Source organism: Gemmatimonadaceae bacterium (genome assembly GCA_035606695.1).
Taxonomy (GTDB): domain Bacteria; phylum Gemmatimonadota; class Gemmatimonadetes; order Gemmatimonadales; family Gemmatimonadaceae; genus JAQBQB01.
In genome coordinates this window covers 57,470-115,140 of record DATNEW010000016.1, presented here as the reverse complement: position 1 = coordinate 115,140, position 57,671 = coordinate 57,470, and the positions used below count along the sequence as shown (strand labels likewise).

The 57,671-nt window shown below is 65.2% G+C and carries 46 protein-coding genes (2 of these 46 running past the window's edge); 28 read left to right on the top strand and 18 right to left on the bottom strand.

Annotation, left to right across the window (positions count from 1 at the left end; translation table 11 throughout):
* The 8 genes from VN706_06730 to VN706_06695 all read left to right on the top strand — a co-directional run.
* Positions 1–1,191 carry the 3' portion of a hypothetical protein gene (locus tag VN706_06730; protein ID HXT15307.1) on the top strand. Its footprint begins 1,143 nt before the window's first position, so 1,191 of the gene's 2,334 nt are visible here — the last part of the coding sequence; the start codon falls outside the window, past its left edge; it ends in the stop codon at positions 1,189–1,191.
* Between the two features lie 80 nt (positions 1,192–1,271).
* A complete protein-coding gene (locus tag VN706_06725) occupies positions 1,272–2,291 on the top strand; it encodes a hypothetical protein (protein ID HXT15306.1) in 1,020 nt (339 codons plus the stop codon).
* A gap of 95 nt (positions 2,292–2,386) precedes the next feature.
* Positions 2,387–5,086 (top strand): tetratricopeptide repeat protein, encoded by a 2,700-nt coding sequence (locus VN706_06720; GenBank protein ID HXT15305.1) that lies wholly within the window; start codon positions 2,387–2,389, stop codon positions 5,084–5,086.
* The gene (locus tag VN706_06715; protein ID HXT15304.1) at positions 5,083–5,949 is read left to right on the top strand and encodes a DUF4159 domain-containing protein; all 867 of its coding nucleotides are present in this window, start codon (positions 5,083–5,085) and stop codon (positions 5,947–5,949) included. The genes VN706_06720 and VN706_06715 overlap by 4 nt, the downstream gene beginning before the upstream one ends.
* 22 nt (positions 5,950–5,971) lie before the next feature.
* A complete protein-coding gene (locus VN706_06710) occupies positions 5,972–7,003 on the top strand; it encodes a MoxR family ATPase (protein ID HXT15303.1) in 1,032 nt (343 codons plus the stop codon).
* Positions 7,004–7,200: 197 nt separating this feature from the next.
* The gene (locus tag VN706_06705; protein ID HXT15302.1) at positions 7,201–8,145 is read left to right on the top strand and encodes a DUF58 domain-containing protein; all 945 of its coding nucleotides are present in this window, start codon (positions 7,201–7,203) and stop codon (positions 8,143–8,145) included.
* Positions 8,146–10,221, top strand: coding sequence for a BatA domain-containing protein (locus VN706_06700; GenBank protein ID HXT15301.1), 2,076 nt, complete (start codon positions 8,146–8,148; stop codon positions 10,219–10,221).
* A 48-nt stretch (positions 10,222–10,269) separates the two neighbouring features.
* Positions 10,270–13,965, top strand: coding sequence for a DUF4175 family protein (locus VN706_06695; protein ID HXT15300.1), 3,696 nt, complete (start codon positions 10,270–10,272; stop codon positions 13,963–13,965).
* A 466-nt stretch (positions 13,966–14,431) separates the two neighbouring features.
* On the opposite strand, the gene VN706_06690 is transcribed toward VN706_06695, so the two are convergent.
* The 3 genes from VN706_06690 to pruA form a co-directional block, all read right to left on the bottom strand.
* Complete coding sequence (locus VN706_06690; protein HXT15299.1) at positions 14,432–15,391, bottom strand: threonine/serine dehydratase; 960 nt, start codon at positions 15,389–15,391, stop codon at positions 14,432–14,434.
* Complete coding sequence (locus tag VN706_06685) at positions 15,378–16,373, bottom strand: ornithine cyclodeaminase family protein (GenBank protein ID HXT15298.1); 996 nt, start codon at positions 16,371–16,373, stop codon at positions 15,378–15,380. The genes VN706_06690 and VN706_06685 overlap by 14 nt, the downstream gene beginning before the upstream one ends.
* Positions 16,374–16,565: 192 nt before the next feature.
* Complete coding sequence (pruA, locus tag VN706_06680; GenBank protein HXT15297.1) at positions 16,566–18,290, bottom strand: L-glutamate gamma-semialdehyde dehydrogenase; 1,725 nt, start codon at positions 18,288–18,290, stop codon at positions 16,566–16,568.
* Between the two features lie 80 nt (positions 18,291–18,370).
* Between pruA and VN706_06675 the strand changes: the two genes are divergently transcribed.
* From VN706_06675 to VN706_06625, 11 genes are all read left to right on the top strand, one after another.
* Positions 18,371–19,153: a hypothetical protein gene (locus VN706_06675; protein ID HXT15296.1), complete on the top strand. Its 783-nt coding sequence runs from the start codon at positions 18,371–18,373 to the stop codon at positions 19,151–19,153.
* Complete coding sequence (locus VN706_06670) at positions 19,150–19,854, top strand: response regulator (protein ID HXT15295.1); 705 nt, start codon at positions 19,150–19,152, stop codon at positions 19,852–19,854. The genes VN706_06675 and VN706_06670 overlap by 4 nt, the downstream gene beginning before the upstream one ends.
* Positions 19,855–19,870: 16 nt before the next feature.
* A complete protein-coding gene (locus tag VN706_06665) occupies positions 19,871–20,761 on the top strand; it encodes a deoxyribonuclease IV (protein ID HXT15294.1) in 891 nt (296 codons plus the stop codon).
* Between the two features lie 275 nt (positions 20,762–21,036).
* Entirely contained in the window at positions 21,037–21,426 is a 390-nt protein-coding gene (locus tag VN706_06660) for an SWIB/MDM2 domain-containing protein (GenBank protein HXT15293.1), read from the top strand.
* 132 nt (positions 21,427–21,558) lie between these two features.
* Positions 21,559–22,410: a signal peptidase I gene (lepB, locus tag VN706_06655; protein HXT15292.1), complete on the top strand. Its 852-nt coding sequence runs from the start codon at positions 21,559–21,561 to the stop codon at positions 22,408–22,410.
* 293 nt (positions 22,411–22,703) lie between these two features.
* The gene (locus tag VN706_06650) at positions 22,704–23,306 is read left to right on the top strand and encodes a gluconate 2-dehydrogenase subunit 3 family protein (protein HXT15291.1); all 603 of its coding nucleotides are present in this window, start codon (positions 22,704–22,706) and stop codon (positions 23,304–23,306) included.
* Positions 23,303–24,904, top strand: coding sequence for a GMC family oxidoreductase (locus VN706_06645; GenBank protein ID HXT15290.1), 1,602 nt, complete (start codon positions 23,303–23,305; stop codon positions 24,902–24,904). The genes VN706_06650 and VN706_06645 overlap by 4 nt, the downstream gene beginning before the upstream one ends.
* Before the next feature lie 43 nt (positions 24,905–24,947).
* On the top strand, positions 24,948–26,867 hold the full coding sequence (locus VN706_06640; protein ID HXT15289.1) for a PQQ-binding-like beta-propeller repeat protein: 1,920 nt from the start codon (positions 24,948–24,950) through the stop codon (positions 26,865–26,867).
* A gap of 118 nt (positions 26,868–26,985) precedes the next feature.
* Positions 26,986–28,077, top strand: coding sequence for an SRPBCC family protein (locus VN706_06635; protein ID HXT15288.1), 1,092 nt, complete (start codon positions 26,986–26,988; stop codon positions 28,075–28,077).
* Between the two features lie 80 nt (positions 28,078–28,157).
* Positions 28,158–30,473, top strand: a complete 2,316-nt coding sequence (locus VN706_06630) for an ATP-binding protein (GenBank protein ID HXT15287.1) — start codon at positions 28,158–28,160, stop codon at positions 30,471–30,473.
* 71 nt (positions 30,474–30,544) lie between these two features.
* Positions 30,545–31,075 (top strand): hypothetical protein, encoded by a 531-nt coding sequence (locus VN706_06625; protein HXT15286.1) that lies wholly within the window; start codon positions 30,545–30,547, stop codon positions 31,073–31,075.
* Between the two features lie 88 nt (positions 31,076–31,163).
* Here VN706_06625 and VN706_06620 read toward each other — a convergent pair whose 3' ends face one another.
* From VN706_06620 to VN706_06600, 5 genes are all read right to left on the bottom strand, one after another.
* Positions 31,164–33,857: an ABC transporter permease gene (locus VN706_06620; GenBank protein ID HXT15285.1), complete on the bottom strand. Its 2,694-nt coding sequence runs from the start codon at positions 33,855–33,857 to the stop codon at positions 31,164–31,166.
* Between the two features lie 20 nt (positions 33,858–33,877).
* Positions 33,878–34,213, bottom strand: a complete 336-nt coding sequence (locus VN706_06615) for a PadR family transcriptional regulator (protein HXT15284.1) — start codon at positions 34,211–34,213, stop codon at positions 33,878–33,880.
* Positions 34,214–34,275: 62 nt separating this feature from the next.
* Positions 34,276–35,367, bottom strand: coding sequence for an NAD-dependent epimerase/dehydratase family protein (locus tag VN706_06610; GenBank protein HXT15283.1), 1,092 nt, complete (start codon positions 35,365–35,367; stop codon positions 34,276–34,278).
* Positions 35,368–35,692: 325 nt separating this feature from the next.
* On the bottom strand, positions 35,693–38,200 hold the full coding sequence (locus VN706_06605; protein HXT15282.1) for a TonB-dependent receptor: 2,508 nt from the start codon (positions 38,198–38,200) through the stop codon (positions 35,693–35,695).
* Between the two features lie 35 nt (positions 38,201–38,235).
* Positions 38,236–39,285: a FecR domain-containing protein gene (locus tag VN706_06600; protein HXT15281.1), complete on the bottom strand. Its 1,050-nt coding sequence runs from the start codon at positions 39,283–39,285 to the stop codon at positions 38,236–38,238.
* 134 nt (positions 39,286–39,419) lie between these two features.
* Between VN706_06600 and VN706_06595 the strand changes: the two genes are divergently transcribed.
* From VN706_06595 to VN706_06575, 5 genes are all read left to right on the top strand, one after another.
* Positions 39,420–39,971, top strand: a complete 552-nt coding sequence (locus VN706_06595) for an RNA polymerase sigma-70 factor (protein ID HXT15280.1) — start codon at positions 39,420–39,422, stop codon at positions 39,969–39,971.
* A gap of 327 nt (positions 39,972–40,298) precedes the next feature.
* A complete protein-coding gene (locus VN706_06590) occupies positions 40,299–41,207 on the top strand; it encodes a hypothetical protein (protein HXT15279.1) in 909 nt (302 codons plus the stop codon).
* Positions 41,208–41,692: 485 nt separating this feature from the next.
* Positions 41,693–43,054: an APC family permease gene (locus VN706_06585; GenBank protein ID HXT15278.1), complete on the top strand. Its 1,362-nt coding sequence runs from the start codon at positions 41,693–41,695 to the stop codon at positions 43,052–43,054.
* Between the two features lie 55 nt (positions 43,055–43,109).
* Complete coding sequence (locus tag VN706_06580) at positions 43,110–43,469, top strand: co-chaperone GroES family protein (protein ID HXT15277.1); 360 nt, start codon at positions 43,110–43,112, stop codon at positions 43,467–43,469.
* A 37-nt stretch (positions 43,470–43,506) separates the two neighbouring features.
* Positions 43,507–43,944 (top strand): BrxA/BrxB family bacilliredoxin, encoded by a 438-nt coding sequence (locus VN706_06575; GenBank protein HXT15276.1) that lies wholly within the window; start codon positions 43,507–43,509, stop codon positions 43,942–43,944.
* Positions 43,945–43,962: 18 nt separating this feature from the next.
* Here the strand turns inward: VN706_06575 and VN706_06570 are convergent, their stop codons facing one another.
* The 8 genes from VN706_06570 to VN706_06535 form a co-directional block, all read right to left on the bottom strand.
* The gene (locus tag VN706_06570) at positions 43,963–44,226 is read right to left on the bottom strand and encodes a DUF1080 domain-containing protein (protein HXT15275.1); all 264 of its coding nucleotides are present in this window, start codon (positions 44,224–44,226) and stop codon (positions 43,963–43,965) included.
* A 5-nt stretch (positions 44,227–44,231) separates the two neighbouring features.
* Positions 44,232–44,540: a hypothetical protein gene (locus VN706_06565; GenBank protein HXT15274.1), complete on the bottom strand. Its 309-nt coding sequence runs from the start codon at positions 44,538–44,540 to the stop codon at positions 44,232–44,234.
* Between the two features lie 22 nt (positions 44,541–44,562).
* The gene (locus tag VN706_06560; protein ID HXT15273.1) at positions 44,563–45,033 is read right to left on the bottom strand and encodes a c-type cytochrome; all 471 of its coding nucleotides are present in this window, start codon (positions 45,031–45,033) and stop codon (positions 44,563–44,565) included.
* Positions 45,034–45,115: 82 nt separating this feature from the next.
* Positions 45,116–45,796 (bottom strand): trimeric intracellular cation channel family protein, encoded by a 681-nt coding sequence (locus VN706_06555; GenBank protein HXT15272.1) that lies wholly within the window; start codon positions 45,794–45,796, stop codon positions 45,116–45,118.
* A 285-nt stretch (positions 45,797–46,081) separates the two neighbouring features.
* Positions 46,082–46,228 (bottom strand): hypothetical protein, encoded by a 147-nt coding sequence (locus tag VN706_06550; protein ID HXT15271.1) that lies wholly within the window; start codon positions 46,226–46,228, stop codon positions 46,082–46,084.
* Between the two features lie 286 nt (positions 46,229–46,514).
* Positions 46,515–47,084: a hypothetical protein gene (locus VN706_06545; protein HXT15270.1), complete on the bottom strand. Its 570-nt coding sequence runs from the start codon at positions 47,082–47,084 to the stop codon at positions 46,515–46,517.
* Positions 47,084–47,854 (bottom strand): hypothetical protein, encoded by a 771-nt coding sequence (locus VN706_06540; protein ID HXT15269.1) that lies wholly within the window; start codon positions 47,852–47,854, stop codon positions 47,084–47,086. The genes VN706_06545 and VN706_06540 overlap by 1 nt, the downstream gene beginning before the upstream one ends.
* Before the next feature lie 71 nt (positions 47,855–47,925).
* Complete coding sequence (locus VN706_06535) at positions 47,926–50,628, bottom strand: serine/threonine-protein kinase (protein HXT15268.1); 2,703 nt, start codon at positions 50,626–50,628, stop codon at positions 47,926–47,928.
* A 325-nt stretch (positions 50,629–50,953) separates the two neighbouring features.
* Here VN706_06535 and VN706_06530 point away from each other — a divergent pair, with 325 nt between their 5' ends.
* From VN706_06530 to VN706_06515, 4 genes are all read left to right on the top strand, one after another.
* Positions 50,954–54,502: a hypothetical protein gene (locus tag VN706_06530; GenBank protein HXT15267.1), complete on the top strand. Its 3,549-nt coding sequence runs from the start codon at positions 50,954–50,956 to the stop codon at positions 54,500–54,502.
* A 76-nt stretch (positions 54,503–54,578) separates the two neighbouring features.
* Entirely contained in the window at positions 54,579–54,824 is a 246-nt protein-coding gene (locus tag VN706_06525) for an AbrB/MazE/SpoVT family DNA-binding domain-containing protein (GenBank protein ID HXT15266.1), read from the top strand.
* 29 nt (positions 54,825–54,853) lie between these two features.
* A complete protein-coding gene (locus VN706_06520) occupies positions 54,854–55,252 on the top strand; it encodes a type II toxin-antitoxin system VapC family toxin (GenBank protein HXT15265.1) in 399 nt (132 codons plus the stop codon).
* Between the two features lie 210 nt (positions 55,253–55,462).
* Entirely contained in the window at positions 55,463–56,599 is a 1,137-nt protein-coding gene (locus tag VN706_06515) for a C40 family peptidase (GenBank protein ID HXT15264.1), read from the top strand.
* Between the two features lie 289 nt (positions 56,600–56,888).
* Here VN706_06515 and VN706_06510 read toward each other — a convergent pair whose 3' ends face one another.
* Entirely contained in the window at positions 56,889–57,206 is a 318-nt protein-coding gene (locus tag VN706_06510; protein HXT15263.1) for a hypothetical protein, read from the bottom strand.
* 12 nt (positions 57,207–57,218) lie between these two features.
* Positions 57,219–57,671, bottom strand: partial view of a hypothetical protein gene (locus VN706_06505; protein HXT15262.1) — the final stretch only. 1,836 nt of this gene lie beyond the right edge of the window; 453 of the gene's 2,289 nt are visible here — the last part of the coding sequence; the start codon falls outside the window, past its right edge; the stop codon is at positions 57,219–57,221.

Sequence of the window (57,671 nt, the reverse complement as noted above, 5' to 3'; positions counted from 1 at the left end):
AACGAGCTCGCGAGCGGATTCCCGAAAACGCGCGCGGATCTCTTCCGCTATCGCGCGATCATCATCGGCAGCGTGGAAGCGAGCTTCTTCACGCACGACCAACTGGCGATGCTCGCCGACTTCGTCAACGTGCGCGGCGGCGGCCTCCTTCTCCTCGGCGGACGTCGATCGTTTGCCGAGGGTGGATATGCGGGAACGCCGTTGGCCGATGTCATGCCGGTCGTCATTGCCGGCGACGCCGTGCCGGATTCATTGACGTTTTTCGCGGATCTCAAAGTTTCGCTCGAGCCGGCCGGAATGACGCACGCCGTGGCGCAGATCGCGGCGACGCCGGCGGCATCGCTCGAGCGGTGGAAGTCCCTGCCGGCGGTGACGACGACGAATCGCATTCGCGAGGTGAAGCCGGGCGCGGTGACGCTGATTCGCGGCACGATGGCGCCGGGCGGACGCGCCGGCGAACCCGGTGCGCCGCTTCGCGATTACTCACAGCCGGTGCTGGTGTATCAGCGTTATGGGCGCGGACTGTCGGTGGCGTTCACGGTTCAGGATTCGTGGAACTGGCAGATGGATCCGGCGACGGCGGCGGACGATCAGACGTTCTCGCGGTTCTGGCGGCAGATGCTCCGGTGGATCACGACGGACGTTCCAAATCGCGTGGTGGTGTCGTTGCCGACCGACCAGGCGAACCCGAAAAGTCCGATCACGATTCGCGCGAGCGTGAGCGACAGCGGGTATCTCCCGCGGAACGACGCGAAGGTCGTGGCACACATCACGACCGACAGCGGATTCACGCGCGATCTGCCGCTCGATTGGGCGATCGACCGCGATGGTGAGTATCGCAGCACGTTCACGCCGGATCAGGCGGGCATCTACAACATTCGCGTTGATGCGGAGGCGCCGAACGGCGTCGTCGCCGGCGACACGACTTATCTGCGCGTCGCCGATCTCAATACGGAATACTACGACGCCGAGATGCGCGCGCCGCTGCTGCAGCGCATGGCGAAGGAAACCGGTGGAAAGTTCTACACGCCCGCGACGGCGAGCACGCTCGCCGAGGATGTGGCGTTGAGCAAGCATGGTGTGACGGTGGTGAATCAGATGGATCTGTGGGACATGCCGGCGGTGTTGTTCTTGTTGATTTCGCTGCTTGGGGCGGAGTGGTGGTATCGGAAGGCGCGGGGGTTGGCGTGAGGCGCCGGGCGGGCTGTCATCCCGAGCGAGCGTCAGCGAGCCGGGGGATCCCCTTCACCGCGGAGGACTCCTCCGTCGGGATGGGGGTCCCTCGACTCACTCGCTACGCTCGCTCGCTCGGGATGACGGCGCTGCTCGGCCTGACGCTCGTCGCGCGTTCGCTCGCCGCGCAAACGCACCTCCTGATCATCTCCGGCCTCGGCGGCGAACAGAAATACACGACCGAGTTCTCGCATCTGGCCCAATCGCTCGCCGACGCGGGCAATAAGCGTTTTGGTATACCAGAATCAGAAATCGTGTGGCTGGGCGAAGACAGTATTTCGACGCAGCCGCACTTTCGCGGGCAATCGACCAAGGTGAACGTCGAGCGCGCGGTGGCGCAGATGGCGCAGCGAGCCGGGCCCGGCGATCAGGTCGTCCTCGTCCTCATCGGGCACGGGAGCGGCGAGGGCGAGGATACCAAGATCAGCATTCCGGGTCCCGATCTCAGCGCGCGAGACTTTGCCCAGCTCCTCGCGCGTTTTCCGACTCAGCGCGTGGCGTTCGTGAACATGACGAGCGCCAGCGGGGACATGCTGCCTGTGCTGTCGGGGCCGAACCGCATCATCATCACGGCGACCAAGAGCGCGTTCGAGCGCAACGAATCGCACTTCGCGCAATTCTTCGTCGATGCGTTGACCAAGGACGTTGCCGACGTCGACAAGGACGGCCGCGTGTCGTTGCTCGAGGCGTTTCGCTATGCGACGGCCGAGACAAAGCGCTTGTACGAGACGGATACGCGGCTGCAAACGGAGCACGCGCAGCTCGACGACATGGGCATGAAGACCGGCGTGCCGGACCCCGACGGGCGTACAGGTCAGGGTTTGCTCGCGCGCCGTTTCTTCCTCGACGGCGGCTTCAAGGCGACCGGCAGCGTGAATGACGCGCAGCTCGCCGCGCTCTACAAGGACAAGTTCGCGATCGAGGATCAGATCGATCAGCTGCGGCAGAAGAAGACGGCGATGGCCGCCGACGCGTACGACGATTCACTCGAGGTGTTGTTGGTGCAGCTGGCGAGGAAGGCGAAGACGATTCGCGAGATTGAAGGGAGGAAGTCGTGAAGGGGGCACGTGTCACGCGCGAGCGTCAGCAAGCACCTGTCATCCCGAGCGAGCGTCAGCGAGTCGAGGCACCCCCGTCCCGGCGGAGGAGCCATATGCAGCGCTCCGCTGAGAAGGAGGTCCCTCGACTCCGGCGCTGGGCGCCTCCGCTCGGGATGACACTTGGCGTGATGCTCTTCGCCTCGCCGCTCTCCGCCCAATCCGCCTCCGACGGCCGCGACTCGCTCCAAGCCGGCAAATACAAGGAAGCGATCGTCATTCTGTCCAAGGTCCCCGCGGCCGACAGCGCATGGCTCGACGCCCAGCACGACCTCGTGCGCGCCTATGCATCGGTCGGCCGGTACGACGACGCCGAGAATACGGCGCGGCGCGCCGTGTCGACGCCGCGCGGCAAGGAATTATGGAATTCGCTTGGCCAGGTGCTGTTGGTGCGCGGCAAGCGCGCCGCGGCCGAGGGTGCGTTCGTGCGCGCGTCGAGCGAGCATGCGTCGGACAGTCTCGTCGCGCAGCTCAATCTCGCCGAGCTGCATTACGCGCGCGGCGAGCGCGATCGCGCGATGAAGGAGTTCGACCACTTCATCGACATCTACAACGCGTCCGCGGGGAGCAGCTTGTCGAGCGAGGAGCTCGTCGCCGTCGCGACGGCCGTCGAATACCTCGGCGCGAACGACCCGCAGCTCTTCAAGGATGCGCTGAAGGCGTACGATCGCGCGATCAGCGCCGACCCGACGAATCTGGACGCCAAGATCAAACTCGGCGAGCTGTTCCTGCGCAAATACAACTTTGCTGATGCGCAGAAGACCTTCGAGGACGTTCTCGACAACAATCCGAACGAGCCGCGCGCGCTGCTGGGTGCCGCGCGACGGCTCGAGGCGGACAATCAGCCCGGTGCGGATTCATTGTTGCGCGCCGCGCTGAACGTGAATCCGGATTATCCGGACGCGCGCACGCTGCACGGCGAGATGCTGCTCAGTCTCGAGGACTACGCCGGCGCGCAGCAGGACATCGATCGCGCGCTGCGCATCGATCCGATGAACGAGCGCGCGCTCGCCGTCGCGACGGCGATCAAGTATCTGTCGCACGACCAGCCTGGGTACGAGGCGATGCGGCAGCGCGCGCTCGCGGCGAATCCGAACGACGGCGAACTGGACGCCACGCTCGCCGAGCTTTCGGGTCAGGTGCGACTGTACGAACAGGCGGCGGATTTTGCGCGGCAAGCGTTGCAGCTCAATCCAAAGAACTGGCGCGCCTGGGGATTGCTCGGCAACAACGAGCTGCGCCTGGGCCAGATCGACGACGGAAAGAAGAGCCTCGAGACGGCGTTCTCAGGCGACCCGTACAGCGTGTGGGTCAAGAATACGCTCGACCTGCTCGACACATATAAGAACTATGATATGATCTCGAGCGATCATTTTCGCTTCATGATCGAGAAGGACGAGTCGCAGATTCTTGCGGTATACCTCAAGGATTTGGCGGAGCAGGCGTACGCGAAGTACTCGAAGGAATTCGGGTATGCGCCGCCGCCGCCGATTCGCATCGAGGTGTATCGCAGTCACGCGGACTTCTCGGTGCGGACCGTTGGGCTGGCGGGCCTGGGCGCGTTGGGGGTGAGCTTCGGAACGACGCTCGCGTTCGATTCGCCGGCCGCGAAGGACGCGGGTCCGTTCAACTGGGGCTCGACCGTGTGGCACGAGCTGGCGCACACGTTCACGCTTGGCGTGACGGACAATCGCATTCCGCGCTGGCTGTCGGAAGGACTGTCGGTGTACGAAGAGCATCACGGACCGAAGACCGGCTGGGGCTTCAGCGTGTCGCCCGATTTCCTCGCGGCGTACAAGGCGGGCAAGCTCGTGCCGGTGAGCCGCATGAACGATGGGTTCATGCATCCCGCGTATCCGGAGCAGGTGCAGTTCTCGTACTTCCAGGCGTCGCTCGTGTGCGAGTTGATCGTGCGCGACTACGGCGAAGGCGCGATCGCCAGGATGCTGCAGGCGTACAAGGACGGAATGACGACGGAGCAGGTGTTTCAGAAAGTGCTGAACACCGACATGAAGTCGTTCGACAAGAAGTTCGACGACTATTTGAAGCTGCGGTACGCGAGCGTGCTGCCGTCGATCACGAAGGAGCCGCCGGAGATCAATGCATCGACGTCGCTGGACGACGTGGATCAGATGGTGAAGAACAAGCCGAATGATTTCGGCGTGTTGCTGCTCGGCGGCATGGCGATGGTGGAGCACAATGAGCTCGATCGGGCGATTCCGCTGCTCGAGCGGGCGCGCGACATTTTCCCGGAGTATGGCGGCGACGACAGTCCGTACGCGGTGCTCGACGCTGTGTACGCGAAGAAGGGCGATCTCGCGAAGGAAGCCGCGGTGCTGGAGAGGTGGACGACACTGACCGAGACGAACGCGAAGGCGCTCGCGCGATTGGCTGATGTGCAGGAGAAGCTCGGGAACGCGAAGGCGGCCGCTGACGCGCTCGATCGATTGATGTTCGTGAATCCGTTCGATCTGGCGACGCATCAGCGACTCGCGCAGTTGTCGGCGGCGGCGGGGGACAGGCAGCGGACGATTCGCGAGCGTACCGCGATCGTCGCGTTGAATCCCGTGGACCAGGCCGACGCGTGGTATCAGTTGGCGCAGGCGCAGCACGACGCGGGCGACGACGTGCATGCGCGGACGAGCGTGCTGCGGTCGCTCGAGGAAGCGCCGAATTTCGAGAAGGCGCAGACGTTGCTGCTGACCATCTACGACGCTCGGGTTCGTCAGAGCGGCGGCGAGGTGAAGAAGCCATGAGCGCTTCGCGATGGGCGATGGGCGTTGGGCGTTGGGCGGTCGTCGGGATGCTTCTCGTCGCGCCACATCTTGTTGGTGCACAGCGGCCGACACGACCGCGCGGCGGAGGATTCAACCAATTCTTCGGCGGGCCGGACGACATGTATCAGCCGCCGGCGTTTCACGGCAACGTGCCGTACGACGGCCGGTTCACGTTTGCGCGCATTCGGTATCGCGGCTTCGAGCACTGGGCGGGGCCCGAGGGGCCGGGCTGGGCGCACGATTATCCGGACGCTGATGAGAATTTTGTAAAGATTCTTCGCGACGTCACGGCGGTGCATCCGTTCGTCGAATCGGGGCCGATGGTCGGCAGTGTGCTCGTTTCGCTCGACGATCCGCTCCTGTTCAAGTATCCCGTGAGCTACATGTCGGAACCCGGCGGCTGGCATCCGAACGACAAGGAGATGGCCGGTTTTCGAAGCTATATCCTGAAAGGCGGATTCATGATCTTTGATGATTTCCGCGAAGGGTGGCGCGGCAACTACGACTGGTCGAATCTCCAGCAGCTGACGGCGGTCGCGTTTCCGGGCCTGCACTGGATTCAGCTCAAGGGCGACGAGCCGGTCTTCGATTCATTCTTCAAGGTCGACATGAACAAGGCCGTCGAGTGGCCTTCGACCTCGGCGTACGGCACGCGGCCGCCAACGTACTGGGGCCTGTTCGACGGCAACGATCCGCACAAGCGCTTGATGCTGATGGCCAACGTCGACAACGACATCGGCGAATCGTGGCAGTGGTCGGGACAGGGATTCGTGCCGATCGCGCAGGCGAACGAGATCTACAAGCTGGGCATCAACTACGTGATCTACGCACTGACTCACTAGGCAATCACACCCGGGACGACTCTTGGCGACCACAGTTCAGACCCCGACGCTGGAATCGCACGACGACATCGCGTTGGCCGACCGGCTCAAGCGCGGGCACGATGAGATCATCACCGAGCTGCACAAGCTGATCATCGGTCAGGAAGACGTCATCGAGCTCGTGCTGCTGTCGTTGTTCACGGGCGGCAACAGTCTCATCGTCGGCGTGCCGGGACTGGCGAAGACGCTCCTGATCAGCACGATCGCCAAGGTGCTCGATCTGAAATTCTCGCGCATTCAATTCACGCCGGATCTGATGCCGAGCGACATCACGGGCACGGACATCATTCAGGATGACCCCGAAACGGGACGCCGGCACATGGTGTTCACGCCGGGCCCGATCTTCGGCAACATCGTGCTCGCCGACGAGATCAACCGCACGCCGCCGAAGACGCAGTCCGCGTTGCTCGAGGCGATGCAGGAACATCGTGTGACGGTGCAGGGGAAGACGTATCACCTCGAGGAGCCGTTCCACGTGTTCGCGACGCAGAATCCGATCGAGCTCGAGGGCACGTATCCGCTGCCGGAAGCGCAGCTCGACCGGTTCATGTTCAACATCATCATGGACTACCTGCCCGAGGACGACGAGGTGCGCGTCGCGACGTCGACGACGTCGGTGCAGAATCAGCGCTTTCAGCACGCGGTCACGGGTGCGGACATCGTGGCGTTTCAGCAGTTGGTGCGCCGCGTGCCGATCGCCGAGCCGGTGGCGCGGTACGCGGTGAATCTCGCGCGGACGAGCCGCCCGGGTCCGCATGCGCCCGACTTCATCAAGCAATGGGTGTCGTACGGTGCCAGCACGCGCGCGCCGCAGCATCTCATTCTTGGCGGCAAGGCGCGCGCGCTGATGGATGGCCGGTACAATGTGAGCTTCGAGGACATTCGTGCGCTGGCGAAACCAGTGCTCAGACATCGTGTGCTCACGAACTTTCACGCGCAGTCGGAGCATGTGACGTCGGATCAGATCATCGAGAAGCTGGTGAAGGCGGTGCCGATGCCGAAGTCGGGGATGTAGATGATGAGCGCGGTGGAAACAGCGCGTTTGTCATCCCGAGCGACCCTGAGCGCAGCGAAGGGGAGTCGAGGGACCCCCTTCTCGGCGGAGCGTTGCGTATGGCTCCTCCGTCGGGACGGGGGTCCCTCGACTTCGGCGCTTCGCGCCTTCGCTCGGGATGACAGAAGATGCGCGCCTGCGCTCGGGATGACAGGCATATGACAACGTCTCTCACCCCCCAGACCTCCTTCCTCGACCCCTCGGTCCTCTCCCGGATCGGGAATCTCGAGCTGCTCGCCAAGGTCGTCGTCGAAGGATTCATCAACGGCCTGCACCGCTCCCCGCATTTGGGCGCATCGACCGATTTCGCCGAGCATCGGGCGTACATGCCGGGAGATGACATTCGGCGGATCGATTGGAAGCTGTTCGGCCGCAGCGATCGCCACTACATCAAGGAATTCGAGGCGGACACCAACACGAACTTCAACGTGATCGTCGATGTGTCGCCGTCGATGCGGTACGGCGCGAATCCCGAGACGGGGCGCGTGTCGAAGCTCACGTATGCGTGCTATCTCGCGGCTTGCCTCACGTATTTCTCGAGTCTGCAGCGCGATCGAGTCGGTCTGGCGACGATCGACACCGACATTGTCGACTATGTACCGCCGTCGGCCAAGCATCTGCAGCTCGTCCTGCATGCGTTGGAGCGTATCGAGCGTAACGCGCGCGACGCCAAGGCGCTGCCCGGGCGGTCCACCCTGCTCCCGCCACTCCGAAAACTTTCGGAGACGTTTCGCCGCCGCAGTCTCGTCGTGCTGATTTCAGACTTCTATGAAGATCCGCAGGAGATCATCGACGCGCTGAGCTTCGTGCGCGGCCGCGGCAACGATCTGATCGTGTTCCACCTGCTCGATCCGCACGAGATCGACTTCTCGTTCTCCGATTCGACGAACTTCATCGACATGGAAACCGGCGAGAAGCTGCAGGTCATTCCCGACTATCTGCGCAAGCAATACCAGCAGTTGGTGCGCGAGCACACGACCACGTTGTCCAAGCGCATTGGCGAGTCGCGCGCCGACTACGCGATGTTCGATACGTCGAAGCCGCTCGATCGCGCGCTCTTCTCGTATCTGTTGGCGCGGCAGCGCTTCACGCGGACGCGATAGATGAGTTTCCTCGCCCCGGCGTTTCTTGCCGCGCTCGCGGCCATCGGCATTCCCGTCGTCATTCATTTGATCAACCGGGAGCGGAAAGTCGTCGTCGAATTTCCGTCGCTGATGTTCCTGCAGCGCATTCCCTATCGGTCGGTGCGGCGCCAGAAGATCCGGCATCTCTTGCTCCTCGCGCTGCGCTGTCTCGCGGTCGCGCTGCTCGTGGCCGCGTTCGCGCGTCCGTTCTTCCAGCGCCGCACGACCGCGATTGGCGCGACCGGCGCGCGCGAGGTCGTGATTCTCCTCGACCGGTCGGCGAGCATGGCGTACGGCGGCCGCTGGGACAAGGCGAAGGCCGCCGCGCACAAGGTGATCGGCGGGCTTGGTGCGTCGGATCGCGCGACGCTCGTGCTGTTCGCGAGTGACGCCGCCGTCGCGAGCGATCCCATGGCGACGCCCGATCGCGTCAACGCATCGATCAACGCCGCGAAGCTCGGCGCCGAAGCCACGCGATACGGTCCGGCGCTCAAGCTCGCGTCGCAGATCGTAGGTGCGTCGACGCTGCCGCGGCGCGAGGTCGTGCTCATCTCGGATTATCAGAAGATCGGTTGGGCGAACCACAACGAGGTGACGTTCCCCAAGGGCACGGTCGTAACGCCCATCGATCTGGGCGGCGCGGCGTCGTCGGACGTCGCGGTGTCGCAGGTGACGACCGATCGCGACAGCACGGGCGAGCGCGATCACGTGACCGTCGCCGCGCGGTTGATCAACACCGGCCGCGTGGCGAAGAACATCCAGGCGACGCTGTCGATCGGCGGACGCGACGTTCAAACGAAGAGCGTGAGCGTCGCGGCCACCGGTGCGCAGCAAGTTGCGTTCGCGCCGATCGCCGTGCCGAATGCGGCGACGAAGGGATCGGTGCGCATTACGCCGGACTCCTTGCAGCAGGACGACGTGCTCGCCTTCACGATCGCGCCCGACGCCGCGGTGTCGGTGTTGCTCGTCGAGCCCGCGACGCCGCGCGAGAATCAGAGTTTGTTCGTGAGCCGAGCGTTGGCGATCGGCGACCGTCCGTCGTTCCGTGTGACGGAAAAGCGCATCAACGAGCTCACGCCGCGCGACTTCGATGGCCGCGCGCTCGTGGTACTGGATGAAGTCGCGCCGCCGAATGGCGACGCCGGCGAGCGGCTTCGCGCGGCGCTCGATGGTGGTACGGGTCTCGTCGTCGTCCCCGGCGCGCTGGCCGTCGAGACGTGGCCGGCGGATTGGCGCGGCGTGCTTCCCGCGACCGTTGGGAAAATTGTCGATCGCACGTCGGACGCCGGCGGTTCGCTGTCGTCGATCGACTACGCGTATCCGACGTTTGAAGTCTTCAACGCGCCGCGCAGCGGCGATTTCTCGACGGCAAAGTTCTACCGCTATCGATCGTTGACACCGCAGCCGGGGAGCGTGGTCGGTGCGCGCTTCGACGACGGTTCGCCGGCGATCGTCGAACGAACACAAGGAAGCGGCAAGGTCGTGCTCTGGGCGTCGTCGCTCGACGCGTACTGGACCAACTTGCCGATGCAGCCCGTGTTTCTGCCGTTCGTGCATCAACTGGGCAAACACGTTGGCCGCTACGCCGATCCGCGGCCATGGTTCGTGGCGGGGGATGTGCTCGATCTGTCTCGCCACGGTGAGCTCACCGCGCAATTCGCGTCGAGCGCGCAGGACACGGCCCAGCTCGTTCTCGAGGCGCCGTCCGGCGCGCGCGAGCGAGTGACGACGGCGGGAGCGAACCATCTGATTACGCTGCGCGAACAGGGATTTTACGAGTTGCGCGGTCAGGACACGCCGGTAGGGAGTGGCCGGCCGATTGCCGTGAACGTAGATCCTACTGAGTCGGACTTGTCGCATCTGGATCCGCAGGACGTGGTGCTGGCCGTGACCGCGGTGGATGGGCGGCGCCAGCCGGGAAGCGATTTCAACACCGTGACGCCGCACGAGCAGGAACAGCGGCAGAAGGTGTGGTGGTATTTGCTGCTCGTGGCGCTGCTGTTGATGGCGGCGGAAACCACGTTGTCGAATCGGTTGTCGAAGGTGACACAATGACGTCATCCCGAGCGAGCTTCGCTCGGGATGACACACGAGGTTAGTTACATGGAATCCACACACGGCCTGCCGTCCGAACACACGCAGCTCCTCGGCGTCGTTCGCGGCGTGCGCAACCGATATCGCGCGAAACGCGCGCTGCGCGGCGCGGCGATCGCGATCGCCGGGAGCTGGTTGGCGCTCGCGGCATCGGCGTACGCAATGAGCGCGTTCAAATATTCGGACAGTGCGGTGCTCACCGGTCGCATCGGGTCGCTCGCGCTCATCGTTGCGCTCGTGGCGTGGTTCGTGATTCGTCCGCTGCTGCCGCGCCTCGACGACGACAAGGTGGCGCTCTATCTCGAGGAGCACGAGCGGTCGCTGCAGGCCACGATCATCACCGCCGTCGAGATGCGGCGCGAGCGGTCGAACGGTGTGCCACGTTCGCCGATGCTAGTCGATCGCCTGACGCACTCGGCGCTCGAACGCGCGCACAAGGTCGGCGACGGACGCACCGTCGACGCCGGCGAGCTGAGAACGAACGCGGGAATCTTCGCCGCCGTCGCCTTCGCGACGTTGGTGCTCACCGTCTTCGGTCCGAGCGTGATTCGCACCGGCGTCAAGCTGGTCGCGACACCGTGGGCGGCGGCGACGCCGGCGAGCATGTTCAGCATTTCCGTCGAACCGGGCAACGCGACGATCGCCAAGGGTGGCGATGAGCTCATCGAAGCCAAGTTGCGCGGCTTCCAATCCGAGCATGTGGAGCTCCTGGTCCGCTCGGCTGATTCGACGAATTGGTCGCGCGTGCCGATGGCGGCCGACAGCACCGGCGCGTTTGCGTCGCGGCTGTTCGACATCGGCGGAAAGATGGAATACCTGGTCGAAGCGAACGGTGTGCGCTCATCCGTCTACACGCTCGACGTGTCGAACCTGCCGTTCGTGAAGCAGATCGATCTTCAATACCGCTTCCCTGCGTACACGCAAATGGACCCGCAGGACGTCGACAGCACCGGCGACATCGCGGCGCTCAAGGGGACGATGGTGCGCGTGCGCGTCGCGCCGACGGTCGCGACGGCTGGCGGGCGCCTCGTCACCGACGCGGGCGACACGCTCAAGCTCGTGCCGACCAACGACGGCCATCTGATGGCCATGCTGCGCGTGGACAAGCCGGGTTTTTATAAAGTTGAATTAGAGGGTCCTCAAGGCCGTCTCGTGACGGGCTCGCTCGACTATACGATCGACGTCCTCCCCGACCATCCGCCCACGGTGCACTTCACCAAGCCGGGGCGCGACACGAAAGTGCTGTCCGTGGACGAGGTCTACACCGAGGCACAGGCCGAGGACGACTATGGCGTCGCGAAGCTCGAGCTGGTGTATTCGGTGAACGGCGCGGAGGAACACGCGCTGCCGCTGCACGAGGGCACGCGCGCCATCAAGGACATCTCGGCGGGCTATACCTTCATGCTCGAGGGCATGAAGCTCGAACCCGGCGACGTCGTGTCGTATTATGCGCGCGCGACCGACAACAACGGTGTAACGGGAGCGCAGCAGACATCCACCGACATGTACTTCCTGCAGGTACGGCCGTACGAAAACGACTATCGGCAGGGTCAGGGCGGTGGCGGCGGCGGTCAGGGAGGCGGCCAGCAGAACGACGCCGGCCAGTTGTCGCAACGCGAGCGCGACATCATCGCCGCCACGTTCAAGACCGCGCGCGACAGCGCCCAGACGGAAAAGAAGTCGTATGAGGAAAACCTCGCGACGATTCGCCTGTCGCAGCAGCGTCTTCGCGAGCAGACGAATCAACTCGCCGATCGGCTGGTGCAGCGCGGCATCGCGAGCAGCGACAGCAACTGGAAGCGCATCGCGGACATTCTATCGAAGGCCGCGGCGGCGATGGACACGGCGGAGAAGGCGCTCACGAACAACAATGCGACGAGTGCGCGCGGGCCCGAGCAGCGCGCATTGACGCAGCTGCAACGCGCCGAAGCCGTCTTCCGCGAGATTCAGGTCACGATGAATCAGCAGGGTGGCGGCGGTGGCGGCGGCGGCAATCGCACCAATGCCGAGGATCTCGCCGACATCTTCGAGCTGCAGAAGGATCGTCTGCGCAACCAGTACGAGACCGTGCAGCGCGGCGAGCAGAATCAGCAACAGCAGCAGGCGGACAATCAGGTCGACGAGACGGCGGAGAAGCTGCGCCAGCTCGCGGCGCGCCAGCAGCAGGAGAACGAACGTGCGCGCGCGAAAGCGGACAGTCTCGGCCGCATGGGCCAGTCGGGTTCTTCGGGCGGGCAGTCGCAGCGCGATCTCGCGCAGCAGGCCGAAGACGAGGCGCGGAAGCTCGAGCGACTTGCCCGCGAGCAGCAGAATCAGGCGCTCTCTGACGCGGCGCGCCGGCTCCAGGACGCAGCGAGCCAGATGCGGCGCGCCGCGGCAAACGGTCAAAAGTCGGGCGCGAGCGACGCGGCGCAAGCACTGAACAACTTGCAGGATGCGCGGCGGCTGCTCGATCAGGAGAAGAACGGCCGCGGTACCCGCGACCTGGACGATGCAATGAAACAGGCGCAGCAGCTCGCCGAGCAGGAAAAGAAGGTGCAGTCGGACGTGCAGCAGCTCGGCCAGGCCGGAGCGGCGACCGGAGCGAATGCGCAGCAGCAGCAACAGCAGCAACAGCAGCAACAGCAGCAACAGCAGCAGCAGCAGCTTCGCCAGTCGATCGCGCAGGAGAAGGGTGCGATGGCCGATCAAGTGCGCGATCTCAAGTCGAAGCTGGATCGCATGGCACTCGACAGCAAGCGCGACCAGCGTGATCTCTCGCGCGCGCTCGGCACCGCGGCTGATACGCTCCGCGGACGCAAGGTCGAGGAGAAATTGCGCTACACACAGCAGCAGACGCGCACGGCACCGACGGACTGGATGAATTCCGCCGAGCAGCAGATCGGAGCCGACATCGCGGATCTGGGGCAGCGCCTGCAACAGGCGCAGACCGCGGCGCAGTCAGGCAACGGGCAGCGGCAGCAGGCGCAGGCGGCGGATCAAGCGCGCAATCTCGTGCGCGGCGTGGAATCGCTCGATGAGCGCATGCGCCAGCGCGCGGAGCAGCAGCAGAGTGGGCAGGCGCAACAAGGCGCTCAGCCGAACCAACAGAAGGACGCGCAGCGCGGGCTGCGCAACGGCCAGCAATCGCAGGGACAGCAAGGCCAACAAGGCCAACAAGGCGCGCAGGGCCAACAAGGCCAGTCGGGCCAGCAAGGCCAAGGTCAGCAGGGCCAGCAGGGCCAGCAAGGCCAGCGCGGCCAACAAGGTCAAGGCGGTGGCGGTGGACGCGCACAGAACGCGTCTCCAAATGGGGGCCCCGGAAACGGCGGCGTGCCGCGCGGCAACGCACAGCCAGGCGGCGGCCGACTCTCTCCCGATGACGCGCAACAGTTCAGCCGCGAGGCACAGCAGCGTCTGGCCGAAGCCGAAGCACTGCGTCAACAGCTCGCCAAACAGGGCATGCCGACAACCGAGCTCGATCGCGCGATCGACGGACTGCGGCAGCTTACCAATCCTCAAATATTAGAGGATTCTCATACAGCGAAGGAGCTGCGCGCGCGCACCGTCGAAGGATTCAAAGACTTCGAATTCAGCTTGCGCCGCTCGCTCGGCCAAGGGGACTCGACGCGTGTGCTGCTGGAGCGCTCGGGTGACGTGCCGCCGGCGTACAAGGCAAACGTCGAGGAGTATTACCGCTCGATCGCCAAGGCCAGGAAGCCCTGAGGCGGGAAAAATTCGGTCCACAAAACACGAACGCGTAGCGCTTGGCGCTACGCGTTCGGTCTGTCTTCCAGCGACGTCTTCGGCCGGTTCACCGTCTGCGCCCTGCCGAGAAGAGTGATCAGCTCAGGATCGCTCAGCGATCGCCATCCCGCAGGCACCGGCGTCAATCGCCGCTTGCTCACGTCGGATTCGAAGCAGAGCCAACCGTCCCCAAACTCCTCCGGCAAGTACGACCACCGGTCTGACACCCCGCCTTGCCGTTTTACCTCGAACACTGTCCACTGTGTGCCGGTGGAGTCAGTAATTGTCCGCATCTATGCCCCGCAGCAGCTGATCGCCAAAGCCCCCCGCCATCGGGCGACCCGCGCGAGTCGCGCGTGACGATATACTTGGCAGGATAGGTGCCAAACCGGGCCGTAAACGTTAGGCAAACGCGACCGCTTTCGCGTCCGGCTGGACGAGAACGTCAACGCGTGAGAAGCTCGGCCAGAACGACCGAGTCGATGTTTCCGCCCGACACGACACACACGACCTTGCCTGCGCCGCCGCGTCCGGCAAGCGCCGCGGCCACCGGTGTCGCACCAGCGCCTTCCGCAACGACGCGCGCCCGCTCCACGAGCAGGCGAACCGCCGAAGCAACCTCGTCGAGCGGCGACACGAGCGCGCCGTTCAACAGAGCTCGCAGCAGTGGCCACATCTCAGGAAGCACGCCACGACCGCCAATTCCATCCACGAAACTGGGCGTTCGTTCGACTGTTACCGGCCCGTTCGCGGCGAGCGCGGCGGTGAGCGGCGTCGACGTCGAGACTTCGCATCCGAACACCTTGGCATTCGGCGACAGCGCACGGACCGCGACGGCGATACCCGAAACCAATCCGCCGCCGCCGACCGGAACGAGCACGGCATCCACGTCCGGCAAATCTTCGACGATCTCGATGCCGACGGTGCCGTTGCCGGCAATCACGCCGCGATCCGCGACCGGATGAATGAACGTCCCGTCGATACCGTCGCGGCCCTGCGCGGCAAGCGTCGCCCACCACTCCTCGTACGGAACGGACACGATCCGCGCGCCGAGTCGATGAACGGCATCGACCTTCGTGCGTGGCGCGCTCTCGGGCATCACCACGGTGCACGGAACACCGAGCTCGCGCGCGCCCCACGCCACGCCCTGCGCCATATTTCCCGCGCTCGCGGTGTACACGCCCCGTGCGAGCGTCTCGGGCCCAAGCATGCGCATGGCATTCGTCGCACCGCGCAGCTTGAACGACCCGATCGGCTGCAGATTCTCGAGCTTGAGATAAATCTCGGCGGGCCCATCGACGTCGAGCCGGAGCAGCGGCGTCCGAACGACCGTGGAAGCAATGCGGTCGCGCGCGGCGCGAACGTCGCCGATCGTCGGCGCTTCTATCGGCTCAGTGGGCGGCACTGCGCGCTCCGCCGAGCTCGACGTCGACACCCGCGCCCTGCCGGCGCGCTTCGGCGTAGACGTGCGCCGCGGACGCCAGGTCCTCGATGGCCAAGCCCAAGGATTTGAACATCGTGATCTCGTCGGCGTTGCGCCGGCCGACCACGCGTCCGATCACGACCTCGCCGACCTCACCCACGATGTGTTCGGGCGTGATCGCACCTTCGTGCAAGGGTACGATCACGTCGCCGGGTTCCTTGAGGGCCGACTCTCGTCGATCCGTGTAGAGTCGCGAGCGCACGACCGCCCGCGTGTCTACTTCGCGCGCATGCGGCTGCGACGCACCGACGGCATTGATATGCGCTCCCGGCGCGAGCCAGTCGCCGTGGAGGACCGGCTCGCTCGACGACGTGGTGGTGCAGACGATGTCGGCGCCGCGCACCGCGTCCTCGGCCATGCTCATGACGTGTGAATCGAGCTGAAAGCGCTCGCGGCCGACGTCGGCAAGCCGCCGCGCGTGCTCGGAACTTCGACTCCACACGTGGAGGGTCTTGATCGAACGCACAGCGCACATGGCCTCGAGGTGCGAATGTCCCTGCACGCCGGCGCCGAGGATCGCGAGCGATGAGGCATCGTCGCGTGCGAGAACCTGGGTCGCCACGCCCGAGACCGCGGCGGTGCGAATGGTCGTCACCGACGTCGCGTCCATGACCGCGACGAGGCTGCCGTTGTCCGAATCGAACAGGAGCACGGCGCCCTGATGCGAGTCGAACGCCGTGCCGTGATTGCGCGGAAACACGGTGATGATCTTGGCGCCGATCGTCGGCGGTGTGCCGAGGTAGGCGGGCATCACCGCGAACGCGCCGTCGGGAATTTTGAGCACCGTGCGGAGCGGAAGCACCGCGTCGCCGCGCGCCAGAGCGGCGAGCGTGTCGCGCATCAGCTCGATGCACGCGGGCATCGGCAGGAGGCGCTCGACGGTATTCTGATCGATAATGAGCATTCTTAAAATGTCGTCATGAGTGCGTGCGATGCCCCGCGCCGACCGTATTCTCGACCACCGCGAACGCGAACACCAGCGCGAGCGATGCCAAGACGGCCGACGCGGCGCTCGGAGCTCCGAGCGTGCACGTCGGCCGTCAATGTCCTTGAACTGGCGGCGGTCATCCCCATGCCGCCTACAATACGATTCGAGCTACTCCTCCGCCATGAACGGATACTTGTAGTCGAGCGGCGGCGAGAACGTCTCCTTGACCGACCGGGCGCTGATCCACCGCACCAGGTTGAGCTTGGAGCCCGCCTTGTCGTTCGTACCCGAGCCACGCGCGCCGCCGAATGGCTGCTGACCCACGACGGCGCCCGTCGGCTTGTCGTTCACATAGAAGTTGCCGGCGGCGTTGCGCAGGGCCATCATCGCTTCGCGCACCGCGCCGCGGTCGTTCGCGAACACGGCGCCCGTGAGCGCGTACGGCGACGTGGTGTCAACGACCTTCAGCGTGTCTTCCCATTTGTCGTCGTCGTACACGTACGCCGTGACGACCGGACCGAAGATCTCCTCGCAGAGGAGGCGGTAGCTGGGATTCTCAGTCTGAATCAGCGTCGGCTTGATGAAGTAGCCGTCCTTTCCTTCCGCCGTTCCTCCAGTAACGATCTTGGCATTCTTCTTCGCGTCGCCGAGATAGTCGCTGATCTTGCGGAACGCCTTCTCGTCGATGACGGCGCCCATGAAGTTGCGGAAATCGCGCACGTCGCCGACGCGGATCTCTTCGATCATCGAAACGGCGCGATCGCGCACTTCGTTCCACAGCGACCGCGGAACGTAGACGCGGCTCGCCGCCGAGCATTTCTGTCCCTGATACTCATAGCCGCCGCGCGCGATCGCGACGGCGAGCGCCTGCGGATCGGCCGACGGATGCGCGACGATGAAGTCCTTGCCGCCCGTTTCGCCGACGATGCGTGGATAAGTAGCATATTGCGACATATTCGCGCCGATCGTCTTCCACATACTGTTGAACACCGTCGTGCTGCCGGTGAAGTGCACCCCGGCGAGATCGCGATGCGACAACAGCGTGTTCGAGATCTCGGCCGGATCGCCCGGTACGAAGTTGATCACGCCCGGCGGCATGCCCGCTTCGTCGAGAATGCGCATTACGTAGTGCGCCGAGAGCATCGCGCTGGACGCCGGCTTCCAGATCACCGTGTTGCCCATGAGCGCCGCGGCCGTCGGCAGGTTGCCGCCGATCGCCGTGAAGTTGAACGGCGTCACCGCGTAGACGAATCCCTCGAGCGGGCGGTAGTCCGTCATGTTCCACATGCCGGGCGACGACATCGGCTGCTCGTCGTACAGCTCCTGCGCGAAGTGCGTGTTGAAGCGCCAGAAGTCGATCAGCTCGCACGCCGAATCGATCTCGGCCTGAAACGCCGTCTTCGATTGGCCGAGCATCGTCGCGGCGTTGAGCGTCGCGCGCCACGTCGTCGACAAGAGCTCCGCCGCCTTGAGCAGAACGGCGGCGCGATCTTCCCACGCCCAGTTCGCCCATTCTTCGCGCGCCTTGGCCGCCGCGGCGATCGCCTGCTCGACGTGCTTCGTCGACGCCTTGTGCCAATCCCCGAGCACGTGGCGGTGATTGTGCGGCATCACGGCCTGCGCGGTCTCGCCCGTGCGAATTTCCTTGCCGCCGATGACGATCGGAATGTCGACGCGTTCGTTCGCCATCTCGGCCAGGCGCGCCTTCAAGGCGATGCGTTCGGGCGAACCGGGCGCATAGCTCTTGATCGGTTCGTTGATCGGCGTCGGTACCCGGCGCGTGCCGTTGAAGCCGGAGAGCGGAGCCGAACGCGGATGAATGGTGTCTTCAGCCTGTCGTGATTCGGCGGCGGAGCGTTCGGACGCTGTTTCGGGAGCGGTGCGGACGGCCATAGATCCTCAGAATGGCGGAGAGTGTGGTCCTTCAAACATACCGCGCTTTTCGCTCCGAGGCTTCCCGAGTATTCTGCGCCATGCTCCGCCGATTGATCGTTCTCGGGCTGACGCTGGTGGCATTCGCGGGCTGCGAATCGCCGCCCGTCGAGTGGCGCGATCCCGTCGCGATCGCTCGTCCGTCGCCGACGGCGCGGCTCGTCGTGGACACGACCGGCAGTGTTCGCTATGTCGCGGATTCGGTGCATCTCGCGGGACTGCCGCCCGAAGCAATGCAATGCACGCCTTCTGTGACAGCGGCCGTTGGGACGGTGCACACGTTCGCGGTCTGGTGGGCCGTACGACGGGACAGTAGCGCCAATCTGTTGCTCGCTTCGTCGCCGGATTCAGGAAAAACTTGGGCGCAGCCGCAATCGGTCGATACTACGGACGTCAGCTCGAGTGGCTGCCGCCGTCCGCCGCCGTCTCTCACGACGGTGGGGGACGACGTGTACGTCGCCTACTCGATGTTCGCGCCCGAGGGCAAGGGCGTTTTCTTCGCGCACACCATGGGCTCGATGCTTCACTCTCCCGTACCCGTGATCTACGGCGAACGTCTCGTGGCCACCGCGATCGCCGCCCAGGGCGATCGTGTCGCCGTGGCGTACGAGGAGCCGAACGGCGCGCGCGAGCAGGTCGACGTGGCGACGTCGACGACGCAGGGACATCTGTTCGAGATGCACACCGTTGCGTCGCGCGACGTGGATGCGGCCGCGCTGCCGAGCGTCGCGTTCGCGGGGCGCATGCTCGCCGTCGGCTGGGCGGAGAAGCGCGCGAGTGGCGTCACCGCGGGCAACGTCGTGCGCGTGGGCCGTCTCAAGTGAGCACACCCGGGAACGAGGCGCTTCGTGTGCTCGTCGCGGACGACGATCCGCTCGTGCGGCTGCTCGTCGTTGCCGTCGTGGCCGAGCTGGGGCTCGAGACCGAAGTGGCGTGCGACGGCGGCGAGGCGTGGCGCACCTTCGAGGAGTGGCGGCCGAACGTCGTCGTGCTCGATGCGGACATGCCGATCGTCGACGGAATCGAAGTCTGCCGCCGCATTCGCGAGACCGAGGACGGCGATCAGGTCTTCGTGATGTTTCTCGCGGGGCGCGACTGTCCGGAAGCGCTGCAGTCGTTGCTCGACGCGGGCGCGGATGATTTCATCACGAAGCCGACGACGCCGGAGCAGCTGCGCGCGCGGCTCATGGTGACGCGCGGGCGCATTTCGCAGGAGCGCACGAGACGACAGGCCGAGGCCGAGCTGTCGCGCGCACGCTGGCTCTCGGGCATCGGCGAAGCCACGCTCTCGCTCCAGCACGAGATCAACAATCCGCTCACCGCGCTTCTCGGCAGCGCCGAGCTGATGCGAATGGAGCTGCGCGACCGCGGAGAGACGAGCGAGCTGCTCGAGGTGATTCACGAGCAGGCGTTGCGCATCGCCGAAGTCGTGCGCCGCTTGCGACGGTTGAAGAATCCGGAGAGTGTTGATCTCGTCGGAGGATCGCGCATGATCGACCTCTGGAGGGAGCAGGCAACCGGATAATCGCGGGAGAGCACAGGTGACCCACTATTTCGGCGCGCACACGATCGACAACGGCGGGATTCACATGGCGGCGCGCCGGGCGGGGGCCTCGGGAATGCGCGCGTTGCAGATCTTCACCGCCATTCCGAAATACTACGGCGACAAGATTTCGATCAAGCCGGAGCGCGTGGAGCGATTTCGCGCCGCGCTCGCGGAAGCGAAGATCGATCCGCGGTTCGTGGTCGCGCACGCGGCGTACGTGTTGAACACGGCGACGCCCGACGAGGAGAAGTCGACGCGCGCGCGCTATGGACTCGCCAAGGAGCTGGAGCGCTCGAGCGCACTGGGCATCGGCGCCATCTGCTTTCATCCAGGGGCGGCGACGGACGACGATCGTGAAGCGGCCGCCGAGCGTGTGGCGCGTGCGATCGTGCACGCGTTGGAACATGTGCCGTCGGGAGCGACGCGTGTGCTCGTCGAGAACACCGCGGGCGCGGGGCGGACGTTCGCGAAGACCGCGGCGGAGGTGGGCGCGATTCTGCGCCAAGTGCCGAAGCAGCATCGTGCGCGAACGGGATACGGCCTCGATACCTGTCACCTGTTTTCGTCGGGCTACGATCTGCGCGAGGACGGCGCGGTGTCGCGCGCGTTCGATGAATTCGAGGAGGCGACGGGCGAGCCGCCGGGATTTCTGCATCTGAACGACAGCGAAGGCGAGCTGGGATCGAACAAGGATCGCCACGTGCTGATCGGCGATGGGCAGATCGGCGACGGTGCGTTTCGGCAGATCGTGCGCGATCGGCGGTCGGCGGGAATTCCGTTGATTCTCGAGACGCCGCAATTGAACTATGAGATTGCGGAGGATGATCCGGCGCCGGACCCGTACGATCTGCAGATGATCGCGCTGCTCGAGAGTTTTCCCCTATGAAAAATCGCGATTTTCGTTCGTGCGCGTGGTGTGACGCAGGTCATGGCGGCGGCGATTTCTCGCGCCGCGACGAGCGGTTTTCATAGGGAAAACGGCGAAGAATGAGCGCTTCTCAGAGGGAAAAACGCGATTCTTCATAGGAGAAAAACGCACTTTCCCTATTGCATTCCCTCTGAAGCGACATACTTTTCTCCCTCGAAGCACACGGTTTTCATAGGGAAAATCGCGATTGCTTTGCACGACAACCCCAACCATTCCATCTACCGGGAGAGAGAATGGCTGCAAAGAAGGGTGGAAAGAAGTCCGCCAAGAAGGGCGGCGCGAAGAAGGGCGGAGCCAAGAAGGGCGGCGCGAAAAAGGGCGGGGCGAAGAAGGGCGGCGCGAAGAAGGCCGCGAAGAAGGGCGGCGCCAAGCGCACGCCGAATGCGGCGTTCATGCGGCCGATGACGCCAGATGCGGCGCTCGCCGCGGTGGTCGGCAGCAACCCTATTCCCCGTACCGAGATCACGAAGAAGCTCTGGGGCTACATCAAGCGCAACGGGCTTCAGGACGCGAAAGAGCGTCGCATGATCAACGCCGACGACAAGCTCAAGCCGGTCTTCGGTGGCAAGGGCAAGGTCTCGATGTTCGAGATGACCAAGCTCGTCAACAAGCACATCAAGTAGTCGAACGTCGGCTACGGCTCGGGGGGACGCGCGCTCACTGCGTGCGTCCCCCCGCGGCTATTCCGCACCAGGAAACGACGAAGGAACTTCGGAAGGCGGTCCGACGTATGGTCGCATAGATTCCCTCTCGCTATGGCCAAGACCGCTCGCAAATCCGCCTCCAAGAGTTCCAAGCCCGCCAACGTCGTCGCGCAAGCGCGCGCGAACAGCGGCCAGAAGAAAAACTCTCAGCCCGCCGGCAAATGGCTCTGGGAGAACTTCAAATCGCTCGCCGGCGCGGTGCTCATCTACCTGTTCGTGAAGACGCTGTTCATCGAAGCGTTTCGCATTCCGTCGGGCAGCATGATCCCGACGCTGCTCATCGGTGACTGGCTCTTCGTGAACAAGCTCGCCTACGGACCGAGCATTCCATTCACGAACGCGCATCTGCCGGGCTACACGCAGCCGAAGCATGATGACGTCATCGTGTTCATTTCGCCCTATCAGGCCGACAACGCGCCGGACTTCACGCCGACGCTCGTCAAACGCCTCAAGGGTATGCCGGGCGACACACTCTACATGCGGAACGGCCTGTTGTATCTCGACGGGCTTCCGCAGCGGCAGGGGTTCACGGGCACGAATCCCATTCAGAACGACACGGCGGTCAACGCCGACTTCGATTGGCAGCACTCCATCGAAATCAAGAACTCGCGCTTCGGCCCACCGCCCGCGCAGCCGACGCTGGGCAACTGGGGACCGCTCGTCATTCCGAAGGATCACTATTTCATGATGGGCGACAACCGCTACTGCTCCAAGGACAGCCGGTATTGGGGCGTGGTGCCGAAGGAGAACATTCGCGGACGTCCGTTGTTCGTGTACTACTCGTACACGCCGAATCCGCCGGACAATGTCGACGAGCTCAATTGTGCCGGGACGACTACGGATCGGCCGCTGCCATTCATCACAGCCATTCGGTGGACCCGGCTCGGGCATATCATCAAGTAACTGCAAAGCCTACCACGGACGAACGGCGGACAACGGCGGACCGGCACGGAGATGGCGGAAACTGCAGTCAACCGCAGTCGACTGCGGTTTAAACACTTCTTTAGAAAACCCTCAGGAAGCTCGAATGCGGGAGCGTCCAGAAGGGGTTCATAAAGGATCTGAGCTCAAAAGTCACCAAACCGCAGTCAACGGCACTTCACGCCGTCTCCGTACCGGTCCGCAGTGATCCGAAGTTCGTCCGTGGTATCGGTTGGACCTAGCGGAGCTTCCACGCGCGCGGCATCCTCCAGGTCATGCCCTCTTTTGTGCTGACGCGACGCGGATTCCTCGCCTCACTCGCGGCAACCGCCCCACTCGCCGTCGTCGTGCGCCGCGCGCATGCGGCGGCGATCGCGCACCTGCGAGCCGATCCGTCCACACTCAACGCGCTCGCCGAAGTCGTGCTGCCGGCCAAGGCACTTGGCCGCGCCGGGTTGCTGCACGCAGCGAGTGAGTTCCGTGACTGGCAAACAGGATATCGCGAAGGCGCGGAGTTGAATCACGGGTATGGCACGTCGCGCCTGCGCACGACGGGACCGACGCCGGTGACGCGCTGGACCAGACAGCTCGACGATCTCGACGCCGCGGCGCGCTCCGCGCACCAGAAACCGTTCGCGGCGCTCAGCATCGCGCAGCGCGAGACGCTCGTTCGGTCGGCGCTTCAGAGCCAACGCGTCGATCGGATGCCGTCGGTCGAGAGTGCACCGCACGTCGCGCTGGCGCTTCTGTCGCATTTCTACAGCAGCACGCAAGCGAACGATCTGTGCTACGAGGCGCACATCGGCCGCGAGACGTGCAGGCCGCTCGCGCAGCAGGCGAAGAAGCCGCTGCCCATGCTCAAGTTGAGCGAACGATGAAGTCGTCGACGAAGCGAGTGGCGCGAGACGCGACGATCGAGAGCGACGTCTGCATCATCGGGTCGGGCATTACCGCGGCAATGGTCGCCGACCGTCTCGCGCGCACGACGCGCGCAAGCATCGTCGTCGTGGAAGCCGGAGACGACGCGCCGCCGCTTGCATCGCGCGCCGCCGCACGCGAACGATTCCTGCGCTACGGCGAGAATCCCTGGGGCCGAGATCACCTCGAGGGCTACGAGATCGAAGGGCCGTTGCAATCTCGCTCGATGATGGTCGGCGGGCTCGCCATGCACTGGGGCGGCGTGACGCCGCGCTTCTCGCCCGAAGACTTCAGGCAACACAGCCTGTTCGGTGTCGGAACCGACTGGCCGATCTCGTATGACGAGCTCGATCCGTTCTATCAGGAAGCGGAAGAAGTGATGGGCGTCGCCGGCGAGCAGGGTCCGGCCGCGCTCGATCCCCGCGCGAAGCCGTTTCCGATGCCGGCGCTGCCGCTCACGTACAATCTCGAGCTGCTCGAGAAGTGGGCATCGAGCGCGGGCATCGCGATGTGGAGTCAACCGTCGGCGAAGAATTCCATCGCGTATCGCGGCCGAGCGCAATGCTGCCGGAACGATACGTGTACGCCGATCTGTCCCATCGGCGCGAAGTATTCGCCGGACTTCACGTGGAGCGATCTGCGCAAACGCAATCGTATCCGCCTGGTGACGCGCACGCTCGTCCGCCGCCTGGTCCTCGATTCAACCGGCAAAAAGATCGAGCGCGCGACCGCGGTCGATCGCGATCATCCGGACCAGCCCGTCGAGTTGCGCGCGAAGCTGTTCGTCGTCGCGGCCGGATACACATGGAGCACGCATTTGTTGTTGCTGTCGAACGTCGCGAACAGTTCGGGGCTCGTCGGCAAATATCTCACGGGGCATCGCAACGTGCAGGGATTCGTCGATCTGCCACTGCGGCTGTATCCGGGTCTCAACGAGCAGCACAGTCTCGTCACGAAGCAGTTCATGCGGCTCGAGCCCGGCAGGCCGTACATCCGGCACGACCTTCGGATCTGGGAGTCGTCAAGCGGCAAGACCGCGCGTCTCACCGACGACAAAGGGCAGCTCATGCTCGGCGGCGCCGTGCTCGACGACTGGCGCGAGCGAACGAAGACGGGAAGCGCGCGCGTGCGCTGCTACTACGACGTCATACCGGATCGCGCGAGCGAGCTCACGCTGGATGCATCGAAGAAGAATGAATGGGGCGATCCGCTCCCCAAGCTCGCGTTTCGCGACGCGCCTGAATCGCTCGCGTTGCGCACGCAGACCGAGGATTCGATTCGCACGTTGTTCGGCGAGATGGCGCGTGCCGGCAACGGAAAATTGCTGCGCACCAACGTGGACAACTTTCAGGATCATCCCGCGGGTGGATGCCGCATGGGCACCGATCCGGCAGCGAGCGTCGTCGATTCGTGGGGACGCTCGCACGATCACGAGAATCTCTTCGTGGTCGGCGCGCCCACGTCGGTGAGCGGAAGCTGCGCGAACGCGACGCTCACGTTCTGCGCGTTGTCGCTGCGGGCGGCGCACGAGATGGAACGGCAGTTCGCGAAAGCGTGACGCGCGCTGCACACGCACCTCGACGCAGTAACATGGTGATATCATGAAAGTCATGCGAATGAAACACCTGCTGTTCCTGGCCGCCATGCCGGCGGCACTCGCCGGCCAGCGGGTCGAGTGGCCCGCGTTCGGCGGCGATCTTGCGGCGACGAAATATTCGACGCTCAGCGACATCAATCGAACGAACGTCGCGAAGCTCGCCAAGGTCTGGGAATGGACGACGGGCGAGACGGTGAATCAGACGTACCACACACGTCCGGGCAATTTCCAGGCGACACCGCTCATGCTCGGCGACACGTTGTTCCTGAGCACCCCGTACAACCGCGTCGTCGCGCTCGATGCGACGACCGGCAACGAGCTCTGGACGTACGATCCACAAGCGTATGTCGCGGGCCAGCCACCGAACGGTACGGGGTTCGTGCATCGCGGCGTCGCGACGTGGACCGACGGAAAGCAGCGGCGAATCTTCATGAACAGCCGCTGGAATCTCATCGCGCTCGATGCGGCGACGGGGAAACCGATTCACAATTTCGGCGACACCGGCGTCGTCGACCTCACGAAGCAGCTCGCGCGCAACGGAAAACCCGTCGACAAGCTGCACTACACACAGACGTCGCCGCCGGTCGTGTGGCACAATCTCGTGATCGTCGGGAACGGCGTCGCAGATCGTTTGATCTATCCGAACGATCCGCCGGGCGACGTCCAGGCGTTCGACGTGAAAAGTGGAAAGCGCGTGTGGAGCTTCAGCCCGGTCCCGCGCGGCGCGAAGGACGACGGCGCCGACACGTGGCAGAACGACTCGTGGAAGACGACGGGACACACGAACGTCTGGGCGCCGTTCAGCGTCGACGACAAGCGCGGACTCGTGTATCTGCCGGTGAGCACGCCGAGCAACGATTGGTACGGCGGCACGAGAAAGGGCGATGATCTCTTTGCCGAGTCGATCGTGTGTCTCGATGCGCGGAACGGGAAGCGGGTCTGGTATTTCCAGACGGTGCATCACGGTCTCTGGGACTACGATCTTCCGACCGCCCCCGTACTCGGCACCGTGACCGTGGACGGCAAGTCGCGCGACATCGTCGCCATGCCGGCGAAAACGGGATTTCTGTTCGTGTTCGATCGCGTGACGGGCGAACCGATCTGGCCGATCAACGAACACGCCGTCCCGGCGAGCGACGTTCCCGGTGAGCAGGCGGCAAAGTCTCAGCCGGTGCCGAGCAAGCCCAAGGCGTTCGCGAAGCAGGGCTTCAGCTTCGCGGATCTCGTCGACTTCACGCCGGACATCAAGGCGCGCGCGCTCGACGCGATCAAGGACTATAGGCTGGGACCTATATTCACGCCGCCGTCGCGCGAAGGCACGATCACGATGCCCGGCGCGATCGGCGGCGCGGGCTGGGGCGGCGGCGCGTTCGATCCGACGAGCGGAACGATCTACATCAAGGCGACGAATTCACCGGCGCTGTACAGGATCGTGCAGCCGGCGAAGAGTGCGGAGGTCGACGCCGATTACACGGCGGACCTCTCGGCGCAGGGACTCCGCGTGACGATTCCGCCGCGCGACAGCGGCGCGAGGCCGCTGGTGCTGCCGATCAACAAGCCGCCGTACGGGACGCTCGTCGCGATCGATCTCAACACGGGCGATACGAAGTGGGAAGTCCCGCTCGGCGACAACGCGGCAATTCGTAACAATCCGATATTAAAAGATCTCAAACTACCCCCGCTCGGCGTCGCGGGGTCGCCGGGGCCGATCGTGACCGCGGGAGGTCTGATCTTCGCGACGGGCGGCGGGGCGACGTTGTATGCCCTCGACGTGAAAGACGGTTCGGTGGTGTGGTCCGCGGAGTTGGGGCAGAGTGGATATTCGACGCCGATGACGTATCGCACGGCGGCCGGGAAGCAGTTCGTCGTCGTCGCGACGGGGAATGGCGCCGGCGCGAAGCTGGAGGCGTTTGCGTTGCCGTAGCGCAGTCTGTCATCCCGAGCGCAGCGAGGGATCTGGCGTCCAGATCGAGAGACGTGCCACTCTACCGTCACGCCAGATTCCTCGCTGCGCTCGGAATGACCCCATCTCTGCATTCGGAATGACCGCATTTTTCCCGTTCGACCCCGACATCGCCCGCGCCTCCACGATCCCGGCGCGCCTTTACATCGATCCGGTCTACCTCGAGCTCGAGCGCGAACGCGTCTTCGCGCATTCGTGGCAGCTCGTCGGCCGCGCCGAGCAAGTCGCCGAATCCGGCGAATTCTTCACGGCGGAAGTGGGCGACGATTCCATCGTCATCCTGCGCGACCGCGACACCCTCCGTGGATTTCACAACGTCTGCCTGCATCGCGCCGGGCCCGTCGCACACGGCTGCGGCAAGCGGCAAACACTCCAGTGCAAGTATCACGGCTGGACGTACTCGCTCGAGGGCGAGCTGCTGCGTGCGCCGGAGATGGAGGGCGTCGAGCGATTCCCCCCCGCCGACATGCGGCTGCGTCCCGTCGCCGTGGCGACGTGGGGACCGCTCGTCTTCGCGAATCTCGACGGCAAGGCGCCGCCGCTCGCCGACATGCTCGAGGACATTCCGCAGCGCGTCGCGCCGCTCCGCTGCGAGAGCATGCGCTACGTCATGCGCAAGGAGTACGAGCTGGCGTGCAACTGGAAGGTGTACGTCGACAACTACCTCGAGGGATATCACATCCCGGTGGTGCACCCGACGCTGCACAAGGAGATCGACTACGACAGCTATCGCATCGAACCGCGGCGCTATTCGTCGATTCAACACGCGCCGCTGCGGCCGGTCGCCGGATCGGGTGCGCCCGACGAACGACGGTACGATCCCGCCAAGACCGACGTCGCCGAGGCGGTGTATGGCTGGATCTTTCCCAACATGATGTTGAACGTCTACATGGGGCAGATGCAGACCAACGTCGTGCTGCCGCTGTCGCACGATCGGACGAGGGTCGTGTTCGAGTGGTTCGCCTCGAACCCGCCCGCCGACCCGGCGACCGATCCCGATTGGGCCCGCCTCGTCGCCTTCAGCGACGAAATCCAGGATGAGGATGTTGAAATCTGCCAAACGGTGCAACGGAACCTGCGCTCGCGCGTCTATGACCGGGGCCGATATTCGGCGAAGCGCGAGAACGGGGTGCATCACTTCCACTCGCTGCTGCACGAGTTCCTGACGTGAACGCCGCCCTGACGGCCTGACTCGCACGTGATCCGCGCCGGCGCAGCAGCCGATACTTAGTACGAACCCACCCGGGCCCGATGCACCGCGTCCGACCGTACAGCTCCATCGTTAGCAGAATCATCATCGTCATGCAGCTCGGCTGCGTCGTTCTCGGAACGGCGCTGCTGCTTCAGCTGCACGATCAGGTGACGCGCGGGCTCCTGGTCGAGCTGTTCGCCGTCGCGTCGGTGGCCGGCGTGCTGACCCTTGCGGGCTGGGTCGTGCTCGCCAACGATCATCGCGCCGCGCTCAAGATGGCCGAGTCGATGCGCGAGGAACGGCAGCTCACCGCGACGTTGGAGCAGGCCGTCGTGAGCCGCACCAGCGAGCTCGAGGACGCCCAGCGCGTGCTGCAACGCATGTGGTGGCTCGGCCAGCAAATCACGCTGGAGCTCAATCCGCAGCGCGTGCTCGAGCGCTTTCTCGAGGCGGTTGCCGACATCGCGCAGGCGGAGGGTGGCATCGTCGGCATGATCAGCGACGACGGCAAGCTGCACGTCGTCGTCGGCACGGGCGTCGGCGCACCGCTCGCGGGGATGACCGTGCCCATCACAGGCTCCGCGATGGGCCGCGTGATTCGCACCGGGGTGTCATGGACGGTCGCGAACGCGAACGAACATCGCCACGAGATCGACGAGCACCTCTTCGGCAGAGTCGCGCACCACGTCAAGGGCGTGGCGATCATTCCGATCGCTCGGCGGGGCGAGCGCATCGGCGCCGTGACGATCGGGACCCGCGACGCGCGGGTGTTCACGACCGCCGACCTCGAGCGCATCGAGGCGATGGGTGATCTCCTGTCCGTCGCGCTCGAGAACGCGGAGCTCGTCGAGACGCTGCGACAGGCGGAGTGGCGATTCCGCACGTTGTTCCGCGCCGCGCCGGACGCCGTGTTCACAGTTCTCCAAAGCGGCCGCATTCGCGAAGCGAACGACGCCGTGCGCGACGTGACGGGTCTCGATCCGCTGCAAGTGGTCGGGCGGCCGGTCGTCGATCTGGTCGGCGAACCGGATCGTGAGCGTTTGCGCGCGGCGCTGCAGTCGACGTTCGACGGCTCCCCGACGCGCGTCGAGGTCACCTTCAATCACGATGCATCACCGCGCGGCGTCGCGAGCCGCCGCGTCGTCGCGCTGGCGATGAGCCGCCTCCCCGAAGCCGATCCGCCGAGCGTGCTGCTCGTCGGCCGCGACATGACGGCCGAACGCGAGATGCGCGTGCGGCTCATGGAGTCGGATCGTTTGGCGGCGGTCGGCGAGCTCGTGGCGGGTGTGGCGCACGAAGTGAACAACCCGTTGAGCAGCATCAGCGCGTTCGCGCAATTGCTGCTGCGCGACGGCGGCTTGAGCGCCGCGCAGCGCGACTCGATCGAAGTCATCAAGTCGGAGACGCTGCGCGCCAGCCAGGTCGTGAAGGACCTGTTGGCGTTCGCCCGGCGCAGCGAGCCCCAGCGCGAGCCGCTCGATCTCAACGGCGTCGTACAACGCACGCTCCGGTTGCGCGGCTACCAGCTCACGTCGAACAAGATCAACGTCGAGTCCGATCTGGCGAACGAGCTGCCCGCCGTGGTCGGCGACGCGCGGCAGCTGCAGCAGGTCTGCCTCAACCTCGTCACCAACGCCATTCAAGCCATGGCGACGCTCGGCGCCGGCGGCACGCTGTTCATCTCGACGCGGCGCGAAGGTCCCCACGTCGTGCTGGAGATGCGCGACACCGGTCCCGGAATCCCCGAAGATGCGCGCGCGCACATCTTCGAGCCGTTCTTCACGACCAAGGGCGAAGGCGAAGGCACAGGGCTCGGCCTGAGCGTCAGCTACGGCATCGTCACGGCACACGGCGGCACGATCGAGGTGCCGAGTACGTCGTCGGCGGGCAGCACGTTCCGCGTCTCGCTGCCCGCGGCTGACGACATCACCGCCAACGAACAGAATCGTGACTCCGGCGGCCTCGCGCTTCGTTCGCCGCTCGCGGGAATTCGGCTGCTCTTCATCGACGACGAACCGATGCTGCGCACCGGCGTGCAGGCGTTCGGCCAGATGCGCGGCTTCACGGTCGTTACCGCGGCGGATGGTATCCAGGGCCTCGACATGGTGCGAACCGAGGCGGTAGATGCCATTGTGTGCGATCTGCGCATGCCTGGGATGGACGGCCCAGCCTTCCACGAGCGGTTGCGGCGCGAGCGGCCTGGACTGGCGGCGAGAACCGTGTTCATTACAGGTGACGTCGTATCGACGAGCGGGCGAACGAGCGCGAGCCGGCAGCCGGTCCTGACCAAGCCCTTCGCGTTCGAGAAGCTGGAAGAGACGTTGGTGGCGTTGATGCGCGGATCGCCGGTCGCCGCGTCGGCGGTCTGGCCGTGACCTGAGTCACCGGCACGGCACGCCGCACGTTGCCACCCTTTGTCCGATTCGTTTGTCTAAGAGGGGTGCCCATGCCGACGATGTTTCCCAGACATACGATCGAATTCCACCTCGAGGAGCCGAAAGCGTTTCGGCGTTTCTCGCGCTCGCTCGTCGAGATGGCGATCGTCACCGGCATTCTGGCGCGCCTCTATCGCGTCGTCATCCTCACGCACGGCTCGAACAACTGGCTGTATCTCGCCGCCGTGATCTCGCTGGGCGCGATCTTCCTGATCGGCATGCTCACGGCGCATCTCGGGAATTATCCGGTCCATCAGTATCTGTGGCGCGCGCCGCTGTTCGCGCTCGTCGAAGTCGCTACCGAGATGGCAACCAGCTCGCTGCTCATCACGCTCGGCCACGAAGCCAACGGCACCGTGCGCGCGCACTGGGACGATTGGGTGGGCATGGGCCTTCACGCGCTGCTCTATCGCGGGTTGACGTTCGTGCTCTGGGGTTTGATTCTCGCGGGTGTGGTGACGCTCGTGCGAGAGATGCACGTGGTCAAGGAAGACGAGGAACCGGAAGAAGCTTCTACTCCGGTGTCATCCCGAGGAGCATAGCGACGAGGGATCTCGCGTGCTGACAGAGCGTTCCAGCGGGAGGCTGGATCCCTCGCTGCGCTCGGGATGACGAGCCGTGCCCGCACATTCACTCTTCTCTGAGCGCCGCCACCGGATCGAGCCGCGCGGCGCGGACGGCGGGAATCGCCGCCGCGGCAATGCCAACGACGGACAGCAGGAGCGCCGCGGCGGCCAGGGTGCGCGGATCGTGCTGATCGAGCCCGTAGAGGAAACTCTGAACGAGCCGCGTTGCCGCCCACGACAATCCGACGCCCAGGATCACGCCGCCCACCACGATCCGTCCCGACTCGCCCAATACCAGGCGGATCACGCGGTCGTGCGTCGCGCCGAGCGCGATGCGCACGCCGATCTCATTGCGTCGCCGCGCGACCGTATAGGCCATGATGCCGTACAGACCGATCGTCGCAAGGAGGAGCGCGAGCAATCCGAAGAAGCCCGACAGCGTCGCGATCGTGCGCATCAGCATGAGCGACTCGGCGAGCTGCTCGTCGAGTGAGGTGAAGTCGAGCGTGATGCGCGGATCGATCTCGGCGAACGCCGCCTTCATCGCCGGGATGGCGGCCAACGGCGAGGTCTGCGTACGCACCTCGAACGAGAGATGCTGCGCCACCGCCGATTCCTGCGCGCGCGCGAAATACATGACCGGCGGAGTGGAGTCGCGAAGCGATCGGTACTTCGTGGAACCCACGACACCGATGACCTGAAGAGGCGGACCGAAGTCCTTGCCCTCCTGCCGGTAGATCGTGTGGCCGATCGCCGGGCCGCCATGAAAAAATTTTCGAACGAACGCGTCGTTCACGATGACCACACGTGGCGACGTCTTGCCGTCGCGGCTGTCGAAGTCGCGGCCCGCGCGAAGCGGAATGCCGAGTGTGGCGAAGTAGCCGTCGCTCACGGCGTTCGCCCATGGCAGCTCATCCGGTGTTGCCGACGGCGTATTGCCATCCACTTTGATGGCATCGTTCCAGGTCTTGCCGCTCAGCGGCGTGAGCTGGGACGCCGCGGCGGCGCGCACGCCCGGTACCGCGCGCAAGCGCGCGAGCATGCGATCGTGCAGCGCCAGACGATCGCCGGCCGCCGTGTTCGTACCGCGAATGTCCGCGTCGATGAGCAGAACGTTGTCCTTGTCGAACCCCGGGTCGACGGTGGCGAGCCGGCGCCAACTTCCAACGAGCAACCCCGCGCCGACCACGAGCACGAGCGACAATGCGACCTGTGCCGTCACGAGCGACTTGCCGAGATTGAAACGCGAATGTCCTTCGGCGACGCCGCGGCTCTGGGCCTTCATCGCCGACTGCGGATCGACGCGGCCGGCACGCCACGCGGGCACGAGACCGAACAACAGGCCGGTCAGCGCCGTCACGGCGATGGTGAACACCAACATCCGCTGGTCGATCGACAGATCGAGCGATACGGGCTGGCTGACGTGCGACATCAGACTCACGAGCAGGCGGCTGCCGCTCGCCGCGAAGAGGACACCGAGCAGCGCGCCGATCGCCGACAGGAGCAAGCTCTCCGTCACGAGCTGTCGCGCGAGACGGGCACGCGTGGCGCCCAAGGCTCTCCGCACGGCCATCTCGCGCTGGCGCGCCGCGGCGCGGGCGAGCACGAGATTGGCGACGTTCGCGCAGGCGATCAGCAGCACGAGGCCAACGATCGTCATGAGGATGTAGAGCGCTTTTCGGTACTGCAGCCGCAATCCCGAGAACCCCTTGTCGACCGGGTTCGCGGTGAACTTCATACTTTTGTAATTCTTGAGCGCGTCGACGGAGAAGTCCGGCGGCAGCGTGGCGTCGATGATCGCCGGCGCGAGCATGGCCAGACGTGCGTCCAGCTGCGCCGTCGTCATTCCAGGCTTTGGACGCCCCACGACGTGCAAAAACCAGCTGCTGCGAAGATCGAGCTGGCTGTTCGTCCCGTGAACGATCGCTTCCGCGCAGAGTGGAACATACGCCTTCGATCGATAGCCGACGTCCAGTCCGTAAAAGCGCGCATCCGTCACGCCGATCACGGTGAACGGATGACCGTCGAGCGAGATGTTCCGCCCGATGACGTCGGGATCGCGCGCATAGTTGCTTCGCCAGAAGCCATAATCGAGCACCGCCGTACCCGGGCAGCCGCGGTAATCGTCGGCGCGCGAGAGCAACCGGCCGGCCGCGGGACGGACGCCGAGCGTGGCGAAATAGTCTCCGCTCACCCAGTCGGCGAGAATGCGCCGCGCCTCACCGCCCGCCGTGAGATTGAAGTTGGTCGCCCCGTACGCGAACGCACCGCTGAACACGTCCTGTCGATCGCGCAGCGCTTCCCACAACGGATTCGTATACGCCGACATCTCGGCGCCGTCGATGCGCACGCTCACGAGCTGTTCGGGATGCGCGACCGGCAGCGACTTGAGCATCACCGCGTTGAGAATGCTGAAGATGGCCGTGTTGGCGCCGATGCCGAGTGCGAGCGACAGGATCGCGACGGCGGCAAAGACTTTGGCGGCGCGCAGCGCGCGTAGCGTGTATCTGACATCGCCAGCCAGCGAGTCGAGCCAACCGAAGAGGTCGCGCTCGCGCGTGCGTTCCCGCTGGAGCGTCACGTTGCCGAATCGTCTGCGCGCTTCGCGGCGCGCGGCGGCCGGCGACATGCCGCCGGCGACGAGATCATCGGTGCGCTCGGCGAGGTGAAATGCCATCTCGCGTTCGATCTCGCTCGATAGGGCGGCGGAGCGCGTGTGATTGAAGAGGCGACGGAACCACGAGACGATGCCCCGCATGCGACGACTCCAGTTGACGGTCAGGCGTAGCGCAGGACGCGCGTCACGCCCTCGCGCAGCCGGGCCCAGCGCTCTTCCTCGAGCGCGAGCTGCTTTCGGCCGGCGGCGGTGATCGTGTAGAACTTGGCTTCGCGATTCTTTTCGGTGGTGCCCCATTCGGCGCGCACCCAGCCGTCTTGCGCCATGCGGTGGAGGGCGGGGTAGAGCGAGCCTTCTTCGACGCGCAGCAGCTCGGCGGACACGCGCTGGATGTGCGCGGTGATGGCGTAGCCGTGCATCGCGCCCTGCGCATGGAGCGACTTGAGCACGAGCAGCGCGAGGGTGCCTTGGAGGATGTCGTTCGTCTGGCGAGCCATATACCTATCTAGCTATGCCTAGCTAGTTAGGTCAAGCGCGACCGACGTAAATTTTTTGCCGATTAGCCGCGGCGGACGTGCCAGTCCGCGAGCGCCTCAGCTTCCTGCTCGGGCGAAATCGCGAAGTGCGGCTTGTCGCGCCGCGCCTGCGGCGTCGATGGCCACCAGGCGAGTGTGTCGCGCAGCGTGGCCGCCAGCGGGCGGATAGTCAGTCCCGCTGCGATCGCCTTGTCGTTGCGGATCGACATCATGCCGAAGTCCTTGCCTTTGAGCAGCGCCCACGGGATGGCTTCGTCGATCTTGTGCGCTGTTAGAAAATCATAATCATCGACGAAGGTGTACGTCACCTTCGCGTCGAGGGCGTGGGCGGCCTGCTCGTAGAATTGGCGTGCGGTGAGCGGCTGCACCGGACCGGCGACGTTGTAGATCCCCCGCTGCCCTGTTTCCAGCAGATGCACCATGAACACGGCGAGATCGCGCACGTCGATGATCTGCATCGGATCGTCCGCGCGGCCCGGCGCCAACACTTCGCCGCCGCGCGCCAGGCGAACCGGCCAATACGGAAACCGGTCCGTCGTGTCACCGGGGCCGACGATGTACGTCGGCCGCACCACGATCCCGCGATCGCCGAACACGGTCATCGTCTGCTTCTCACACTGCGCCTTGGCGACACCGAATTTCTCGGACGGATCGTTCGCGTCCTCGAGCTCGTAGTGGATCGGATCGCGCTCGCTCAGACCGCGCGTGAGATACGGGTAGTACACGCCCGTTGACGACGTGAACAGATACGCGCCCGCCGCATCCTTCAACAGCGCGGTCGACAGCGCGACCCACGCGGGATTCGTCGCCGAGTCGTCGATCACGGCGTCCCAGCGCTTGCCCACGAGTACATCGAGCTGGCCGTTTCGATCGCCCTGCAGGCGGATCACGGTATCCGGCAGATCGGCATCGTGCCGGCCGCGCGTGAAGATCGTGATGCGATGTCCGCGCGCGACCGCGTGCCGTACGAGGTGTGGTCCGATGAACCCCGTGCCGCCGAGGATGAGGATGTCGAGCGGTTTCGGAGCGATGTCGGGCCACCGCATTCCCGCGATAGCGAGCATTCCGCTCGCGCCGGCGCGAATGAAGTCGCGACGATTCGGCATGTCGGTCATGCGATAATCATCGTGCCCACCGACTCGGCGTCAACAGGGATGCGAAAGGCTTACATGTCCGGGTTGGCCTCGCGCCAAAAAAAACATTACCACGGAAATAGATCGGGCGTCCACGGACAGGCACGGAGACGGCGTCATCGGCGGTCAACTGCCGTTAAATGACTTTTTTAGAAAACCCTCGGGACGCTTCGATCGTAGAAGCATCCCGAGGGTGTCAAAAAAAATCCATTGAACTTGAAATGCCGTTCTAGCGCCGTCTCCGTGCCGGTCCGCAGTTGTCCGACGTTCGTCCGTGGTAAGCTGTTCGTCCACCGTTCGTCCGTACTCAAAAGCGGAGCCGAACCCCACTCATGATCGACCGCCCCGGAATCACCGTTGCGTTGTCCGGCTCGCCGATCTGGTGATTGAGCAAATTGTCAACGGACAGCTCGAGCGCGAAGCCCGGACGCACATCACGCGACGCCGTCGCACGCAGCCGCAGCCCGCCGTTGTAGCGCACCCAATACTGGCGCAGCCGGGGACCGACGAGGTCGCGCACCGGTCGTGTGTCGTTCACGTACGCGTTCGCGAGCGCGACTTCATCGTAGTTGATCCAGTCATACGCTCGGGCGCCGGTGAGCGACGCATACCACTGATGCTCCGTCCACAGCGCGCTGAAGCTCAACGTGCGCGCCGGAACCTGCAGCATGCGATCGCCCGCCACGAGGTCGCCGCTATAGCCCGGCGCAAGCTTGTCGACGCGACTGTCCACGAAGCTCAGCGCGCCGTTGACGGTCAAACGCGAGAGATTCCCCGTCGCCTGAAATTCCCACCCGGTGTTGCTGATCTCACCGACGTTCTGCGCCACGTACTGCACGCGATGCGAGTCTCCCGACGCGTCGCCCGCGACGAGCACCTGTTGAATCAATCCCGACGCCGTCTGGTCGAAGCGCGTCGCCTGAAACGACAGCGCGTGCCGAACGTAGACGTCCACGCCGCCCTCGATGCCAGATTGCCGCTCGGGACCGAGCGGTTCCTGCGTCGCCGTGTAGCGCGTTTGCCAGAACTGCGCGCGCGAGAGCGTGGTTGGGGGTCGAATCCCTTTGCCGTACGCGGTGCGCAGCTTGATCGTCACGTCGCCAAAGTCGCGCACGGCGGCGGCGCCCAACATCGGCAGCGTCTCGAACTGATCTCGCCCCGCCAGCCGGCTGTCGTGCTCGAGTCGCGCGCCGCCGGTGAGAAACAACGTGTTGCGCACCGCGAAGTTCGATTGCGCGACGAAGCCGGTGCTGTTCTGCCACGAGACGGTCGTACCGGTGTCCATCCGCGCGGTGGCGCCGGTGGCCGGCGGCAGGTTGTGATGTTCGCCGCTGTTTCCACTCTGACTCATCGCCGCGGTCGGCGCGACGACGTTCGGAACCGTCGCCGCGCGGAGCGTCGCATGCTCGATCGCGAGTGTCATCGTGGCGTTCGACTGATCCGTCGTGTTCAACCGCATGACCGTGCTCGCGCGAATCGTCGCGCGATCCGCGCCGCCCTCGGCGGCACGCAACGCGGAGTCCGCGCCGCTCGGTACGGGCGTGAAATTCGTCTGCACGTTGTTCAGGCGATAGCCGTCGAGCCCCACGACGAACGAATGCGTCACGTGCTCGTTCGGCGACGTCGTCGCCGAGCCGCCGATGGTGTATTGACTCACCGACTGCCGGCCGTCGCTCGACTGAAGCGATTGCGCCGGCGTCGCGGGAATCGGACGCGCGACGAGCGGACTGTCCGGCGTCCCCGCCTGCTCCATGAAGAAACGCGCGGTGCCCGTCAAGCTGCTGTGCGCGGTCACTTCGCGCGCGCTCGCCGTCGCCAGCAGATTCTGGCTCGCGCCGTCGGGAATGAACGCGCCAATGCTGCCGCCTGAGACGTTCAGGTCGAGCGAGCGCAGCTCGCTTCCCGTCGCCAGCGACAGCGAATGATCCTGCGTGAGCACGCTGCGCGAAAATTCGCTCTGCGTCACGCCCGCGGTGGTGCGAAGGCTGGCGTTGTAGCCGTCGTTCGTCGCCGGATCGTGGCGCGTCACGATGTTGACGACGCCGCTGATCGCATCCACGCCATAGAGCGCCGACCCCTGAGGTCCGCGAATCACTTCGATATGATCGATCGTGCCCGGATTGAAGCGACTGATCAGCAGCGGATTCGCGACCTCGATACCGTCGATGTAGATCTTCGGATAACTCAGTCCAAACGAGCTCGCGCCCCGAATGCTGGCGTACGAGCTGATCATGCTCGACGGCGATTGCGCCCATCCCCACATGCCGGGGACGTACATGTCGAGCGCGTCGGCGATGGTGTTGGTGTTCGTTCTCGCGAGTTGATGGCCGTCGATCACGTTCACGTCGACGGACAACTCGCGCGCCGGCCCGCCAGTGGCGCTCGCGCTCCCGGTGACGACAACGCGATCGAGCATGCCGAGCGATGCTGCCATCGCGGGCGACGTCGTGTGCGCGGCCGTATCGCGCCGCGCCGCGAGCACGACTTGATCGTCGCCAATGCCAACGGCCGAGACGTTCGTTCCATCGAGCACGTTGCTGAGCACGCGCCCGACCGGCTCGCCGAGCGCGGAGATGCATACCGCGCGGTCGAGCGGCAGGAGCTCGGCGCTATAGGAAACGCGTAACTTCGCCAGGGCTGCGATGCGATCGAGCGCGTCACGCAAGGAGAGCTGCGCGACGCGCAAATTGATGATGCGATCGAGAGGGGGCGCCCACCGTCCGGCGGCGATCGTATCGCCGTGAACCGAACGACAAACGTGTGACTGCGCCGGCGAGGCGCGCGCGCCGACGAGCGCCAACAGGGCGCTTCCCACGAGGGGGGCAAGGCGCGACCGCCCCGCGCGTGGCGTCACCGCGACCCGGACGCTCCGCGAGCCGAGTGAATCGTGGCGCTGTCGCCCTGCCGAATGATGCGGGCGTCGAGGGTCAGCTCGAGAATGCGCAGCGCCTGGTCGATCGACTCGCCGTTGAAGGTCGTCGTGACGTGTCGCCGGGTCATCATCGAATCATCAGCCTGCAAGGTCACCCCGTACCAGCGCTGCAACTCCGCGGCCACTTGGCTCAACGGTGCATCTCGGAATACCAACTTGCCGGACGTCCATGCGACGTCGTCGGCGCCGACGACCTGGCGGGCGACGCGAGTGCGTCCACTCGCATCGATGTCGCCGCGATCGCCCGCCGCCAATACAACACCCGCGGCTTCGGCGGTGTTCCCGCCGCGCAAGCGGACGCTGCCGCTGACCACAGAAACGCTGGTCGCGTCCACGGCATCGCTCTCGATGCTGAACGTCGTGCCGACGTCTTCGATCACAGCTCCGTTCACGCGCACCGAAAACCGGTTCGCCGCATCGTGATGGACGTCGAAGAACGCATCACCCGTCAACTGCACGGATCGATGCGACGCAAAGTCAGCCGGAACGACGAGCGTGCTGCGCGGACCGAGCGTGACGCGAGAGCCGTCGGCGAGCAGCACCGAATCGCGCTGGCCGGTGGTCGTCGCATAGGTGCGAGCGACGCCGGCGTTCGTGTGCATTCCTGGGCGAATGATGACGCCGGCGATCACCGCCGCGGCAGCGGCCGCCGCGGCCACGAAGAGGAAACGATTGCGGTTCGACGACCAGCCACGCCCGCGCGCGACCGTAAGAGTCGGCGTCGTGCGCATGCGTTCGTGCACTCGCGCGAGCGCCGCTTCGACGTCGACGTCATTCGCCGTAACGAGAGGCACCGCCACCTCGTCCAACCGCGCGAGCAGGTCACGATCGCGCGGATTGGCATCCAACCAGGCACGCACGGCCGCTGCCTCGGCAGGCGAACTTTCGCCGGCAAGGAAACGGGCGACGGCATCCCAATCGGGAGCGCCTGCCTGGTCGATGTTACCTGAGGAAAAATCGGCGGTCATGCCCTATCGACACGCGGTGAATTGCGTACCCTTATGCGGATCATCGAACGTATCCCGGAGTATACGGGAACGCCGGACGTACGGACAGCCACCCCGCCGCCAGCCTTGCCGCGACTTGCCCGCACCGGACTCGTATGGAAGAACGTGAGCTGCTGAGCCGCCTGAAGACGGGCGATCAGGACGCGTTCGATGCGATCTTCCGGGCGCACTATCCGTCGCTCGTCGGATTTGCGCAGGGGTTGCTGCACGATCGCGCGACGGCCGAAGATGTGGCGCAGGAAGTCATGCTCGAGCTGTGGCGCCGCCGCGCCGAGGTCGCGATTCAGGAATCGCTGCGTGCGTATCTCCTTCGCGCCACGCGCAACCGCGCGCTGAATCAATTGCGTCACGCCAACGTGCAGCGCCGCGCCGAGCCGCACATCAAGGGACAGGAAGCGGTATCGCCTACCGGCGCGTCGGAGATCGTCGCGAGCGAATTACAAACGGCGATCACGGCCGCCATTGCTGAATTGCCGCCGGGTTGCCGTGAAGTTTTCTCAATGAGCCGCGGACAAGGGCTTCGGTATGCCGAGATCGCGAGCACGCTCGGCATCTCTGTAAAAACTGTGGAGTCGCAGATGGGCAAGGCCCTTCGACATCTGCGCACACGGTTGGCCGCGTGGCTGCCGGAAGCGGAAGTGCTGTGACGCCAAACCGGACCACGGAAAACTGCTCGACGTTCACGGACAGGCACGGAGACGGCGTTTAAACCGGTTGAACCGCGGTTGAACTTCAGCGCTTTTTGGAACACCCTCGGCACGCTTCGATTCGCGATGCGTCCCGAGGGTGTTCTTGAAAAAAATCATTTCAACCGTAGTTGACTGCGGTTCACGCCGTCTCCGTGCCTGTCCGTGTGCGTCCGATTTTTTCCGTGGTCATTTGTTCGGCCCCCACCATCTTTACGCGACACACGCGAATGAGGGTCCCTGCGACTCCGTGTGTCACTAGCGCGGACCCCGAACAGGACACTTCAGATGAACCGAGTTCTTCTTGCGTGCTGTGCCGCCGCGGCTGTCGTGATGGCGGCGTGCAGCGACAACAATGCATCGGCACCAGCGAGCGACCTCGCGGTCTCAATGGCTTCGGCATTCTCGTCAACGCCCGCGGGTTTCTCTCAACTCAGCAGCAGCTTCAGCACGACGGGTGACGAAGGTCCCTTTATGCCGAGCTTCGATCACGGACGTGGCGGCCCGCCTGGACGCGGCCTGGGTCCGGGCTTTGGACTCGGGTTCATGGGTGGCGGTCTCGATGGCGCGTTCATGGGCGACGGATTGCACGCCTTCCGTGACAATTCGAACAACTGCGCGTTCTCGGCGACGACCGGCCTCACGTGCACCGACACGACGCGCGACGGACTGATCGTGCACAGCGTGGCGAAGTTCACGACGACGAATGGGACGGTGGAACCGAAGATCGATACGGCGACGAACAGCGTGAGCACGTCCGTCACGGTGAGCGGCACGTCGACGCGTCGCGACGGCGACAAGAGCGTGGTGAATGAAGCGAGCGCGCAAACGGTGACGGGCCTCGCGAAGGGCAGCACGCAGCGCACGGTCAACGGCACCTCGGCCGGCACGGAAAACACGACGGGTACTTCGGATCAAGGCGCGTTCACCGCGGCGCGGACGACGGGCGACACGATCACGGGCGTCGTCATCCCTGTCGCGACGCCGGCGAATCCACGCGCGTACCCAACCGCCGGCAGAGTGGTGCGTGCGATGAGCGCGACCGTGACGATCGCGGGCCAGTCGCCCACGACGAACTCGCGCAAAGAAGTCATTACATACGACGGCTCGGCGACGGCGAAGGTCGTGATCACAGAGAATGGTACGACGCAGAACTGCACGCTGCCGTTGCCGCGTGGACGATTGACGTGCTCGTGAGTTTTTCTTTTTGACTTTCTCGCCGCGTGCGATAGGGGTGTGTAGCGCGCGCCGTGTCTGTGGGATGTAGTCCGGTTGGATGCAGGTCTTGCTTTCGAGACGTGTCGGTCTCGCCCGGGTGGGGGCAGAACGCAGGATCCGAAAGCACAGGTTTCAGTGGGGTGTCGCCGTGTTGGAACGAGAGCGGCGCGCCCCACTGAAATCTTTTTTTGTTCGGGACAGCTGCTTACCACGGACAACGGCGCACGTCCGCGGACAGGCACGGAGACAGCGTTCGAACGGTCGGTAACGGCGTTTCACGTTGAATGCTTTTTCAAACACCCTCGGGATGCTTCGATTTTGGAGGCATTGTGAGGGTGTTCTTCAAACGAAGGTCATTCAACAGCAGTTGACTGCAGTTGACGCCGTCTCCGTGCCGTTCCGTGGACGTCGGCCGTTCGTCCGTGCTCGCTTGTGTTGTTCTCCGCGCCGCTCCATCGTAGGAGATGGCGCGCCCAACCAGCCTTCTCAAGATCCTCGGCCTTTCGTTCGGACTCGCCGTTACCGTCGGCAACACCATCGGCGGCGGCATCCTCCGAACACCGGGCGACATCGCCGGATGGCTTCCACAAACCTGGGCGTTCGTCGGCATCTGGCTCGTCGGTGCGCTCTATGCCACGCTCGGCGCGAACGCGCTGTCCGAGCTGGGTACCATGCTTCCGCGATCCGGTGGGCAGTACGTGTTCGCGCGTCACGCATTCGGTGAGTATGCGGGCTTTCTCGTCGGATGGATCGACTGGATATCGACATGCGCGTCGACCGCGATCATCGCGATGGTCATCGGTGAATCCGTGGCGAGTCTGTTCGGACTCGATGCGTCCACATCGAAGCCCGTGGCGATGGCGATCGTCGTCGCGCTCACGCTGCTGCTTCTGCGAAGCACCAGGCTCGGCGATCGCGCGCAACAGATCACGACACTGGTAAAGGCGCTCGCGCTGACGGCGTTGATGATCGCGTGCTTCGCGTTCTCCGGGCGCGCGCACGTGTCGGCTGTCGCGACCGCAGCCACTGCAGCCACTGCAGCCACTGCAGCCACTGCAGCCGCGTCGCCTGCCGGGTTCGTCGCGTTCCTTCTCGCGTTGCAAGCGGTGATCTATACGTACGACGGCTGGAGTGGCCCGATCTACTTCTCCGAGGAGCTGCACGATCCGGCGCGCCAGATCCCGCGGTCCATGTTCTACAGCCTCGCGAGCGTGGCGGCGATCTACGTTCTGATCAACGTGGCGTTCGTCGTCACGCTGCCGACGCGCGCGCTCGCCGGTTCGCCGCTCGCCGCGGGCACGGTCGCGAACGCGTTGTTCGGCGTGCGCGGCGAGCAGTTCGTGCGCGTCGTCGTGATCGCATCGCTGCCGAGCGCGGTGAGTGCGTGCATCCTGATGGCGTCGCGCGTGTTGTACTCGGTGAGCCGCGACGGACTCGGTCCCGCCGTGGCGACGCGTGTCAACGGCGGCGGTGCACCCATGGTCTCGTTGGCGTTGACGGGGCTCGTGTCCGTCGCGTTCGTCGCCACGAAGACAGTGACGACGATCGTCGCTGTGGCGGCGTTCTTTTTCGTGGCGGATTACACCTTGTCGTTCGCCGCGGTGTTCGTGCTGCGCCGCCGCGAGCCCGAGGCCGCGCGGCCGTATCGCGCGGTCGGGCATCCATGGAGCACGGGCGTCGTGTTGCTCGGTTCGTTGGCGTTTCTCGCGAGCGCCGTGGTCGCTGATGCGCGAAACAGTGTGTTCGCGCTGATCGTCGTAGTGGTGAGCTATCCGGTCTTTCGTTTTTCGCGGCCGCCCGGCGTGCCGGCCCCTTCTGTCAGCTGATATCTTTTCAATGGTTGTGGTATGCTTGGAGCACTGGCATGAACGGAGTTGAGGCATGATCAAGCGTGACAAGGAACTGATCGTCGTCGGGGACCGCGTCCTGGTGCGGGTCGAGGAAGGCGAGGAGCGGACGAACGTCGGCCTCTATCTGCCGCCGACCGCGGTCGACAACCAGGCGGTGCAGGGCGGCACCATCATGGCGACGGGCCCCGGCCAACCGATGCCGAGCCCCGATTCGCTCTCCGAGGAGCCGTGGCTCGCGCCGGAACGCACGACGCGCTACGTGCCCATGCAGGCGCGCACCAGCGACTATGCGCTCTTTTTCCGCAAGGCCGCGGTGGAGATCACGTTCGAGGGCGACCGCTATCTGGTCGTGCCGCAAGCCGCCATTCTCGCGCTCGTCCGTGATGAGTAGCATTTAAGTATCATTCACTCATTAGCATTCCGGTATTATGCGTCTCCCTCAGCAGATGTACGACGAGCGGCTCGTGTCCCCGATGCGGCAGGAGCTCACGCGACTGGGTGTCGACGAGCTGCGGACCGCCGACGAAGTCGACGCGGCGCTCAAGGACTCGCCCGGCACGACGCTCGTCATCGTGAACTCGGTCTGTGGCTGCTCGGCGCGCATGGCGCGGCCCGCGGTGGCGATCGCGCTCCAGAACCCCATCAAGCCCGATCGCGCGACGACGGTCTTCGCGGGCCAGGACGCCGACGCGACCGCGCGGGCGCGCTCGTACTTTACGGGCTATCCGCCGTCGTCTCCGCAGATCGGATTGCTCAAGGACGGCGAGCTGGTGTTCATGCTCGAGCGCTGGCAGATCGAAAGCCGCGCGGCGGACGAAATCGCGCACGATCTCGTCAATGCGTTCAACAAGTACTGCGCGGCGTAGCCGCCCAGGGTGACAGCGCTACTCGAGCATTCTTACCCAAATATTCCTGAATCGGACCGGATCGCCGTGATTCTGGAGCATCAGCGGTAGCGCGTCCGGATGCTTCTCGTACGGCGGCCGCTTCATGTTCGCCGTCGGTCCGCTCAGTACCGCGTCGTCCTGAACCAACACGCCGTTGTGAATCAACGTGATGCGCGCGGGCGACGTGACCTTGCCCGCCGCGTCGACGTGCGGGCGATGAAAGACGATGTCGTACGTCTGCCATTCGCCGGGCGGACGCATCGCGTTCACGAGCGGCGGATACTGGCCGTAGATCGCGCCCGCGTGGCGTTCGGCGCGACTTCCATCGCGCCGTCAACGAGCGTCCATCGCGCAGGCTTGCTCGCGCTGTCGGCCGACGTCCAGCCGGCGAGCGATTTGCCGTCGAACAGCACCACGGCGTCCGACGGTGGCGGACCCGAAGGCCGGCAGGGCCCCGGATCCACCACGCGCGGTTGCGGCCGGTCCATCGAATGCTGCGGCCATTGCGTCGACACCTGCGCGTCGAGCGACATCACGCCTCCGGCCAACAGCGCAACCGCGAGGGAGCGCACCATTCGCTACATGCTACTGGACATGCTACTGGTGGTTCAGCGAATACACGTACGCGGCAAGCGCGCGCAGTTGATCGTCGGTGAGCGGCGTCGGCCGCGTGCCGCCGCGCGCCGGCATCGCGATCCGATGCGCCGGATCCTTGATCTCCGCCACGGGCACGCCGCTCGTGATCGTTCCGAGAATGCCGTTGTAGCTGCCGTCCGAGTGCATGAAGTTGCCGGTCGTCAGGTTCGGGCCGTTCGCGGCGCCGTGCGCGTCGGCCCCATGACAGTTCTTGCAATTACGCACATGGAAAAGCGAGTCGCCCTCGGCGACCATCAACGCCGTGACGCCATTCGGCAGTCCGCGCCGCGCGGCCGAGTTGGACGGATTCGCCGGGGTGTTCGGCGCTCCGGCCGGTGCGGGAGCTGAGCTGCTGCTTCCCGAGTGACAGGCGCCGAGCGCCGCGAGTCCGAGGGCCACCACCACCGAGCGAGCGAGTTTGCTGTTCGTCATACCGGAAGTTTGGGCTGAGGGTGATTCGTGTGTCCGCTGCGACGTCTCCATCGACTGCATCGTTTGCATCGTTCGCATTGGCTTACGAACTCCCGGGCCGGGACGTTCGATCCCGTCTCGCGGAACTATCCGAGACGATCGGAACGCCGTCGCCCTCCAATGCGAATACTGGAAGCTGGAGCCCAAAGGCGATCGAGGCTAGTCTCACCGCGGCGACGACGATCATCCCGCCCCACGTCGCGACGCCGCGCCCCGCACCGAGCGCGAGCAGTACAAAGTAGAGCGACGTGCCGAGGATCGCGGCGCTGGCGTACAGATTTCCTCGCTTGAGCACGAGCGGAATCTCGGCGCTGAGCACGTCGCGTACGGCTCCGCCTGCCGAGCCCGTGATCGTCCCGAGCACAACGCACGCAACCGCCGGCAATCCCGCGCGTTCAGCGATCTGTGCGCCGGTGAGACTGAACATCGCGAGTCCGATGGCGTCGGCGTAAAGCAGCGTGCCTGCCGGCGGCGGCCGCCAGCGCACGTAGGCAATCGTGAACAGCGCCGCCGCGACGATCACGATCACGTACGCCGGATCGGCGAGCCAGAAAATCGGATGTCGCGCCAGCAGTACGTCGCGAATCGTCCCGCCGCCGACCGCCGTGACCAGCCCCAGCACCACGACGCCGAGGACGTCGAGACGTTTGCGGCCGGCGGCGAGCGCGCCTGAGATCGCGAACACCGCGACGCCGACGAGATCGAGCGCGTAGTTCAGTGTCATGCAGAGAAAGGATACCGGGGCGGCGGGATTTGCACCCGCACCTCGACGCCGTGTGCCCGCACGGTCCCGGCTTTCGGCCCATGGGATGATCGTGCGGCGGCGTCGCGCTCTCGAGAGTTGCTACAGTCTTGAGCTACGCGTCCCGGCGGCGCGCGGCAAAAGCCCATACGCGCCGCACCATGTTCTGTTCAGTGGTTCGATCCAGCGAGTGCACATACGAAACGCCCCGTCCGGCACGTGGCGCAGACGGGGCGTTGGAGAGTCCAACGGGCAACGGAGCGAGCCTTACGGCGTCGAACCTCCGAGCGAGTCTGCATCATGTGGGCGCGTCAGCCACGAATCTCGACCGACGGCCGCGTTCGTCCGCGCGACGAGCGGAAACATCTCCGGCTGTCGCGTGCGTTCGAGAGAGAGGGTGTCGGTGGTCATCATGGAGTCACGGTCTGAGGAAATTCCCTCGCGACGATTTGCGAGGGGCGCAGATAATACGACGAAATAAGAGAACTGTCAAGGGGGATGACTCCAGATCGCCGCGAAGAAAGAAACCAGCACGGACTGTGAACCGCGACGACAACGGACAGGCACGGAGACGGCGTTAACCGCCGTTGACTGACGTTGACTGGCACCGCCGTCTCCGCGCCTATCCGTGGTCGTCGCCGTGCCAGTCCGTGGGAATGTCTTTTTTGGGAACTCCTCGGGCAACCCGCTCTGCGCGGACCTAGGAGCCCGGATCCTCGCACACCACGCCGTTGACCGGGATGACCTCGAACCGCCCCGCACGCACATCAGCGCGCCACGCCTGTCTCACCTTGCTGAACCGCGACACGTTCGGCTCATTCACCACGATCGCGACGATCAGCGGATCGAGCGTTCCGCCCGCGTCACACGACGCCATGAACACGCGCTCATCCGCTGCCAGCGGCGGAATCGACAGCTCGGCGCGTACGATCCGCGACGGCGCCGCGCGGCCCGACGCCGCGCCGATCGTGTCGAGCCAGATCATCTCGCCGCGCGGAGTCACCACGTGCGAAAAGCCGTACTCGCCCGCTGGACCGTTCGGCGAGGGCGGAATGAGCGAACCACCCTTGTACGTGAACCCCGCGGGCAGTGAATCGTAGCGCAGGCCGACATGACTCGCCGTGGCCCCAACGCCGGACGGCGACACGACCGCGGTATCCGTCGGCGCGTTCGTCTTCACTGCATCAGCGTCCCGACGGCAGGCCATTGCACCCACCGCGAGCACGATCATCCCGGCAATCGACGCGTTGAAGCGCACTTGAAGTCGCATCAACCGATCGTATCCGGCGGATCCGCCGTACAACATCCAAGCGCGCACGAAATCCAGATCGGCGATTCACCGTCCGTCTGCATCGGCGCCGTGCGCGAGAAGGCGGCCGGCTGGACGGCTGCCGCCGCCTCCGTGCACGACTTGAAATCGGCGCGCGCGCCGCGCACGAACTTGTGCCCGCACTCCTTGAACCGGCCCGTCGCCACGCTGCGGTGCGCGCGTGCCCCATTCGTCGTCGTCAGCTCCTCGAGCCGCCATGTCGCCGAGCCGCCGGTGCCCGGCAGCACGATGAGATAATACTCATAGGCGCCGGGACGGGTGTTGTACATCGTGTCCACATCCTGCCCGTGATTCAACGTCCGCGCGGCGACGACGCCGTAGGCCGGCGTCGCGGCGGCGCTCAACGAATCCTGCGCGTCGACCGCGTCCACGCGCAGACTCGTGAACCGCGACGGACGCCCGCGGCACTCGGCCCGTCCACGGCAACGCCGCTGGCGCTCGTTGCCGCCGACGAAGTTGAGGCGATGCACGAAGCCATACAGCTCGTCGCCGCTCATCTGGTCGATGGGCTTCGACAGGGCGCCGGGCAGTGCGGCCGGCGCGGCGTTCGCACTCGCATTCGCGTTTGCGAGCGCCGCCACCGGCGCTTTGCCGCTGTCACTCTTTTGTCGGTCCGAACCACCGCATGCGGCAATTGCGGCAAGCGCGGTACCCGCCAGCGCAAGCGCCGCGCGACGCGCTCCGGCGCGCGTTGCTGAAGGTCGCGTCACGTGAACTCCTTTCGATTGTGATGTTGTTACGAAACTTTAACGAGGGGAAGGACCTGCGGACCAGCGACTGCTCACTGCGACGCCAAACCGCGCATCCGGGCAAGCGTCGGCGCGAGCGCGCCGTCCGCATGCTGCCAGAGCACCAGCACTTCGCGCGCACGCCGGCGCGCCTCCGCCGGGTCACCGCGCCTGGCCGCCAGCTCGGCACGAAACGCCAACGCGCGGCCGACCGCCGCCGCCTGCGCCGGCTCTCGCACCGACCAGGGCCCGAGCGTCGGCAAGGCGTTCAACACGCGGTCGAGCTCCGCGACCGCCGCACCGGTGTCGCTGAGCCTCGAGCGCAACGCCGCTTGCTGGACGGTTTGATCGAGCGAAATGTCACCGGGAAGCGCAACGCTGCGCACGATCGCTGCCGTGTCGAGCAGCAGCCGCGCGCGACGCGCGTCGCCGCTGCCCGCCGCCCGCTGCGCGCGCTCGAGGGCGGTTCGCTCGGTGAGATCGGCGACCGCGCGCGCGCCGACGGCACCCGGGCACGGAACCGAGAGCGATGCGGAACGCCACGTCACCTCGTGCAGAATCTCCGCGCGCTTCGACGGCTGCGCGTAGCTGTCGAGCAATCGATCGACATCGCCGCGCAGCGTGGTCAGCGAGTCGTCGCACACACCGGCGGCGGCGCGCAGCAGCAGACGACTCCCCGCGGCGTTGAGCGGCGGCGCGATCCCGCGCGACGCATCGTATTCCGACGTCGCGATGGTGTTGAGCTGCGCGGCGCGATTGAGCTGGCCGACCAGCGCCGCCAGTCCAGCCAGCCGATCGGCATCGTCCGCGTCCACGACGTGGCCCGCCGTCGCGCGTAACACGGAATCGGCGAGTGACTGCGCGCCCTCGATGTCCTCGCGTTTGAGACGCAGCCGCACGCTCACCGCGGCGAGTCGCAACTTCTGTCGGTCGCTCGCCGCGAGCGTGCGGGCACGCGCGAGCGCCGCCTCCGCGCCGTCTCCCGTGACCGCGATCTCGCCGCGTGCTTCATACGCCGTCGCGAGTGCCTCGTACGCGTCTGCGTTGTTCGGCACCGCCGTAGACCACTGTCTCGCGAACGCCAGCAAGGTTTCGCGATTTCGTTGCAGTGCATCGCTGAAGGTCGGCGCCAACACCCCGGGCCTGGCGGCTCCGAAGTCGGCGATGGTGTATGGAATGAACACCACACTGTCGCCGCTCAGCGACGGATGCGCCGCGTACGCCAGCGCGGGACTCGCCTCCGAGCGTCCAGCGCGAACCTGAATGGCGGACGTGACGAGAAGATTCGAAATCGTGCCGAAAGGCAGCGAACGATGCATCGACGGATCGATGGTCGCGGCGCGCATGTACGCGCGCGCGGCGCCGTCCCAACTCGTGCGGAAGCGATAACGCGACGGACTCGACGCATCGGCGACGACGACCGAATCGAGCGCGAGACAGTCGCCAATGCCGTACCACGCCATGGCATCGAGCGAATCGGACGCGCGCATGCGATCGAAGCTCGCGCACGCACGCGGGTATGCGGAGTTGCCGAGCGCGATCAACGCGTCGGCGAAGAGCGAGTCGCGGCCGTGCAGCTGCGTTCGATTCGCCGCGAGGCGCGCCGTCGCGAGACGGAATGCGTCGCCGTCCACGCGCCGCTCGAGCTCGAGCGACTGGGCCAGGCGAAGCGCCTCGTGCGCCGTGCGGCTGTTGCCCGGTGATCCCGCGCCGTTCGAGCGGCCGCGCACGGCATCGCCGAGCGGCGTTGCGGCCATCGCCGCGAGGGCGACCAGCGCGATGAGCGCCACCGCCGATCCCGCCCACGCGAGCGGATGCTTCGGCACGCTCTCGAGCGCGCGCTTCGGCGCGGAGGTTCGCTTGGGCGGCGCCGTGAGATCGCGAATGACGAACTCGATCGCTTCGGCGAAGGCGCCGGCGTCTGGAAAGCGTGCATGCGGCGATGCGGCGAGCGCGCGCAGCAACAGGTCGTCGACGAACGGCGGCACGTCGGCGCGATGCTTGTGAATCGGCTCGGGCGGCGTGCGCAGCCGCTTGTGCAGCAGCTCGCGCGGCGTCGTGGCCGAGAAGGCGTGCTCGCCCGCGATCATCTCGTAAAGCACGCAGGCGAGCGAGTAGACGTCGCTGCGCCCGTCGTATCCGTTGTCGGTGAGCTGCTCGGGGCTCATGTACGCCGGCGTGCCAACGATCATTCCGTGGCCGGTGACGCGCATGTCGAGCTCCTGCATCACGCGCGCGACACCGAAATCCGCGAGACACGCGTGCCCGTGGTAGAACATGATGTTCTCGGGCTTGACGTCGCGGTGGATCACGCCCTGGTCGTGCGCGAACGAGAGCGCGAGCGCGATGTCGTGCGCGCACTGCAGCGCTTCGACGATCGGCATCTGGGGCTCGGCGTCGAGTCGCTGGCGCAGCGAACCGCCGTCGACGAACGGCATGACGAAGAACAGGCGGCCGTCGGCGACGCCGGAGTCGTACGTCGGCAGAATGTGCGGATGCTGCATCCCGGCGGAGACCTGGATTTCGCGCAGGAAGCGTTCGCCGGCCACCGAGCCGACGTCGGGATTCAGCGTCTTGATCGCAACGAGGCGATCGTGCTTGAGATCGCGCGCGAGATAGACGATGGCCGATGCGCCGCGGCCAGTCTCGCGCAGGATCTCGTATCGCTCCTGGAACGCCGCTACGAGCGGCGCGGGGATGCGCGGTGGTCCGTAGGACGCGCTATTGGCGTCGAGCTTGGCGGTTTCGTCGGACACCGGCGGGTACGGCAGAGAAAGGTGGGGCTCTGGCGGCCGCCGTCGGCCGGAGTCGCTCTATATAGACTGACGTGGCGTAATCATGCAACGAGCATCTGCGGGCATTTGCGGGACGGCGAACGGAAAAACCGAATGGAAACCGCGAGTGGAAGGGGCGAATGGAACGAGCGAGTGGAAACAGCGCCCAGGCGATTCTTCCACTCGCCGTTTCCATTCGCCGTTTCCACTCGCTCTTCTGCGCCGTCAACGCCCCGATCACCGTGACAACCCGGCCTCCGCGAGGTAAGATCACCCCGCCTTATTACCTCGAGCGCTCGGAGGCTCAATGATGACCCGCGCGCGGCAACTCCTGCCGCTCGGCGCCGCTCTCCTGTTCGCGGCGCGTATCGTATTCGCACAGTCGAGCGCGACGCCGGTCGCGCACCAGTTCGACAAGCTCCATTTCCGCTCGATCGGCCCCGCGATCATGTCGGGCCGCATCGCCGACTTCGCGGTCTACGAGAAGAACACCGCGATCTGGTACGTCGCCACCGCGCACGGTGGTGTGTGGAAGACGACCAGCAACGGCGCGATCCTCACGCCGATCTTCGAGGACCACGGCTTGATGTCGATCGGCGACGTCGCCGTGTCACAGCAGAATCCCGACGTGATCTGGGTCGGCACCGGCGAATCGAACAATCGCCAGAGCACTTCGTGGGGCGACGGCGTGTTCAAATCGACCGATGGCGGCAAGACGTTCCAGAACATGGGGCTGAAGGATTCGAAGCACATCAATCGCATCGTCATCGATCCGGCGAACGACAACGTCGTGCTGGTGGCGGCGACGGGTCCGCTCTTCGGCGCGGGCGGCGATCGCGGCATCTACAAGACGACGGACGGCGGCACCACGTGGACGCGCGTGCTGCACGTGAACGACGAAACCGGGGCGAACGATCTCGTGATGTCCGCGACGGATCCAAAAACGCTGTACGCATCGACGTACCAGCGCATGCGCTCGGAATGCTGCATGAACGGCGGCGGCCCGGGCTCCGGAATCTGGAAGTCGACGGACGGCGGCGACCACTGGACACGACTCACGGGCAATGGGCTGCCGAGTGGACCGCTCGGCCGCATCGGGTTGGATGCGTATCGTCGCAACGGAAATATCGTGTACGCGTCGATCGAGGGACCGACGGCGGGTCGCGGCGGCGGCGCAGTGACGGCCGCTGGTGCCACGCGCGGCGACGGCACCGACAGCGCGGGCACCGCATCACCACCGGGCGGTCCGCCGCCGGCAACGCCGCCCGCGGGTGGTCGCGGCGGCGGTCGTGGTGGACGCGGTGGTCGTGGTGGGCGAGGCGGCGGCGGTGCCGCGGCCGCGGCGGATGATGCGGGCGGCGAGACGGGCCTCTACCGCTCCGACGACGGTGGGGCGACATGGCACAAAGTCTCGTCGAACAATCCGCGGCCGATGTATTTCAGCCAGGTGCGCATCGATCCGAACAATCCGGACAAGGTCTATCAGGGCGGCGTGAAGATGTCGGTCACCGCCGACGCCGGAAAGACGATGGAGATGTCGGCGAACACGGTCGCGCACGACGACACGCACGCGATCTGGATCGATCCGAACAACTCCGACCATCTGCTCATCGGCGGCGACGGCGGCGTGTATCAGTCGTACGACGGATCGAAGACCTGGATCTTCCAGCAGAATCTTCCCGTCGGATTGTTCTATCACGTCAACTACGACATGGCGACGCCGTACGGCGTGTGCGGCGGCATGCAGGACAACTACGACTGGTGTGGACCGAGCCAATCGCGTCAGGTGCAAGGCATCTTCAATCATGAGTGGTTCCAGATCGAAGGCGGCGACGGCTTCGAGGCGGTGCCCGACAAGCGTGACTCGCGCATCGTGTACAGTGAGTCGCAGGACGGCAACCTCATTCGCCGCAACAAGGTCACGGGTGAATCGAAGTCGATTCGTCCGACGCCGATGAACACGACGCCGGTCGCGAAGGGCGAGACGTTCCGCTTCCACTGGGATACGCCGGTGGCGCAATCGGCGCACGACCCGACGGCGTTGTTCGTCGGCGGCAATCGCGTGTTCGTCTCGCACGATCGCGGCGACTCGTGGACGGCGATCAGCCCGGATCTCACGAAGCAGGGCAATCGCGACACCATCGTCACGATGGGCCTCAAGGGCTCGGACATTCACATCTCGCGCGACGACGGCATGTCGCAGTGGCCGACGATCGTGTCGATCGCCGAGTCGCCGAAGCAGCGCAACCTGATGTATGCGGGCACCGAGGACGGCGGCGTCTGGGTGACGAAGGACGAGAAGAACTGGACGAACATCACGAGCCACATTCCGGACTTCCCGCCGGGCGACGCATTCGTCAGCCGCGTGGTGCCCTCGGCGTTCGATGCGGGGACGGTGTACGTCGTCGTCGAGAATCACCGTCAGAACGACTTCGCGCCGCACGTCTGGGCGAGCAACGATTTCGGCCAGACGTTCCATTCGATCGTCGGCAATCTTTCCGGCGACAACGTGCGCACGCTCACCGAGGATCAGAAGAATCGCGACGTGCTGTACATCGGGTCGGAGACAGGAATCTTCGTCTCGCTCGACCGCGGCAAGTCGTGGGGGCGGATCAAGGCGAACTTCCCGAACGTGCGCGTGGACGAGATCACGCTGCATCCGCGCGACAACGCGATGCTGGTGGCGACGCACGGACGCGCGATCTGGATTCTCGATCACCTCGAGCCGATTCAGGAATATTCGGCAGCGGAGACCGCGGCCGGCGATGCGAAGCTCTTCACGCCGGGCAACGCGCTGGAGTGGAAGACGAAGGACGATCGCAACGACGAGTTCTGGGGGCACGCGTACTTCGTCGGGGAGAATCCGCCGAACGAGGCGGTGGTTGAGTATTTCCTCAAGAAGCCGGTGAATGGGCTCGCGCTTCGCGTGAGTGACCCGGCGGGAAAAGTGGTGCGCGAGATCAAGGTGCCGTCGGCGAAAAACCAGCCGGGCATTCAGACGGTCTGCTGGGACATGCGCGGCGAGCCGATCACCGCGGCCACGGATTCCGCGGCGGAGGCCGGCGGCCGCGGCGGACGTGGTGGCGGCGGTGGTGGACGTGGCAACACGCCGCCGGGGTCGATCGTGCCTGGCGTATCGCAGCCGGTGCCGACGCCGATCGGCGGGATGAATCCGTGCGCGGTGGAAGGCGCGCCGGCCGCCGGCGGTCGTGGCGGCGGCGGATTCGGTGGCGGCGGTGGACTTGGCGGTCCGGCGCCGTACGCCATGCCGGGCACGTACACCGTCGCGCTCACGAGCGGCGGCACGGTGCTCGATTCGAAATCACTAAAGGTCGTCGGCGATCCGGACGTGCACTTGGCGCCGGCGGAGTACGCGAGCTACAACGCGATGGCGAACGATCTCACGTCGTTGCAGCGGCGCGCGGTGGCGGTGACGACGGCGTTGAACGCGCTGTATCCACAGATGGCGAGCGTGGCGAAGCAGGTCGCCGACAAGTCGGATCTGCCGGCGAACGTCAAGTCGCAATTCGATGCGTTCAACAAGAGCTTCGACGCGGTGCGAAAGAAGTTCGGCGTTCCGCTGCCGGCGCCGGCGGCTGGACGTGGCGGCGGCGGTGGACGCGGCGCGGCACCCGACCCCGAGAACGTGCTCGCGCGCACGTCGGCGCTGCGCACGTCGCTGATCGGCGTGTGGGAGTCGCCGAGTGCGTCGATGGTGCGCCAGTACAATGAAGTGAAGGTGGAGCTGCCGAAGGCGATCGCCGACGCGAACGCGGTGTTGGCGAAGGGCGCGGCGGTGAGTCAGTCGCTCGCGAAAGCGGGCATCACGCTGACCGTGCCGGCGGGCGGGAAATGAGCGTGTACGCCGGCGCGGCCTTGCTCCGTGGCGCCGGGTGCATTACCATTGGTAAGGAATTTAGGCGGAGGTAAGGATGAGCGAATCGACCATCACGTCCAAGGGGCAGATCACGATCCCCAAGGTCGTGCGCGAGGCGCTCCACCTCGAAGTAGGCGACCGGGTCTACTTCGAGGTGCTGGGTGACGGATCTGTTGTCCTCAAGGCGCGCAATCAACCGGTGGAGCGGTTGTTCGGGTTGTTGCACGGGCGCAGCGCGCGTCGCCGGGTGCTGAGCGTCGAGGAGATGAACCCGGCCAGCGGCGACGATCGCTCGCCGTGATCTCGCCGTGATCTCAACGTGATGGCCTCGTGATCGCGCTCGATACGAACGTGCTCGTGCGCCTCATCGTCGGTGACGATGAGGCGCAGGCGCGTGCGGCCGAGCGTTTGGCGGTGCGAGCGCGCCGCGAGCAAACGGCGCTGTTCGTCGCCGACGTCGTGCTGTGCGAGCTGGTGTGGGTGCTGCGCAGCCGGCTGTCGCTTCCACGCCGCGAAATCGCCGACGCGCTGGATCAATTGCTGGCGACGGAGCTGATCGTCGTCGCCGATACCGCGGTCATCGAGCGCACACTCGACGATTACCGGAACGGCAAGGGCGACTTTGCGGACTATCTCATTCGCGAACAGGCGCGGTCGGCCGGAGCGAAAGAGGTCGCGACGTTCGACCGTGCGCTCAAGGGCGAACCGGGATTTCGCATCGTCGGCTAGCCGGTCGAGATTAGCGAATTGTTCCATTCCGGCCACACCGTGTGTCCCGGGCCGGGGACAGTTCGACACGCGTGGCCAGGGTCACTCGTGATTCAAGCTGTTGTCTCGAAATGAGTTGTCAGTTTTGATCGCGTGGGCCGTGCTCGTGCACTAGGGGTCGCCAACCTCCATCCGGAGATCCACGTGCACCGGTCCAACACCGTTCGCGCAGTGACAGGGGTATCCCTGTTCGTCGCGGCCGCTGCGCTCGTCCCGCTGGTTCCCGCCGCCGTTGGTGCCCAGCAGTCGGACGTGAGCGTCAGTCCGTTCGTCTCCTTTCTGCCGACCACCGGCGCGAGTCCGCTGGCTGGACTTGCCCTGACGCTCGCCGGCAACGGCGGCCTGGCGCTGCGGGCCAGCGGACATCTCGCATTAAAAAACGATAATACTAATTCATTTAATACCGCTGACGCCATGCGCCCGTGGGGCGGCGACGCCGACGCCGTCCTTTTTCTGGGCGGCCACTACCTCGGCGGATATGAGCATACGCTCTCGCCCTACGTTTTCACCGGCGTCGGGATCGCGGGCCGCGATAGTCTGGGCGCCACGGTGACGCGCAGCGACTGGAGCTATGGCGCGGGACTCAACGTGCCGCTGGGAAGCGCGGTGGACATTTTCGGGGAATCGCGGTGGCGCATGTCGCGCTTCGTGCTGCCGACCGCGCAACTGGCGCCGAGTCCGACGACGGAGATTCGCGTCGGATTGTCGTTTCATATCGGCGGCGGCGGCTCGAGTGGGCGAGGCATGCCGCGCAGTCGCAGTGCATCGACGGGGCGTCGTTATCCCTCGCGCAGCACGGCCGACGTGCTCTACCCGGCGTCGACGACGACGTCGGCGAGCGCGGCGCGGCTCATCAACGCCGCCGAGCAGTACATCGGCACGCCCTATGTGTATGGCGGCACGAGTCCGCGTGGGTTCGATTGTTCAGGGTTTACTCAATACGTGTTCGCGCGGCAGGGCGTGCGGCTACCGCGCACGGCGGCGGAGCAGGCGCAGGTCGGTGAGGCGCTACCGAACGAGTGGCGTGCGATCGCGGCGGGTGATCTGGTGATGTTCGCGGAGCACGATCGGATCGATCACGTGGCGATCTATGCGGGGCACAACCGGATCATCCACTCGAGCTCGAGCGGCGGTGGAGTAAGGTATGATGATCTCACGACGCAGCGAGGGCAGTGGTTTGTGGACCACATGGTGGCGGCGCGTCGGGTGACGTCGGATTCGCGCGGCCTGCTGCTCGATCTGGCGCGGGGGTTCGGTGAGGTCGGCGTGCAGCTCGATGGGCCGGATCATGCGCCGCGGGGGCGGTAGTCGACTTGCATCAACGACTCCAGAGGCCATCGGGGACGACCGACGACTTCCGGTGGCCCGAGCGTTATTCCACCGATCGGCAAGATTGCGTCGATCGCCGATACTCACTTGCTGCCAATGGCATGACTCTGATCCCGCATGTGCGCCGCATCCGAGGTCATGGTTGTAACGCCAATTTGACGATTTCCATTTTGGCGTTTGAGCAAGGCGAGTTACCCAGAGGTCGATAGCAAACAGTCAAAGCCACTCATCTCTAAATCCAACTTCGGCGCAACGTCGCCCCCCCCCGTCACTTCTTAAGCTTCCCTATTTCAACGGCCATCTGCTCCTCTGTCCAGTGAAGGTAGTTGCGCACTCGGCGTGTGTGCTCAGGGGAGAAGTTGGCGATCACGAGCAAAATATCGGTGCTCCAAGTCTCGCCAGGGCGCGGAGCTGGTTCCAAACCGGCAATCAATTCCTCGGCCATTTCCGGTTCGTACGTCTGACGGAAGTAACGAACGAGGTCGTCGTAGGTGACCGGTGATTCCGCCCAATCAACGACTCGAGACTCTTGTCCGTCTCGTGCATTGACGGAGGCTTCATCCAATCGATTGTGGTCTGGTGACATTCGCTCCCCCAATCAAGGTGCAGGCGGTTTGAGATTCGCGTTGTGCCTTCCCGTAGGCCAAACCGAACCAGTGGTGGTCCCATCGTCGCGGAGCCAGGCCCTACACTCGAGCTCTACCCACGATCCCTCCAATTGCCTTGGTCCGCCTGGAATGGGCATCGGCACCACAATCCATCCGTTCCAATCCTGTCCTCGACCGACGCGGTACCGCGCCTTCTCAAAGTTGCCCTTGACTCCTTCTCGTGTGACTTGGAGGCGCGAGTACGGTCCCCAGAAGCTTATGGTCCCGCTACCGTTTGGAAGTCCAGACCGAATCCAAGTCTCTGTAGAACGCTCGATGATGATTGGATCGTGAACACCGACCCCATCGACATCCGGGATTACCTCTGGACAGTAATACCGAACTCCGACGGAGGCGGAGCCCGTCAGTAGGCGTCCGAGAATATGAACATCCAGCCGCATTTG

Excerpts from the sequence above, each read along its gene's own strand:
- VN706_06595 (HXT15280.1), top strand. The coding sequence starts at position 39,420 with ATGGAAGAACGTGAGCTGCTGAGCCGCCTGAAGACGGGCGATCAGGAC.
- pruA (HXT15297.1), bottom strand. The coding sequence starts at position 18,290 with ATGGCCGTCCGCACCGCTCCCGAAACAGCGTCCGAACGCTCCGCCGCC.
- VN706_06720 (HXT15305.1), top strand. The coding sequence starts at position 2,387 with ATGCAGCGCTCCGCTGAGAAGGAGGTCCCTCGACTCCGGCGCTGGGCG.
- VN706_06585 (HXT15278.1), top strand. The coding sequence starts at position 41,693 with ATGGCGCGCCCAACCAGCCTTCTCAAGATCCTCGGCCTTTCGTTCGGA.
- lepB (HXT15292.1), top strand. The coding sequence starts at position 21,559 with ATGGCCAAGACCGCTCGCAAATCCGCCTCCAAGAGTTCCAAGCCCGCC.
- VN706_06555 (HXT15272.1), bottom strand. The coding sequence starts at position 45,796 with ATGACACTGAACTACGCGCTCGATCTCGTCGGCGTCGCGGTGTTCGCG.
- VN706_06685 (HXT15298.1), bottom strand. The coding sequence starts at position 16,373 with ATGCTCATTATCGATCAGAATACCGTCGAGCGCCTCCTGCCGATGCCC.
- VN706_06530 (HXT15267.1), top strand. The coding sequence starts at position 50,954 with ATGATGACCCGCGCGCGGCAACTCCTGCCGCTCGGCGCCGCTCTCCTG.
- VN706_06725 (HXT15306.1), top strand. The coding sequence starts at position 1,272 with ATGGGGGTCCCTCGACTCACTCGCTACGCTCGCTCGCTCGGGATGACG.
- VN706_06580 (HXT15277.1), top strand. The coding sequence starts at position 43,110 with ATGATCAAGCGTGACAAGGAACTGATCGTCGTCGGGGACCGCGTCCTG.
- VN706_06695 (HXT15300.1), top strand. The coding sequence starts at position 10,270 with ATGGAATCCACACACGGCCTGCCGTCCGAACACACGCAGCTCCTCGGC.
- VN706_06620 (HXT15285.1), bottom strand. The coding sequence starts at position 33,857 with ATGCGGGGCATCGTCTCGTGGTTCCGTCGCCTCTTCAATCACACGCGC.
- VN706_06645 (HXT15290.1), top strand. The coding sequence starts at position 23,303 with ATGAAGTCGTCGACGAAGCGAGTGGCGCGAGACGCGACGATCGAGAGC.
- VN706_06560 (HXT15273.1), bottom strand. The coding sequence starts at position 45,033 with ATGACGAACAGCAAACTCGCTCGCTCGGTGGTGGTGGCCCTCGGACTC.
- VN706_06545 (HXT15270.1), bottom strand. The coding sequence starts at position 47,084 with ATGCGACTTCAAGTGCGCTTCAACGCGTCGATTGCCGGGATGATCGTG.
- VN706_06565 (HXT15274.1), bottom strand. The coding sequence starts at position 44,540 with ATGGTGCGCTCCCTCGCGGTTGCGCTGTTGGCCGGAGGCGTGATGTCG.
- VN706_06525 (HXT15266.1), top strand. The coding sequence starts at position 54,579 with ATGAGCGAATCGACCATCACGTCCAAGGGGCAGATCACGATCCCCAAG.
- VN706_06640 (HXT15289.1), top strand. The coding sequence starts at position 24,948 with ATGAAAGTCATGCGAATGAAACACCTGCTGTTCCTGGCCGCCATGCCG.
- VN706_06650 (HXT15291.1), top strand. The coding sequence starts at position 22,704 with ATGCCCTCTTTTGTGCTGACGCGACGCGGATTCCTCGCCTCACTCGCG.
- VN706_06700 (HXT15301.1), top strand. The coding sequence starts at position 8,146 with ATGAGTTTCCTCGCCCCGGCGTTTCTTGCCGCGCTCGCGGCCATCGGC.
- VN706_06575 (HXT15276.1), top strand. The coding sequence starts at position 43,507 with ATGCGTCTCCCTCAGCAGATGTACGACGAGCGGCTCGTGTCCCCGATG.
- VN706_06615 (HXT15284.1), bottom strand. The coding sequence starts at position 34,213 with ATGGCTCGCCAGACGAACGACATCCTCCAAGGCACCCTCGCGCTGCTC.
- VN706_06675 (HXT15296.1), top strand. The coding sequence starts at position 18,371 with ATGCTCCGCCGATTGATCGTTCTCGGGCTGACGCTGGTGGCATTCGCG.
- VN706_06590 (HXT15279.1), top strand. The coding sequence starts at position 40,299 with ATGAACCGAGTTCTTCTTGCGTGCTGTGCCGCCGCGGCTGTCGTGATG.
- VN706_06660 (HXT15293.1), top strand. The coding sequence starts at position 21,037 with ATGGCTGCAAAGAAGGGTGGAAAGAAGTCCGCCAAGAAGGGCGGCGCG.
- VN706_06600 (HXT15281.1), bottom strand. The coding sequence starts at position 39,285 with ATGACCGCCGATTTTTCCTCAGGTAACATCGACCAGGCAGGCGCTCCC.
- VN706_06610 (HXT15283.1), bottom strand. The coding sequence starts at position 35,367 with ATGACCGACATGCCGAATCGTCGCGACTTCATTCGCGCCGGCGCGAGC.
- VN706_06625 (HXT15286.1), top strand. The coding sequence starts at position 30,545 with ATGCCGACGATGTTTCCCAGACATACGATCGAATTCCACCTCGAGGAG.
- VN706_06570 (HXT15275.1), bottom strand. The coding sequence starts at position 44,226 with ATGCGTCCGCCCGGCGAATGGCAGACGTACGACATCGTCTTTCATCGC.
- VN706_06635 (HXT15288.1), top strand. The coding sequence starts at position 26,986 with ATGACCGCATTTTTCCCGTTCGACCCCGACATCGCCCGCGCCTCCACG.
- VN706_06705 (HXT15302.1), top strand. The coding sequence starts at position 7,201 with ATGACAACGTCTCTCACCCCCCAGACCTCCTTCCTCGACCCCTCGGTC.
- VN706_06630 (HXT15287.1), top strand. The coding sequence starts at position 28,158 with ATGCACCGCGTCCGACCGTACAGCTCCATCGTTAGCAGAATCATCATC.
- VN706_06715 (HXT15304.1), top strand. The coding sequence starts at position 5,083 with ATGAGCGCTTCGCGATGGGCGATGGGCGTTGGGCGTTGGGCGGTCGTC.
- VN706_06510 (HXT15263.1), bottom strand. The coding sequence starts at position 57,206 with ATGTCACCAGACCACAATCGATTGGATGAAGCCTCCGTCAATGCACGA.
- VN706_06550 (HXT15271.1), bottom strand. The coding sequence starts at position 46,228 with ATGATGACCACCGACACCCTCTCTCTCGAACGCACGCGACAGCCGGAG.